This is a genomic window from Paraburkholderia sp. 40 (genome assembly GCF_050434105.1).
Classification (GTDB): domain Bacteria; phylum Pseudomonadota; class Gammaproteobacteria; order Burkholderiales; family Burkholderiaceae; genus Paraburkholderia; species Paraburkholderia tuberum.
The window spans coordinates 1898361-1956031 of sequence record NZ_JBNPVY010000002.1 but is presented as its reverse complement, the minus strand read 5'-3'; the positions used below and the strand labels follow the sequence as shown (position 1 = coordinate 1956031).

Sequence of the window (57671 nt, the reverse complement as noted above, 5' to 3'; positions counted from 1 at the left end):
TGCGGCTGTCCGCGGCGGAAGCGCGCCGCGTCCCTGAACTTGCCCATTTCGGGCGAGGCGCACGCGAGCGCGGTGCCGCAGCCGCCCTGGAAGCCCTGCGCGGGGCCGCGAATGCAGCGGACATCCGGCGGTTCCCCGCCCTCGGACCCGCACGCATCGAGCGCACAACGCGGTTTTTTCTTGATCTGATCGTTGGCCCGCTGCTCATGCGCGCTCTCGTTGGCGAAAACCTGGAGGTCCTGCGGGCGCAGATCGAGCCTCACGTAAAGGAGAGCGTCGCCTTTTTCCTGGCAGGGTGCCGCACCGCCTGACGCGTCAGAATGACGGGCGTGCGGTCTTCACCTGACCCGCAACCGCCTTGATCTGATCGAGCAGCCACCGCCCGGCAGGGCCAGGTGGCGTATCGGTCCGGTAGATGGCCGACAGAGAAATGGCAACGTTCGCCCGCGTCTCTTCAAACTCCAGCGGCACGAGCGCGCCACTGTCCACGTCGGCCTGAACGACGTGCAGCGGCATGCCGCCCCAACCCAGTCCGGCCTTCAGGAAGGCAAGCAAAGCTGCACACCAGCTTGTAGGTACAATTACGGCACCGTCTCATGCCGTCCGTTGGTCGGCTGGTCCCAGTAGATCACCGGAGGTTCACTGCACTTGGGTCAATGGCCGGACAGGGTGTGCGCCGTGAAAAGGTGGCGCTTTCCAGCGGGTGCAAGCCCCACCCGGCAACCGCTCCAGCCGGAAGCAACCTATAAGGACTTTCCCTTTTTGCAAGCTTGGTGTTCATTCGGTCATTGATTGATTCCGACGTTGTGGCGGACGCGATGGCAGACCGGCGGCGGGGCAGACTGCATACCTATAAACGGCCTTGTTGGGGCACTGTCGCTTCTGTGCCCGGGCCCGGATAGTAACCGCGCAGCAGGACTCCATCCGGAGCGCGGCGCCACGCATGAGATGCGTCGCCTGGAGCTTCCTCGAGTTCGCCTGCTGCCGGTCTGACCTGTCGCTATCCATGCCTATTGCGTCCTTGTGTTGGGAGTGGCCCCTTTGGGGTGCTGTACGGTGGTGTCCTGCGTTTCAGGGATCCGTGGTGCGGCTCACGAGTCACGACGGACGGATCGGGGTATAGGAGGGATCGAAGCGCTCGCCTTTGGCGAGGATCGCCCAGAGGATTCGCGCGTGCTTGTTGACGATGGCGACCAGCGTTCGATACCAGCCCGCCCGCGCGCGGAGTTGAACGATCCAGCGCGACAGCCGGTCGGTTCGTCGATGTGCACTCGTTAGGGCCGAGCGAGCACCCTGGAACAGCAGGGTGCGCAGATAGGTGTTGCCCTGCTTGGTGATGTGGCCGAGCCGGGTCTTACCGCCACTGCTGGCCTGTTTGGGCACAGAGCCAAGCCAGGCGGAAAATTGCCGTCCGTTGCTGAACACGCGCGCGTCACCGACGGTCGCGACGGCGGCCGACGCGGTGAGCGGCCCGATACCAACGACGGCCATGAGGCGTTGCGCGCTGGTGTCATGTTTGACCCGCGCGGCAATCTGCGAGTCACACCACGCGATCTGCTCGTCGAGGGCGTGGATGTGATGCCAGCCGGCGAGGAGCGCGGCGCGTGCGATACCGTCCAGCTCTGTGGTCCCGTCCTCCAGTGCCTCGACGAAGTGGGCACGGAACGCGTCGATGCCTTGTGGGAGGAACACGCCGAACTCGAACAGTTCGCCACGCAGGCGGTTGACGAATGCTGTACGCTCCTCGACAAAGCCGCTGCGCATCCGGTGCAGCACCAGCACGTTCTGCTGGTCAGCGGTCTTCAGCGCGACGAAACGCATATGGGGGCGACTCGCCGCTTCACAGATGGCTTCCGCGTCCAGCCGGTCGTTCTTCACGTGCTTTCCGCCTTTGCGGTACGCCGCGGCGAACTGTGGGGCGATCAGGCGGACTTCGTGGCCGAGCGCGCGCAGCTTTCGGCCCCAGCAGTGGGCCGCGCTGCAGGCTTCCATGGCCACCAGGCAGGGCTCGAGACTGGCGAACCATTCGAGAAACTTCTGCCTTGGGATCGCCTTCCTGACCGCCACGCGCTCCATTGAGTCCGACTCCATGTACCACGATCAGGTTCTTGGCGAGGTCGACGCCGATACGAGTAATCTTCTCCATGACTTTCCCCTTCTCAGATGGGTTGCCAGCACCAACCATCGTGGCATATCGCTACGCCACGGGATGGGGGAAGTCCTTTCTAATTCGGAGCAGCTATGGAGGTAACGAAATGGCTGAAGCCTTCGGCGATGCGTGTCACAAATTGGTGACAGCGCGAGTGTGCAGGCCGTAACGCGAGTGAACGCCGAGCAAACCTCGAAAAGGTCGATGCGCAGGCCGACCCGACAACCCTATCGGGGAAGGCTGATACGGCTGGGCGAATGAGCAGGCTGGACGCCCAGTCGCTGCGCCGGGGTAGTGGCGACAGCATGTACACAAGGAAAGCGTACGCAACACGGGAAGTCCCTCGGCGTGGTCAGGGATGACCAACCGGACGCCCGTGAGGGACAGGCCGGGCGCCTTGGGATGACGGAGAGGCCCGTAGTACCGCTGAAGCCGGGTAATGCCGGTGGAGGGAAGGGGCCTCAGTTCAAGACAGACGCAATACGTAGTGAGGACGTGGAGATTGGGCAACCTATCAACTCCGATTCGTGTTCAGAAGCTGCAGATGGCGTTACACGCTAAAGCGAAGGCAGAAGCCGGGTATCGCTTCTACGCGCTGTACGACAAGATCTATCGCGAGGATGTGCTGGCGCATGCGTACGCCCAGTGTCGCTCGAACAGGGGCGCGCCGGGTGTCGATCGGCAGGACTTCGCGGCGGTCGAAGCGTATGGGGTGCAGCGGTGGCTCGGCGAACTGGCGCTTGCGCTCAGGCAGGAGAATTACCGGCCGGACCCTATCAGAAGAGTATTTATCCCGAAGGCCAATGGCAAGCTGAGGCCACTGGGCATCTCGACCCTGCGGGACCGGGTGTGCATGACAGCAGCGATGCTGGTGCTCGAACCGATCTTCGAAGCCGACCTTCCACCCGAGCAGTACGCCTACCGGCCGGGCCGCAATGCCCAGCGAGCGGTAGTCGAGGTGGAGGAACTGCTGTTTCGCGGTCGTACGGACGTTGTTGACGCCGACCTTGCGGACTACTTCGGAAGTATTCCCCACGCCGAATTGATGTTGTCGCTCGCGCGACGCATCGTCGATCGGCGCGTGCTGCATCTGATCAGGATGAGGCTGGAATGCCCGTTGAAGAAACCGATGACCGAGGCCGGAAGAAACGTACGACGGAGGCCAGGGACAGCAGGCGCGGCATTCCCCAGGGTTCACCCATCTCACCACTGCTGGCAAATGTGTACATGCGCCGGTTTGTGCTGGCATGGAAGAAGCTCGGGCTTGAGCGAAGTCCTGGCAGTCGAATCGTGACCTACGCGGACGATCTCGTGATCCTGTGCAAGCGGGGTAAGGCTGAGGAAACCTTGTCGCGACTGCGCGCGATCATGGGCAAGCTGAAGTTGACGGTCAATGAGGAGAAGACACGAATCTGCCAGGTGCCGGAAGGCGAATTCGACTTCCTGGGTTACACCTTGGGCGGCTGTACTCGGCGACGACAGGCCAGGCCCGTATGGGCATGCGCCCGTCGAAGAAGAGTATCCGTCGCATGGTCGAAAAGATCCATGCGATGACTGCTCTCAGGACGGTGTGGCAAGAAACCACGGAACTGGTGGGCAAGTTGAACCGCACGTTACGCGGCTGGGCGAACTACTTCAACGTAGGCACGGACAGACGCGCATATCGGGCGCTCGACAGCTACACCGCGACGCGGTTGCGCCGGTGGTTACGCAACAAGTACAAAGTCAGGCGAAGCAGGCACGGGGGCTATCCACGCCCGCATCTCTACAAGCACTTCGGTCTCGTGCGCCTGACGGGGCCTTGGGTGTAACGTGCCGTGTACGAAGGCGTGATGTCTTGTCCGAGAGCCGGATGCGATATGTGGTGTTGGTTCAAATGTGGTCGTGCGGCGCCCGAGCCGCGATCCTGACAGGATCCGGCCGGCTGAACGCCACATAAAAAGCCTACAAGGACCGGAGAAACGCCATCAGCGCGGGATCTTTGGCCCACCGCCTGTTCGCCTTTCGATTGCTGGGGATAGTAAGCTGCGCCAGAGCATTGGCCTTCGTCTCCAAATCAATTTCGGCGTAAACGTTGGTCGTATCAATGGAGACATGACCAAGCCACGCCCGTACGGTGTTGATATCGACGCCGGATCGGAGCAGGTGGGTCGCAGTTGAATGTCTGATGCTGTGCGGGCTGACGCGCTTGGATGCGAGCGAGGGCATATTGGCTCGCGCCTTGACAGCGTAACGCTCCACGACTGCGTGAATGCCGAAACGCGTCAGGGGTTGCCCACAGCGATTGAGGAATACCCGTTCCTGCGGTGGACGTTGGCCCGCGAGGTTGCACAACTCTTGTGCGGTGTCGGGCCATAGCGGACACTGGCGCTGTTTGCGGCCCTTGCCGAGAACGCTCACGCTGCTGGAGATCGCATCGACGTTGCCGATCGTCAGGTGGGCCGCCTCGTCTGCCCGTGCACCGGCATTGTAGAGAAACAGCAACAGGGCGTAGTCACGGCGACCTTGAGATGTACGTCGATCTGGACAAGCAAGGAGCGCATCCATTTCAGGTTTGTCGAGATAGGGCACCACCGCTCTTGTAGTCTTCTTGTAGGGGATGCAGCGCAGCTGTGTGCACCATTGGATATGTTCCGGGCTGTGCTCGCCAACGAATCGAGCCAGAGCATGGATAGCAGCCAGGCGCTGATTCCGCGTTGCGACGCTGCATCCGCGACAGACTTCGATATCTGAGAGGAAGTCCCGGACGATCTCGGCCGACACATCTATCATTGCCAGCCGATCGACCGGTTTGTGGGCTCGACCTGAAACGAAAGGGATCAGTTGGCACAGCGCGTCGCGGTAGCTCTGCTGAGTGTTGCGAGCGAGGTTCCGCTCGCTGATCAGGTGCTCGAGCAGGAAGCGCCGGACCCAGGGTCCAAGAAGGGTTGTGTCACGCATGATCGTCGCCTCCCCGGGCGTAGCGCTCGAAACGTAAGCTCGCCTGCCGCAGCAACTCTGGCGTCATGGTCAGGTAGGGCTGGGTGGCGCCAATATGCACGTGACCAAGATAGGTTGCCAGCTGGGGCAGCAGGCGTTGCACATCGGCGCCTTCGCGATACCAGGAGACCAACCGGGTAACCGTATAGGTGTGCCGAAGGTCATGAAGTCGCGGCTGATACCGCGCACCATCGTCACGACGTACGTGTGCGCGTTCACGCAATTGTTTGAAGGCATACTCGGCGCCGGCTCTGGATAGACGCTGTCCGCGCTTCGTCAGCAGAAAGGCAGCGTCGGGGTCGAGTGGCGGGCATTTATTGCGTTCGACGGCGTACCCGGCCAGCACCGATGTCAGATCTGTTCCAGTCGGCACAACCCGTGTCTTGTAGAACTTGGTTTCACGAATGCAAAGGATTCCGGAGGCCAGATCGACATCTGCCAGATTCAGACCGACAGCCTCGCCGATGCGAAGCCCGGTACCATAGAGCAGTAGCAGGAGCGTGCGGCAGGTTAGCGATGACAGATTGCAGCGGTCACGATCAGCCGTCGCCGCGAGTAGACGCTTCATCTCTTCTCGCGAGTAGATGTACGGCACGAAGGTTCGGGGTTCCCTTGGTACCGTTAAGGGTAATGGCGAACTGGTGGTGTAGGTGCGAGCAATGGCAAAGCGGTAGAAGCCGCGCAGCGCGCTGAGCTTGCGATGCCAGAAAGCCGTGATGGGACCATTGCCGACAAGGAACGCATAGACACGATCGGCGTCGACCTCGCGCATATCGATGTCGCCGAGCGTTCGATGAAAGGACTTCAAGGTACGCGCCTCAGTGGCAAAGCGCATCCCCAGTGACTGTTTGTAGGCCACGTACGCGGCGACCGCTTCAGGCAGTTTCATAGCAAGTCTCCCAGGGCAAAGTCTGCAACGTGCCTCAGACCAGCCAGATCGACCTTGGCATAGGTGCGCGTTGCATGGGCGCTGCGATGACCCAGGTGGTCACCGATTTCCTTGAGTGAGAGTCCCTCTGCCACGAGGCGGGTCGCGCACGCGTGTCGAAGTGAATGCGGTCCACCACGACGGCAACTGACATCCAGAACTCGCAATCGTCGGTTGACCAGGTAGTGCAGACTCGTAGGCGCGAGCGGACGAAACGGGGCTCGTATGGTGAGAAACAAGGAGCGCGAGACAATATGAGGTCGCACCTGTTCCAGATATCGCAGAATTGCTTCACCTACCTCGACTGTAAGCGGGTAGTCCTGCTTGCTCCGCTGCTTTGGACGGCTGATGTGAAGGATGTCATGTTCCCAGTCCACGTCGTCCAGAGTCAGAGCAACGACTTCACTCCTTCTCAGCCCGTAGACCGCCAGGAGCAACAGAATGGCGCGGTCCCGAATATCTTGGGGACTGTCCGTATCGGTGCTGCGAATGAGTCGCTGCACGTCTTCCCACTTCGGCCCGGCTGGAAGCGTCTCGTGGCTGAACAGACGCGGTCCTTCGATACCGGCGGCGAGTTTCTTCGAGCACCAGGTTTGCTCACCGGCGTAGCGGAGGAAACTTCGCAGCGCGCCGGCAACGCTGACCATCGATACCCGGGACCAGCCTTGCAATCGTCTCAGTGCAAAAAAGGCGTCGACCTGTTCGAGTCGCATCTCGCCGATGCTGCTTCCTTGCTCGCTGAGCCAGGACAAAAACGCCTGAACGTGCCAGCATCGATTGTGGATCGTGTGTGACGACAGGCCGCGCTCCTCGCGCAAGTAGCTGTCAAACCGTTGAACAAGATCGCCGAACGGCGGCGTTTCAGGTTGCTGCTCCTGTAGTCGTCCCAGGAAGCGAAGCCAGGCCGTAGCGGTCCGAATAAACCGTTCCCGCGAGAACCTTCCCGTCAGGATTCGCTGATGCCGTCGCTGGTAACGAACCCAGCGATCGGCCGCCATCTCGACCTCCGCAGGCGGAATCAATCGCCCGTTGTCGAGCGCGATACGCTGGGAGATAGCCACGAGCTCAGGTGCAAGGCCCAACAACGTTGAATGGGCTGCACCACCCTGTGCGCAGTGGGCCAGATAGCGTTCTCGATCATCGGCCGATGGACCATTGCGATGACGAGCCAGTACACGAGGGTAATGAAACAACGTACCGAACATGATCGGATCTCCGAGTTATCCTTCGGATCTCCGACGCTACTCCGACGCCGATTTATGTGGCCTTCAATTGGCACGCGCCGCTGACGAACCTCGTCCCGTCCCCGCAAGACCACATTTGAGCCAACACCACATATCGCATCAAATGAGTTCGATCACATTTGATGCGGGAGATCTGCATGTCCGGTTCGATGAGCGGGGTGTGGAAACGGGGCTAAGGCGAGGTTACTCGGGCACCGCCAGACGAAAGGGGCGGCAACAGACAAACCGAACCTACCGCTACCGCGCCACATCTCGACTCTACCGGAAGTGTGGGTTCGCTGATGCAGGAAGCTGCCGCCCGGCTGCCCGATGTCGCCACCGTCGGCAATGGCCGACGACGCGACTGACATGATCGCGCGCGCGAAGGTCCGTTGTCTGGGCGGAGCCGGCATCCAAACGTCCGCGTGAAACCGTAGGCCATCGTCCGTCGTTGGCCGAACCTTGTCGATCATCCATCAATCGAACGGCACTTCCCATGAGCGGCAACAGGCGGACCCGCTGCCACCGTTCGGACCAACGCCGACGCCCCGTCCGCTTAAAGAAGTAAAGCAGCGCCAATTTGGGCGGCCCCTCCGATGATGCTGGGCGGACGATTACCAGGGTTCGGTCTGATCTGTCAAGATGGGGTCGCCCGATCGAACCGTTTGTGGCGAAAATGCACACTGCATTTTTTGCGCTGAATACTCCCGCAAACGATTGCGTATACTCTGTGCACCTCTTTCTCCGAGGCGCGCCCTATGCGGCAGGAATGGCTTGAATCTCTCCAGCGACTTAGCTGGAACGCTCCGATAACTTTGGCACTAGCGTCGGCAGCAGTCGGCTCTGTCGTGACGCTAGCGTGGATTTCGGCGCGAGATGCCCGGGAGCGCAGGCGTCAGCGACGCGACACTGCATTGGAGCTGGCGTTATCGCTGGAAAGCTACGCTCGAAGCTGTCGGACAATGATGCATAAGGCTGTTTGGGCGGCAGCGGAGCCGGTCGGCCCTATCAGCCGCGAAGCCAGCAAGGGCGTGTCCATCCCTGCTTTTGCCTATCCGGACAGGCTGCAGTGGCACGTCCTGAGCCGCCGAGTTATCTCCGAGTTGCGTGAATACCCGGCTACTGTGCACGCTGCCCGAGAGTACTTGGAGGCATTTCGGGAGTTCGGCGAGCCGATAGACCTTTGCGGTCAGGTCCAATATGAGTGTGCGAAGGCCGCGATGTCAGCACTCGCGCTGGCTAGAACCACGCGTAGGCGGCACAGTGCCGCTACGTGGAAACCGGGTGCCAAAGATTCAGCCATGGAGCGCGAACTGTCCGACTTCATCGCGACCGCTGAAGAAAAGCGCAAGGCGTCGCTCGAGCGTCGAACGGAATCCACACTTGGTCGGCGAGCTGACGCACAGCCGTTCAAACAACAACCGCTAAGCGCCTGAAACTTAGACCGGACAAAGGGATATCAATCTATCAGGCGCCTCGCGACCCTCAACATCCTGTGGTACTCACGAGAGGTTTGCGGCTGCTTCCAAGGTGTCAACGCTTTCGGCATGACGACAAGTCGTCGGCCATTGCAGACGCTCAGCTAACGACCCTCATCGGGCGGCTACACAGCGCTAACCGGCCGTTCGCCCGAGGCGGCTCCGGAGCGGCGACTCTCAAATCCGCGAACGCGTACTTACGACCCGTTTGAGCCGTTCGACACAGCGCTGCGTCACCGACAGCTTCCAAGGGCGGATTCAACCGGTCGATGCAATAGTTCGATGGAGTCGTTCAGCCGGCGTTGCTCACTCCACGGCCTTCGATGATCGACGAATCACTTTGTCCGGTCGCGAATGCGTACTATTGCCCCTGCGCGGGTTACAACTAGAGCGTAATGTGGTGGCTTTTTGCCCTTGGCAGCACTGAACGGCATGGGCGCGTATCTTCCGGCACGCACAAGCCTCTCGACAGATTGTTCGGCGAGCCATTCGCCGCATGAACCGGCGTTTAACTACGCAGTTTGCCGGCGACCAACGACCAAACATTGAGGATTTCATCCGTAAGCGATCCATTTTCGGCGTCTAGCCGCTGGGGACAGGAGCGAGGAGCATAGGTGTCCACCTATCCGGAGGTGGACACCTATGGCTGACAAAGATCCAGAGTTAAGAGTAGTTCGACGCAGCAGCGACGGTCGCCGTCGTTACGACGATAAAGGCAAGCGTGCGCTCGTTGAGGAAGCGCTGCGTTCTGGCGTGTCGGTTGCCCGCCTGGCGCAGGAGCACGGGATCAACGCCAACCTGCTACGCAAGTGGATCACGAAGTACCTTCTGGAGCGCGAGAAAGGCATCTCGCCGGCATCGCAGGATGATGCTACCGGCGAACAGGAACGTCCGCATGCCCCGGAGGAAATCGTACTGGAGGGCGCGCTCGCGGTGATTGATGGCGCGCCCATTGACATCCCGGGTTCGCGCAAACGCTCCCCACCTGTCGCCTCGCCCACGGCATTCGTGCCTGTCGTTGCAGCACCACCAGCACTGCCAACCGCACCGCCGTCACCATCGCCATCGCCATCGCTGACGCTCGCACTGCATGTGCGACTGTCCAACGGCGTCGAGTTTGATCTCGGCGAGGCGAGCATCGACGAACTGACCACCGTGGTCCAGATGCTGGGGAGGATGCCGTGTTCCGGTTCGACGAAGGCCTGAAGGTCTACCTGCATCGGGAACCCGTCGACTTCCGGTATGGCATGAACAGCCTGTCGATTCTCGTGGAGCAGGCCATGCATTTGAACCCGATGGATTCCTCGCTCTATGTGTTTACCAACCGGAGATGCGATCGCATCAAGATCCTGGGCTGGCAGGGCAACGGTTTCTGGCTCATGCTCAAGAGACTCGAGGCAAACGATCGCTTCGTGTGGCCTGACAGCGCGAACCGGGTCGCGACACTGAGCGTCGAGCAGTTGCACTGGCTTATCGAGGGCATCGACATTGCCGCAGTCCAGCGACATCCCAGTCGAAATTATGCACGCGTGAGCTGAACACGTCACCGGCGTGCCGGTCTAAGCGGTATGCCGATCAACGTGATCATCGACGCCGACGAACTCAAGGCACTGCTCGCGATGCGAGAGGCCTATGGTTCGCTTCAGCGCGATCATGAGGAGGTTCGCAGCGCACTGCGCCTCGTGACAGCTGAGCGCGATCTCGCCGAGGAACGACTGCGCGCTTACCGTCGCGAACTGTTTGGCGCGAAAAGCGAAGCGCGCGCCTCGGACCAGTTCGGCCTGTTCAACGAAGCCGAAGCGCTCGGCGCGAACGCCACTCCCGCGCAGGAAGATACCCCCGGAACCGAGGTCGCGGCCCACAAGCGCAAGAAGCGCGGCCACCGCAAGCCTCTCGATCCCAATCTGCCGCGTGATGTCGTGCGACACGAACTCCCTGAGGCAGAGCGCTTCTGCGATCACGACGGACACGCGCTCGTCGAGATCGGCGTCGAGATCAGTGAGCAGCTCAATGTCATTCCCGAGCAGTTGCGAGTCACCCAGCATCAGCGTATCAAGTACGCCTGCCCATGTTGCGATCTCGGCATCAAGGTTACGCCGGCACCGCCCCGTATCATCCCGCGTGGGCTGCTGAGTGAATCGGCGCTCGCGTGGATCGCCACCGGCAAGTACCAGTTCGGCATGCCGCTCTATCGCCAGGCCGGTCTGCTGCGTCGCTTCGGCGGCGACATCTCGTCGAACACGATTGCCGCGAGCATGGTCCGCGTCGGTCTTGCGACGCAACCCGTCATCAACCTGATGCGCGATGCGCTGCTCGATGCCGAACTGATCTACGGCGACGAGACGACGTTCCAGGTCCTGAAGGAGCAAGGGCGAAAGCCGCAAACGAAAAGCTATCTGTGGGCGCAGATGACCGGTTCGGGCATCCCCATCCGTTGCTTCACCTATACGCCAGGTCGTGGCGCCAGGCTGGCTGACAGGCTGTTTGCCGGTGTCCGTAAAGGTGCCGCCCTGATGACCGATGGATACGAACCCTACAACGGCATCGCTGAACAGTACCAGCTCGTGCACCTCGGATGCTGGACGCACGCAAGACGGTACTTTGTGAAGGCGGAAGACAATGTCCCCAAAGCAGCGCGCCCGCCCGATCTGCTCGCGACACGCTTCATCAGCCTGATCGGAAAACTGTTCGCGGCCGAAGCGCGAAGCCAGACGTGGACGGCTGGGCGACGACAGCGATTGCGACGACGATACAGCGCGTGCGTACTCGATGTTATCGAAAAGCTGATGCTTGAGCACTCGCCTGGCGTCGTGCCCAACAGTCTGCTCGGCAAGGCGCTGACCTATCTGCACGGGCAGTGGCCGAAGCTGATCCGTTACGTTGAAGACGGCAACTGGCCCATATCGAACAACCCTTGCGAAAATTCCATTCGCCCGTTCTGCCTGGGACGCCGCGGCTGGTTGTTTGCTGACACCGTCGATGGCGCAAACGCGAGCGCCAATCTCTACTCACTGGTCGAAACCTGCAAGGCGAACAGCATTGATCCGTATCGCTATCTCACCTGGCTATTACAGCGTCTCCCGCTGGCACAGACCGTCGACGACTACGACGCGCTCTTGCCCTGGAAGATGCCCATCGATCTCCGCTGACTGAGCCCTGTAACACATCTCATGAGAACCGCGCCCTTACTCTGAGGGGTGTCGTCAATGGATCGCGTACTTTCATCCGCGTCCCGGCGTGAGACACGTTGACTGTGCCTGCGTCCTGCGCGGACTACGCACCAGTCGCGCGCCTCGCTCAAACGCGCGCGATGCGCACCCTCGCCCGTACCATTGGCGGTAAGCGCGCCCCCTAACAGCCCTGCTCGCGGACTTCAACCAACGTGCGATCCAATCCATATTTCCTGAGCTTTTGATACAGCGTGCTCTTCGCTATACCCAGATGCCTTGCCGCAGACGTCAAGTTCCCGTGCGAGACGAATATTGCGTTGCGAATCGCTCCCTGCTCTGTCGCCTCCAGTGTTACCCGTTCGTCGCAGGAAGGCAGCTCATCGTATGTGGAGCGGATCGACGCATTGTTCGTGCGCAGTTCTGGCGGCAAATCGTCCGACGTCAGAACCGCTGCGCTTGCTGTGAGAAGCATGCTCTCGACCACGTTGTGAAGCTCCCTGACGTTCCCTGGCCACGAATAAGCGCTAAACGCCGCAAGCACATCGTCGTCCATCGCAGGAATCGCCCTACCTTGCTCCGTCGCAAACTCGCGGACAAGGTATTCGGTGAGACGGCGAATGTCGCTTGGCCGGTCGCGCAACGGCGGAATGCGAATGCTGGTCACGGCGACGCGATAGAAAAAATCCATTCGGAAGCGCCCTTCCGCGACCTCCGTTCTCAAGTCGCGATTGGTCGCTGCAATGAGACGAAAAGTCACTGACCTGGGCACGGTTTCACCGAGCCGATAGATCTCTCCCTGTTCGAGTACGCGCAGAAAATGTGGCTGCAGATCCACCGGCATTTCTCCAATCTCGTCGAGAAACAGGGTTCCGCCGTTAGCCGCTTCGATCTTGCCGAGCGCGCCCCCGCGCCGTGCCCCGGTGAACGCTCCATCACCGTAGCCGAATAATTCGCTCGCCAGCAGTTCGCGCGACAAGCCGCCGCAGTTAAGCGCAACGAACGGGCCGTCCTTCGCCGGGCTCGCATGATGGATGCCCTTCGCAAACAGTTCCTTGCCCACCCCTGTCTCGCCGAGCAGCACGACGGGCGCGCGCGAGCGGGCGATCTGCCGTGCCTTGCCGATGGCCTCGAGCAATGCCGGGGCTTCGCCAAGGATACGTTCGAAGCCAGCCGCCGATTCTCTATCAGCCCCGCAGCGGGACGCGCTGCCGACGCCACCCGCGACGCCGCGACGCGGCCCGAAGGGTACGATCAGCAAGCTGCCAATACGTCTACCGTCTTCGACCACCGGTTCGATCCAGTCGGACTGGATCCAGTAAGGTAGATCGACGGGCGCTGCGCCGGCGAACGGGGAGTCGGTGGCGAGCGCCAGGATGCGCCTTGGCCGGGCAAGCGAAAAATCCCCGCCGACTGCCGCGATAGCGGCCTCGGCGTTTTCATTGGCCTTGATGGGGTAGCCACCATGATCGAACACAACGGCGCCGTCGGACGCGAGCCTCGCCAGGCGGCTCATGCATCGATCGAGCAACAGATAGCGAAGCTCCATCGTGCGTGCCGCCAGTCGGCTCTCGATCCGGCTGGCGGCCGTGACGACCAGCGCCAGGCTGTGCCGATTGTAGGATTCGGACAACCCGGACACGTCGATGACGCCGACAATCGTGCCATCACGCGGATCGCGAATCGCGTTGGCCGAGCAGGTCCAGCGCTTGATGCCAGCGCAAAAGTGTTCGGCGGAATGGATCTGCACGGGCTGGCCGACCTCGATGGCGGTACCGATCGCGTTGGTGCCACAGATCATCTCGTTCCAGGACGCGCCGGGCAGCAACTGAATCCCGTGCGCCGAAGCAATGGCGGCCGGGTCGCCTTCAAGGTTCAAGATGGTGCCGGCCGGCTCGGCAAGGGCCATGACCGTTTCGGTCTGCGCGAGAAAATCACGTGCGTGCGCCATCACCGGTGCACTTGCCTCAAGCAGATCGCGGTGATTGCGCTGCAGCGAGTACAGCAAGTGCTCGTCAAGTGGCGGCGGTGCATGGCCCAGCCGGGGATCGACCTGTCGCTCGACGCAGCGATGCCACGACGTGTCGACAAGGTGCCGCACAACGCTGTGCGGTGCTTCCCCGCCACTCAGGAACCGCTCCCAGGCCGCCATGATGACCGCTTCGTCGCCCGGGTTCGAGAACATCTGAGTGGCATCTGGTGTGCTCATAACTTGTCTCCTTCTCCATGCCCTGCCGCAGGTCTCCGCCGACAATGTCGCGCACTCACGTCGGTCCGCAAGGCCGTCTCGAGGGTAAGTTGTTGTCCATCCGAGGTTCACGTGTACCTGAGTCAGGCTCTGCTCAATGTGCCGTGGGGATCGCACTGCATTTCCAGTGCGCCGCAACATGAGAGGCGTGATCGGCTCCGGCAAGGAAATCGGCAAGAACAATGCCAATGCAAGAATGCAGCCGGAGGAAGGCCGGCCCGCCGCCGGGCGGCCGATTTCCGAACGAACCTTGAAAAGGCACCGTTCGATTTTCGAACGGTGGCGCCTCGCCGTTCGCGGGCGTGAATGGCGATTTTTTGCGGCGCATCAAACTGGACGGCGTAGGAGGCGGCGGATGAAGTCAGTGAAATGCGCGCATTGCGCGTCATAGCCGTACTAGCGACGGTTGCGCCGAGCTCTCAGATCTGTTCTCGGAGTACGCGGCCTGACAAGCCCGTCGCGCGGGGGCGCCAACCAGTGGCATGGCACCGCCCTGCGGGATAACCGGGCGCGAGACGGCCGCGCCCTCTGTGTGCCACGCTCAAGCGTCAGGCAGCGCGCTCAGGCACCGGCAACTGCAACCAGTCCTTGTAGAACGCCTCTATATTCGGCTCGAAATCATGAATCACCGGATACCACGGCGTCGGTGCTTCGACGTCGTGCATGGTGCCGCAACTCGGGCAGAAATACTCACGGTAGACCTGCCATTGGGTATCGGGCGCCATGAGCTTCGGATAGACCTCCAGCATTTCCTCTTCGGTATCCCGCACATGGACAAGCGCATGCAGCTTCCAGTTCTCACGGTAGTCGCAGAACTCGTGACCGCAATCGCACTTGACAACCCATTGCTTGCTCTTCGCGGCTTGCACGATATGCAGGTGAGGTCCGAGCGGCAAGACGATCCTGTCGGGAAACGAAACTTTTCCCTGTAGTACCTCGAGGTACTGGCTAAAGCGTTCGTGGTCCTTCGGCATGGACAACATACGCACGGTCGTATCCCAGTCGAGTCGGCCGTCGACCAGATTGCTGACCTGCTCTTTCGTGTAAGTAGACATTTCGGTGCTCCTTGATTCCGGATCTGTTCAATATCGGCACTAGGCCCAATGGCTGGTGCCGTTAGCGGGACGGGTTACTCTTCGACCTGAACCACCGTGGTCACGTCGGGCAGCAATGACAGGTCCATGCGGTACTTCGAGCCGTAGGACGGGACGTCGAGCTCTGCCTCGGTCAGATTCCAGTCTTCGGGCAGGTCCCAGAACTTGCGGAACTGGTTGAGGAATTTTTCCGACAACCCGAAGCTGGTCGCGAACATATGGCGCACCGGCCGCGAAGCGTGTTTGGTGAGGATGCGCTCGCGCTCCTCTTTCATCCATTCACGCGTCGGCAGGGAACGCGCAAGCCGCTCCTTGCGGATTTCGCCACGGCGCTTCACCGTCTTTTGTGCATCGACCGTCCACACCCCGGCCGCATCCTGCAACAGCACCGCTCCATACACCTTCTCTGCATACTCCGGAAGCAGGAAGCTATTTTTGAGGTCCTTCGCAATGGCTTCAGGCTCGCGGTCGAGCGGGTCGCCAAACCCTGGACCGCCACGCAGGTAGTTGAGGTAAAGGTCGTGGTTTTCGTAGCAATCTTCCGTGGTCATGCACTGCTTGTCGCGCTTGACCTTCGAAGTCGCGACGATGTGGTGCTCATAGTCCGGAGCGTCGGGGTTCAGGTCGCCCCCAAGCGGCAGCGAAAGCGATTGCGCGATCCGCTCCTTCAGGCCCGTCTTGTGGGCCTCAAACCGGTAGCCGGTGGCCGCGGGATACCCGCCCATGAACCCCCAGTCGCTGTTCATGTAACCGTTGCCCATAAAGAACATCGTCCAGTCCTGCGCCTTCCAGACCATGCGCAGGGTTTCGAAGCCACACCCGCCGCGGTACTTGCCGTAGCCGCCCGAATTGGCTTTCACGTTGCGCCCGAGATAGAGCAGTGGTTCGGCCATCTCCCAGATCTCGATGTCACCCATGTCGCCTTCCGGATTCCAGATGGCTGCGGCGTGATTGAGACCGTCCTTGATGGCGCCCGCGCCCGTCCCGCAGGAGGAGGCCTCGAAGCTGTTGACCGCATGCACCTCGCCATCCTGGTTGATGCCCCCGCCTTGCAGCCAGTTCGACGTATTGGCGTTGCCGGCGTTGACTTCCTCCAGATAGCCGCGGCTGAAGTACGCCTGTCCGAGGCCGCGCCAAAGTGCGCTCCACCCCGACACGAGGAAGTGCCACGCATACGCATGGCCTGTGCGGCGGTCATCCGGGTTCATCCAGGTGCCCTTCGGTAGGTGAAACTCGGTGCCGAAGTAAGCGCCGTCGTTGATGCGCTGGGTTGGCACCAGCGTCTGGGTCATCATCACCCAGATGCCACTCGTAAAAGCGACGTGATGGGCATTGAAGGTATGCCAGCCCCAGCGGCTCGCGCCCTCGAAGTCGAGCCGCCACGTGGCATCGGGCCGGATCGTCATTTCCACCGGCGAGTGCATGATGGTGTCGATCTTCGCAAACGCGGAGGGCGTCTGGATATCGTCATGCGAATACGGCACGTCCACGAAGGAGACCTTGCGGTACGTGCCAGGCAGCGTCATCGCCTTGATGCGGCTTTGCAACCCGCGCCGCCCCTCTTCGATCACCTCGTAGCTGAACTTCTCATAGGCTTCCAGTCCCTCGGCCGTGACGATTTCCTCGACCATGTTTCGAATCATGTGGCAACCGGCAATCCGCGTACGCTCGTCAAGGATCCAGTATTTAGGCGTGCGGACCGAACGCTGGCTCTCGTGGAGCCAGTCGCGCAACGGCGTATCGTTCACGCCGGTCTTGCGGCAGGTGATCTGATAGCCGTCGCCGAAGCGCTGCACCTGGCCCGTCGACATGGAACCCGGCGTCACCGCACCGGTATCGATCACGTGCGTCACGCCCCCCACCCAGCCGATCAGCTTGCCGGCCGAGAAGATCGGTACGATGGTCGCAATGTCGCAAGGATGAACGTTGCCGATCGAGCAGTCGTTATTGGTGAACATGTCGCCCGGGTTGATGCCCGGGTTGTCCTCCCAATTGTTCTCGATCATGTACTTGATGGCGGCGCCCATCGTGCCGACGTGAATGATGATGCCGGTCGAGGTCAGTACGCAGTCGCCGACCGCGTTGTACAGCGTAAAGCACAGCTCGCCTTCCTGTTCCACGATCGGCGACGCTGCAATCTTCTTCGCGGTTTCGCGAGCGTGCACCAGTCCGCCGCGAATCTTTGAGAAAAGTTTCTCGTAGCCAATCGGGTCCTTCTCGCGCAACTCGAGCCGTTTGAGTCCGTTGTAATGACCGGTCTCGCGGGTGCGGGTCATGATCTCGGCCCGAAAAGCCTTGAGCGTCTTGCCGTCGCCGAGCAACCCTGCGTTGCCCAGCTCCTTCGATGTCATCATGTTCATTTCCGTCTCCTCACTTGACTTCTTTCAGGTGGAACAGGCGATGCTTGTCGAGTGTCGTCTCGAAGCCGTCTGGAACCACGAAGGTGGTGGAAGCGGACTCGATGATCGCCGGTCCCACAATACGGTTGCCGGCCAGCAGCGATTCCATCTGCCAGATGGCGGCGTCGACCCACTTCTTGTGGCGATAGAACGGGCGCTTGCCCAGATACGCGGACTTGGGCGCTGCAACACCTGACTCCGGATCTTCCGGCAGCACCGGCTTCTGGGTCGCGACGAGGCCTCGCATGATCGCGCCGGTCGCGCTGAAGCCAAGCTCTGGCGAGCGTGCGGAGCTCGCATAGACGCGCGAGTAGGTTTCCTCGAACGCCTCGGTGATCTTTCTCCAGTCTTCCGCAGTCGTTGCGCTACTGATCGGTGCCGTTATCTCCAGGTCGTTCAACTGCCCCATGTACTGCATCCGGTAGCCGGGCAGCAAGGTGATGTCCTCCGGCTTGAAGCCGTTGATCACGAACTCTTCGACGACCTTGTCCGCCAGCTCCCGCCACGCTTCCTGGATGACCGTCGAGGCCGCCGCCTTCTGTTCGTCAGGAGCGTCCGGTGCAACCGCGATATCGACGCTCTTGTCGTAGCGATACTCGAAGTCGGCGCATGCGCAGCCGAATGCGGAAAATCCAGCGGCCCACGCAGGCACGATGACGTCCTTGAAGCCGAGACCTTCCGTATAGCCGTACGTGTGGACCGGACCGGCTCCGCCGTAAGAGAAGCACACGAAGTCGGTCGGGTTGTAGCCCTTGGCGCTGATGTTGGAACGCAGATACTCATGCAGGCTGAGGTCGAGCAGTTCGATGACGCCCGCAGCGGCGTCTTCCACCGACAGCCCGAGCGGATCGGCGATCTGTGCCTTGATGTGCTGGCGAGCGCGTTCGACGTCGAGCTTGATGGCGCCACCGAGGAAGTTATGGGGATTGAGATAACCCAGCACAACGTGGCAGTCGGACACCGATACAGTGTCGAGCCCACTCTCGGGCCAGCAGGTGCCAACGCGATAACCTGCGCTGTCCGGACCGAGCTTGATGGAACCGCTATACGGATCGAGGCGCACAAAGCTGCCGGCGCCCGCCCCCACCGAATCCATCGCAACCAGCGGCAACGACAGCACGAGACGGGCCATGTCCGGGTCGGAGGCAATCGCAAAGTTGCCTTTGGTGATCAGCGCCATGTCGAAGCTCGTGCCACCGATATCGCTGCAGGCAATATTCTCGTAACCGAGCTTCTCACCCAGCAGCTTCGAACCGATGACCCCACCAATCGGTCCGGACACGATGGTACGAGCAAGCTCCTTGGCCTTCCAGCTAATGGTGCCGCCATGTGTGGCCATCACGCGCAGGTCGAACTTCGCGCCGTGCTTCCTGAAACGGTCGCTGACCTTCTTGAGTGTTTGCCGCGACGGTTCAGCCGCATAGGCTTCGAGAATCGTGGTGTTCGTGCGATGACTTTCCTTACGCGACGGGTAGTAGTCGACCGAGGCGAAAACGGGCACGTCGACGCCGATCTTCTTCAGTTCATCGCGGCATACATCGCGAGCGCGCTTCTCGCTCGTTTCGTTCTTGTGGGACTGGAGCAGACAGATGACGATTGCCTTCGATCCGGCGTGCACGAGTTCCCGCGTTGCCTTGCGTACTTCATCTTCACGCAGGGGAATCACGATTTCGCCCTGGACATCGGTACGCTCCGTGACACCGCGAGTGCGCGCAAGCGGGACAAGCGGTTCGTCGTAGCGGTGGGTGTTCAGGTGGATGCGTTCTTCCAGAGCGTAGCCGAGATAGCTCTGAATGGCCCGCCCCATCGAGTGAATCTGTTCGAAACCTCGATTGCAGATAAGGCCGACATCCAGGCCTTTACGCTGAACAACGCGATTGAGCATCGCGGTGCCGGAGTAGACGCACGTAACAAGTTCGGGGTACACGTCGTCGACCTCACGGTTCCACTGAGCCAGCGCATCATGCGACGACTCGAGGATCGCCAACGACTCGTCCGCTGGATTGCTTTGGGCTTTGCCGACAACGAACCGGCCATCCGAGCGCACGAAGAAGGTATCGGTCATCGTGCCACCGGCATCGATGCCCAATACCTGGACGTGTGAAAGTTGCTGTTCCATTAGTGTCTCCAGCTCTGCTTGATTGAACATCGCCTCAACGAGGAGGCGCGATGCGAAGCGAAGCGAGCACGGCGACTCGCTTCGGAGGAGATATTTGCAAGGGGTATGCCACTGACCGCCGAACTCGGGTTTTGTCGGCAAGCTATTGACTGGATTGACTTTTCTGGATGTCTGGCGATGTGCCCGCGGCGGACGACGGGTTCACGCAACGACCGGTTCCGCGACGGTCAGGCGTTTGAAGAGCGGAATCCGAACGCTCGTCTGACGGGCCTGTAAAGCACAGAAATTCACACCACGGCGGCGCATTTAACCAGGCTCTACGTCATCGAATGATGTGCCGGGTGACTCCTAGGTCCCGCGCCAGGGCGTACTTTCTGATCTTCAGATACAGCGTGCTTTTAGCTATGCCAAGCTGTGCAGCCGCCTGGGTCAGGTTGCCTTCGCTTTGCTGGATCGCCATCCGGATCGACTCTGCTTCTGCCATTTCCAGCGAGCACACCTTCTGGCGTGTAAGCTCGGCCCCGGTGGAGGATGCCGCCTGTCTGGCACCCGCAGAAGCTGCGCAGGCGCCTACCTCGGGTGGAAGATCGCTCACGGTAATCACGCCACCTTGCGCCATGAGCACCGCGCCCTCGATCGCATTGCGCAGCTCACGCACGTTGCCGGGCCATGCATAGTTCAGCAGGCAGTCATAGGCCGCATCGTCGAACACGGCATCGGCCACGCCGTAACGTTCGCGTAAGACGTGCAACCAGTGTTCAAGCAGGCTTGGCAAGTCAGTCTTGCGTTCGCGCAGCGGCGGGATCGAGATGTTGGTGACGGCCAGCCGGTAGTACAGGTCCATGCGGAATTTGCCGTCAGCGACATCTGCACGCAGATCGCGATGCGTTGCAGCGACGAGGCGGAAATCGACCTTGCGAGCCGTGTTCTCGCCCAGCCGGTATATCTCTCCTTCTTCCAGCACACGCAGCAGATGTGGCTGGATGTCGAGAGGCATTTCGCCGATTTCGTCGAGGAACAGCGTGCCGTGATTCGCAGCTTCGATTTTCCCTGTCATCCCGGATTTACGTGCGCCGGTAAACGCCCCTTCCGCGTAACCGAAGAGTTCGCTCGTTAGCAGATCGCGGGACATGCCGCCGCAATTCAGCGCGATGAAAGGGCCGCCGGCCCTCACGCTCGCCTGGTGGATGCCCTGCGCAAACAATTCCTTGCCCACGCCCGTTTCGCCGACGAGCAGTACAGGGACCGATGCTTTCGCAAGCTGCTGCGCTTTCTGGATCGCCGCACGCAGTGCGGGGCTCGTGCCGACAATGCGGGAGAACGCCGGTGCGGCCATCGACTCGGCGGCAAGTGGCAAGTCAGACAGCAAGGCGGCGCGCCGGGCGGCGGCCGGGGCGATCAGCATGAAGCCGAGCGTGTCGCTGCCTTCCGAGACCCTTTCGATTTGCGCCAGACGCAGCCACGCCGCCGATTGCGGCGACATCGAGCCGACCGCGATCCTCGCGATGTCCGGGATGGGAAAAGCGCCTTCCAGTGCGCCCGATATGCCAAGCCGGGCAAATGCGGCCGGCGCCTGCGGATTCGCTCTGACGAGGCGTCCGCAATCGTCCACGACAATCACGCCGTCCGTGCGCCCGGAGCAATAGGCCATGCAACGTTCCATCAGCCGCAGTCGCCGCTCCATGGCGAACTTGCCGAGGCTGCTCTCGATCCGCCCGGCCATTGAGACGATGAACGCCAGACTATGCTGGCTGTAGGTTTGCGCAAGCCCCGAGACATCCAGAACGCCGAGTACCGTACCGTCGAGCGGATCGCGGATTACCGTGGCCGAGCACGTCCACCGTTTGATCGGCGCACAGAAATGCTCGGAGCCATGAATCTGCACGGGCTGCTGCAACACCAGGGCGGTACCGATCGCATTGGTCCCACAACTGAGTTCGTTCCAGGCGCAACCGGGGATCAAGTGAACCTCGCCGGCCGGTTCCATGATGCGCGTGTCTCCGGCAAGTTCGAGAATCATCCCATCTGGATCCGCTAGCAGCAGGACGGTCCCCGTCTGCGAAAGGAACTCGCGTGTCTGATGGATAAACGGCACGCTGACACGCATCAGGCGGTCGTTCCTGACGCGCAAGTCGAAGAGCGGCCCTTCTTCCAGCGGAGGTGGAGCGCCCGCCGTATCGGGATCCACGCGGCCGTCCATGCATCGGTGCCAGGATTCGTCAACCATCCCACGCAGCGCACCCGTGGGCGAGTAGCCACCTTGAATCAGACGCTCCCAAGCAGCCATGACGCTGGTGTCGCGCTCCGGACTGGCAAACCAGTCCATTGGCGTACCTATCTCTTTCATGCTGTCTCCGTATGAGCACGAGTACATCACCCGATCAGCGGGTTAGCTCTGCGTCCGGCATCTTTTTGCGCCTGAAACACGATTGCCTGAACTGACGCCCGGTCACCGCTTGCATGTGTCGTACATCGCCCGTCGTCGGACCGGGCATGCTCGATGGCGATAACGAAGGAAGCGGTTCCGAACACCTCGCCAGATCGCACAGGCCGAGGCACGCGCGGGGCGCGTCGGTCAGCACTTCCCGGAGTCGTCGCTGCTCATCAGCGTTCCATAGCGGCGCAGGCGTCTGTCCAAATTCTATCCCCGAAATACAGGACCGTCCGAAATTCGAACGCTTCGAACGGCTTACGTACGTCAGGGTGGCGCCGACCTCCAGAAAATACCAACGAAATCAATGCCTTGAAATATTTCGCCGAACCCGGCGCGATCTATGCGTCTGACGTGGCAAAGACCGGTGGCAGCGCTTTTTCAGCGTTCGGTCTGGTAGCGAAAAATACTCGCCGCTGCGCAACGTAAATGAGGTCCGAGGAGAAAGCAATGAACACCGGTGAGAGGTCCCTGCATTTGCTGATCGATAAATGGCTGGCACCCACCCCAGGGATGCCGGTTCACGTCGTACGGTTGAGTCACAAAGGTACGAGTCCTCGACGTTGCGTATGCGTCGAGGCGTTGCGTCCAGGTGGCTTGCTTGCGATTCTTTTTTTCAGACACGATGACGGTTCATGGTGTGTGTTCCCCCCCGCCCCTGCCAGACCAACCATGAGGTTTGATCCGCTTCAGAAGTGCGCGACCGATCATGGCTGCACTGCCTCATGAACGTATGCGGTCCACGAACGACGCCACTCAGAGGTGCTCTGAGGCGTAAATTGTGTGGCCGGGAGAAGGGTCAGCGGAGATTGGCGGGCATCCTCCACGGCAACAGCGCGTCGTAGTCGTCGACGGTCTTCGCCAGTGGCAGACGTTGGAACAGCCAGGTGAGGTAGCAGTACGGGTCGATGCCGTTGGCTTTTGCTGACTCGACCAGCGAATAAAGATTCGCACTCGCATGTGCGCCAGCAACTGTATCGGCAAACAGGAAGCTTTTGCGTGCGACGACAAACGGGCGAATGGAATTTTCGCAGGGATTGTTCGATATGGGCCAGTTGCCGTTCTCGACGTATCGGATCAGCTTGGGCCACTGTCCATACAGATAGGTCAGCGCCTTGCCGAGTAAACTTTGCGGCACGACGCCGGGCAACTGTTCAAGCATCAGCTTTTCGATGACATCCAGCACGCGTGGACTGTATCGTCGTCGCAATCGCTGTCGTCGTTCAGCCGGCCACGTTTCACTGCGCGCCTCCGCTGCGAACAGCTTGCCGATCAGGTTGATGAAGCGTGTGGCGAGCAGATCGGCGGAGCGGGCCGCCCTGGGCACGTTATCTTCGGCCTTGACCAGATACCGTCTCGCATGAGCCCAGCATCCGAGGTGCACGAGCTGATACTGTTGCGCGATGCCGTTGTAGGGCTCGTATCCGTCGGTCATCAGAACCGCACCCTTGCGAATGCCGGCGAACAGTTTGTCGGCCAGCTTCGCGCCGCGACCAGCCGTATAGGCGAAACAGCGGATGGGTGTTCCCGATCCGGTCATTTGCGCCCAGAGATAGCTTTTCGTTTGCGGCTTGCGCCCTTCTTCCTTCAGGACCTGGAACGTCGTCTCGTCGCAGTAGATCACGTCAGCCTCGAGCAACGCGTCGCGTCAGTGTGCCCGATATCTGCTGAGGTGACCATTTCCACTCGAGCAGAGTGAGAACGATGCGCCAGCAGACGCTTTGCAGGCAAAGCTTTGGGGGGCGGCGACCCGCGCTGCGGCGTGCGGCACTGAGCGCTTCAGCCGACACGGACGCGTAGCCAGCAGGCAAGCTGTTTCGCGCCAGTTCACGGCTAACGGTGGCTGGCGAGCGACCGAGTATCCGGGCCATGGCCCGGATACTCGAACCCTGCAGATGCAGACTTGCAATGATCAGGCGCTCTTCAGGCTGAAGTTGTTGATACGTAAGCGCCTCATCTCGGCCGTTCTCTAAGCAGCCATAAATGGAGGTAATTTGGTTCCCACCAAATTTTTTGGCGGGAACCAAAGTGGCCGACATAGTAGATGGCAAGAACGAAGCGCCCGGTAGGCGCCCGAACTTTCCGCGCGAATTCAAGCGACAGCTGGTCGAACAGACCTTCGAACCGGGAGCTTCCGTATCGCTGGTCGCGCGTCGCAACGACATTAACACCAACCTGCTGTTCAGATGGCGTCGCCAATATCTTCAAGGCGTATTCGGAGCACCACATCCGGCGCATGTGCAACAGCAGTCAGAGGTTGACGTTGCACCGTTTCTTCCGGTGAGCGTTGTCGCCGAAACCGAGACATCGATGTCCATGCGCGAGGCTGTGTCGGAGAACGTCTGCGAGATCGAATTTGACCGTGCACGCCTGCGCATCCGCGGCAACGTGTCGCCTGATATGCTGCGGTTACTGGTACGAGAACTGTCCCGATGATCGGGCTGCCGGCGGGCACCCGCATCTGGATTGCGGCTGGCGTCACCGACATGCGTTCCGGATTTCAGGGCCTGGCGGCGAAGGTGCAAACTGCACTGGAGGAGAATCCGTTCGACGGGAACGTCTTCATCTTCCGGGGCAGGCGCGGTGACCTCATCAAAATCCTGTGGGCCACGGAGGACGGGCTATGGCTCCTGGCGAAGCGGCTTGAGCGAGGGCGGTTTGTCTGGCCGCAGGCCGACGGCGGTAAGGTCCATCTGACACAGGCACAACTCTCGATGCTACTCGAGGGCATTGACTGGCGGCAGCCGCGTCGAACCGCGGCGCTATCGGTGTTGTAAACGCTTCGGGGCACGCGTAAACTCCGGCGCATGACCGATGATGCCCGTCTTCCGGATGACGTCGATGCGCTTAAGGCCTTGCTGCTGGAGGCTCGTGCCCAGCTTGCCGAGCGCGATATCGAGATCGAACAGCTCAAGGCCCAGATCGACAAACTCAAACGGGTGCAGTTTGGCCGCAAGTCCGAGCAGCTGGACCGGCAGATCGAGCGGCTCGAAACGGAACTGGATGAGCTGAGCGGTGGGCGCGGTGTCGCGGATGTTCGCCGCGACCGCACATCGGGCACAAGTGTGCCCGCCGGCGCAGCAGCCTCGAAGGAGGCGTTGCCGCCCCATCTGCCGCGTGAAGAGCGCGTGCTCGAACCCGATCCGAGCTGCCCGAACTGCGGCAACACCATGCGGCCACTCGGCGAGGACGTGTCCGAGCAGCTTGCCCGTGTCGCCGCCATGTTCAAGGTGATTCGCACGATCCGCCGCAAGGCGGTCTGCACCTGCTGCAATCACATCTCGCAGCCGCCGATGCCGGGCTTGCCAATTGAGCGCAGCATCGCGCATCCGGGCCTGCTTGCTGACATCCTCGTTTCGAAGTTCGCTGATCATCAACCGCTGTACCGGCAGTCGGCAATTGCCGCGCGTGACGGCGTTAAGCTCGACCCCGCCAGCATGGGGCGCTGGGTCGGCCAGTGCGAGGCTTTGTGCGAGCCGTTGACCGAAGCGCTGCGCGTCTACACGATGGCAACGTTCAAGCTGCACGCGGACGACACGCCGATCCCGGTGCTTGCACCGGGCAACAAAAAGACGCGCACGGGTCGCCTGTGGGTGTACGTTCGCGACGACAGCCGTTCGGGCTCGACGGACCCGGCCGCAGTCTGGTTTGCCTACTCGCCCGACCGAAAGGGGATACATCCGCAGACTCATCTGGCCGGATTCAAGGGCGTCCTGCAGGCCGACGCCTACGGTGGTTTCGACGAGCTGTATGCAGGCGGCAAGATTCGTGAGGCGGCTTGCTGGGATCACGCGAGACGGTACATATACGACGTTCATGTCCGCACGCCGACTGAGTCGACAAGGCACGTACTCGAGCTGATCGGCGAACTCTACGACATTGAGGCTGATATCCGGGGCGAGCCCGCCGCCGAACGATTGCGCGTACGGCAGGAGAGAAGCCTCGCGGTGCTCGCGACCATCAAGGCGTGGATGACGGACAAGATCGCGACCCTGTCGGCAAAATCCGAGTTGGCCAAGGCGATACGCTACTCGCTCAATCAATGGAACGCACTCGTTCTGTACTGCGAAGACGGTCGTATTGAGATCAGCAACGCTCTCGCCGAAAACGCTCTGCGCTGTGTAAGTCTGGGGAGGAAAAACTTCCTGTTTGCAGGCTCCGACAGTGGAGGCGAACGGGCCGCTGCCATGTACGGTCTGATCGGCTCGTGCAAACTGAATGACATCAACCCCCGTGCATATCTGGAATACATCCTGACTCACATCGCGGACCACAAAATCAGTCGCATCGACGAACTGCTGCCCTGGAACATGGTCGGCAAGTTGCCCACGCAATCCACTCCGCCGTCAGCGACAACCTGATCGCCGCAACGTCTCCTGCCGGTATCCGCGAGGTATCGATCAACGCGTTACCGATAGCGTGCCACATGCGCGCGACACATCACGAACGGCCGACGCGAGGCGCTTACGTTGATACTGAGTTCTTTCGTGCATCGCAACACCTTATACGAAACAGGTGTTGCACTTCAGATTTGAGGCCGCCGGGCTTTTAAGCACCGAGCCAACCCGCATTCCGGCAGTTCCCAGAATCGCTTCATTCAGCTCCTCCCACGTCAGCTCGCGCTGCTTGCGGGTGCCCACCTTGCGCTCCTTCGGCCGCGGCGCTTCGCCCTGGTTGGTCCTCGATGGCGAGCCCGACGCCCGCCTGTCATCACGCTGTGCCTGAATGACCTGCGCCATCTGCAGTGTGTGCCCGAGCCGCTTGTTATCGACCACCGCCGCCTGATCGATTTCCGAGAGCCGGTCGTATGGCGCACAGGGCAGGGCAGCACCATTCACCCGGATTTCGATGCGTCCGTCCGGGTATTCGAACACATCCAGATAACGGTGAATCAGACTACGGTTCGCCACCGTATCCTCCAGCAGATAGATCACACGGTCATATTGCACCGTCAACACCTTCGACACGCGCCGCGGCACACGAACGGTCAGGATCAGATCAAGATCGTCGTCGGCACGCAGCGGCCGGTGTGCATCGAATGTGCTCCGCGGCATCTTGCCAAACCGACCGTTAAAGTCAGCGATGAAGTGGGGCGCATAAGCATTGGCGGCCTCCTTCGTGCTGATGCCGCGTAGCCGCAGTTCCTTCACAAGACGATCCTGCAACGTCAGGTTCGCGCGCTCGACGCGCCCCTTCGCCTGGCTGCTGTTGGCGCAGAACGTATCCACATTGAGCTCGTACAGCGCGCGGCCAAACTGCGTCACACCCTTGCCAGGCGTCACCGAATGGCTGTTGCAATGGAAGACGCTGGCCTTGTCGCTGTACAGCGCCACCGGCTTGCCATGCTGTTTAAGGTACGCGCGCATCGCCTCGAAGTAGCTGAAGGTCGATTCGGTCGCCGCAAAGTGCAGTGCCATCAGCCGGCCTGTTGCATCGTCGATGAACACCAGCAGCGTGCACGCCGGCGCGCGGTCCTCGAACCACCGGTGATCACTGCCGTCGATCTGCACCAGTTCGCCCAGGCATGCCCGCCGGTTTCTCGGCTGGTGAAGCTTCGGCGGCCGCTGCTTGCGCGGAATCCACAGGCCCGCATCGCGCATCCAGCGTCGCACGGTTTCCTTCGCCAGCACCACACCATGACATTCGGCCAGCTTCTCGCAGGCCAGCGTTGGCCCAAAATCCGCGTAGCGTTCACGCACCAGCGCCATAGCCCGCGCCCGCAGATCAACCGGCAGTTCGCGATTGCTGGGCTGTCCACGCCGCGCCGACACGAGCCCGGCCGGTCCAGCGGACTCGTAGCGTCGCACCAGCCGGCTGATCTGACGCTCACATAGTTGCAGCCGTTCAGCCGCCAGTACGATCGTCAGGCGATGCTGGACGACCGCCTCGATGATCTTCACGCGCTCGAGTTCGTGCATGCTGATCGTGATGAATCCACGTCCGTTCATGGTCTGGCTCCGGGCTGGCTGTGATGCGCAGCATGCGCCACAGCCAGCCCGGAGCAGGAAACCGGACATTTCTAATGAGCCAGAACCGGACATTTCTAAAAAGCTCTGACAGTCGAAATTATGCTCATTTCCTTTATGTCAACTCGACTTCGAGCGTTTCTCGCGAGAACGCGTACTCCACGTCATGATGGCCGTCCGATAAAAGGAAGACGACCGGGAAGTTCACCGCATGACACGATCAGCCATGTCAGTTTGCGCAATGTGCACAAGCAGCGTGAGTGCGGCGCGACTCTCTTGATTTGCGCACTTCGCAACGACTTCGAGCTCGACGACGATGCTGGTCGTCGACGGGCTCGGCATCGGGTGCGTTAAAAACCTTGAGGTATCGGCATTTAGGCTGTTCGTTGCCCATGGCGCGCCCGGTGCTTCAGGGCCTCTGTGCAACGACACCGGCGAGACTATGCAACGGAGCGTGCTCGCCGCCGACGACCCCTCCGCCGTCTCGATCAACGTGATCGAGACGCGCAAGCCGATCCGGCTGTCTTTTCCTATCGGGCTACGCCGGCCGCACCACGGCCGCGGATCTCTCCTTGCGGCTCACGACGAACCGCTTCAAGGCGGGCGCGGTCAGCTATCTCGACGTGGTGACCGCGCAGACGATTGCGCTGACGAATCGCCGGATCGCGGATCAGAGCGCCGAGCGGCGGTTGGAGTCTAGTGTGTTGTTGCTGAAAGCGCTCGGGGGCACGTGGGGCAGTGAAGCCAGAAGCACGGCGGGGCCGGTTTAGGCCCGCTGGACACACTCACACAAGCCCGCGGGAACATCAGCACGAACCGCGTGCTGCGCGCATCGCTTTGCGCATGCACCGAGCCGCCGTGCAGTTCCATGATCATGCGCACGATGGCGAGCCCGAGCCCGGTCGATCCGATGGACCCGGCGGACCCGGTGGGCCCTTTTGACAGCGCCGATGACGGCAGCGAACTGCGCGACGGATCGATCCGATAGAAGCGATCGAAAATCCGTTCGAGATTCCCGGCGGAAATCGGCTGCCCCTGGTTCTCCACACTGACGCGCACGACCTCTGCGGACGCGCTCGCGTCCAGCACGATCTCGCCGCCCTACACCGGCCGCGCCACGCAGTCACCAATCCACTCGTCGGTCTGAGGCGGAGCCTCGTTAGAGGTATGGCTGTCTCATACCATCGTATGACTGGCTTAGGGTAACGGCTCCGGCTACATCGCCGCCAAGACTCGGAGCCCCCTTGCTGGATGCCCAGAGGCATTCAAACGTATGAGCGCGCTATGCCAACGTTGGACTGCAGCGACCGTTCGTACAATGGTTTTATTTGGGTCGTCCATCTATCCTGATTCCATGGACCTTGTGATTTCAATTAAGTGGTGGCGCCATGTTCAACGTTCTGCATAACTTGATTTATATCGGTAGCAACGCGTACGACGAGTACACGTTCGTCCCTTGGCTGGGTAAGAACGTGTACCGCCGGGCCGTTGACCTTAGCCGCATCTGCATTCCGTGAGGCCACAATGAGCACGAACGCAAGAGATTTGGTCGAGCTGCGTCGAGCTGATCCGACCTCGCCAGAACTGCGACGGATGGCCGCGAACTTCATCGCCGTCAGCGTCGGAGATCAGCGCGAGGGCTGCTGACATGAACGAACTCGAATGGCGCTCCCGACCGATGCAGGTCCGTGTCTTGGATCGCTGCGACGAATGCGGCGAGTTGAAGGAAGGCGTCCAGAAGCGCATGAGCTATTTTTGGCCAGAGACTACAGCCGTTTGCTGTGCGAAGTGCTTCGCCGAAATCACCGGCGGATGCAGCGGATTTGCAGCCTGCCACGGGTCCACAAGCGCTCGCACATTCGCGACGCAGACTGAGCACCAAACTGCACTTGGTGCTGAATTCGGCAGGCCGGCCTTTGCATTTGGACCATTCGTGAAAATGTGAACAGAGCCTGGCATGCGCGACCTTTGCCGTCCCAGCGACCGTGGTGCCGACCTTGGGTGCTGAGTGTCCTGAGGGGAGGCACATCTGAAACTCGCTGCAGCTCGCCCAACATTTCAACGAGCCCGGCAGCTCAAGCGTAAACGACGCCTTGGGACCGGCTGCTTAGTGTGCGCTCCACCGTCTGACCACAGGAGGTCCAACATGAGATTTGACGCCGCCACTTTTCGGCAACTGCGCCCTCTTGCTCCGGTCCACGATGACGTACTCAATGCAGGAGAGGTCGAGCACGCAGATCAAGCCGTGATCCTACTCGCACTTGCTCAACTGTGCTCGCAGTTGTTCGGCGCGTACCACTGCCAATACCCTGCCGAGACAGCGCAAGCGCGCCCTCGACACCGTCGAGTCTCAGTAACACTCTCCCCAGACTGTTCGACGGCTTGTAGGGTTTTGTCGCATTAGCGCGGAAACACTGAAATGTCGGCCTGAGGAAAACGCATTGATCCCACGATGAAAAAGACACTGACGCCGCAAACGACCCTGCCCCAGGGATTGCCAAGCTTTTGCAGCGGCTGCACTATCCGCTTGATGTGATCCTGATGTGCGTGCGTTGGTACGTGGCCTATGTGCTGAGGCTGCGAAATCTGGAAGAAATGATGACTGAGCGTGGCATCTCCGACATCGAGGCAAGCGGCGTGCGGGTCACCTGAATACGACTCCCGACCATGATCCTGACTTCCTATCAGCGCCAGATCCTCGTCTGGAGCGCCATCGCCGCTGCCCGATCATCAATGCCTGGTTTGTGCTGGGTCCGTGGGTCCGTAGGCGGCCAGGAACACGTCGACCGCTCTCTGGACGACCTTCGCGATGTTGCGGGGGCTGGTATCGGCCGGCACGCCAAACAGGCAAAGCTCCATCAACTCCGCTTCATACAGCGTGCGCAGATGCGCTGTCGCGATGGCTGCGTTACAGCTGCGCAGCTGCCCGGTGTCAATCAATTGCTGCAGGAAGACAGCCACCGTTTGCCAGCCGAGCTTCGGCCCGCGCTCATAGAACAGGGCGCCGACTTTCGACCGGCCGCCTTCGCGATGCGCGAGACGGCGTACCGCGAGCAGTTGCGGTTTCAGCACCGCAACCAGATAGTGCGTGCCGAAGCTCGTCAGTGCATCGCGAACCGGCGCCGAGGTCTTGAGCAGTTCGAACCCCGCCCGGACTTCCTCCTGCGCGGCGGCAGTCATGAACTCAGTGAACATCTCTTCCTTCGACTCGAAATAGCTGTACAGCGTGGCTTTGGACCCGCCTGCCCGTGCCGCGATCTCGGACATCGACGCCTGCTCGAACCCCACCTCACTGAACACCTCGAACGCGGCGTCAACAATCGCCTGCCGCTTTGCTTCCGTTTTCCCCCTCATCCCGGGCTCTCCTTTTGTTTATGCGATCGATCGACGACGCCGCCGGCGGCGACGCACCTGACCGAGCTTCCATCTTTACAGGTTTGGACTTTAACATAACTAAACTGTATGGTTTATTTACGTTGACAGCAACAGTGTGTTTTCACTATACTGAACCGTATGGTTTCAATTTAGATATACTTTGGATTGCGAACACTTATGGACCACCTCGAAACGCTGCGGACTTTTTGTACCGTCGTCGAAATGCAGAGCTTTACGCACGCCGCGCATGCGTTGGGCATCTCAAAGGCAGTCGTCTCGCGCGCGATAACGGGGCTCGAAACCAGGCTCGGTGTGCGTCTTTTTCAGCGCACGAGCCGACACCTCGCACTCACTGAATCCGGGGAGGAGTTCTACGCCGGCTGCTCGCGCGTGGTGGCTGAACTGGACCTGCTCGAGGCCGGTACCGGGGAGCGCGCACGGGCGCCTGCGGGGGTACTGCGGCTCGTCGCCCACACCACCGCGGCGCTGATAGAGTTGCCACCGCTGATCGCCGGGTTCCGTGCCCGCTACCCAGCCGTGCAGCTCGAATTGACGCTGGCGGAACGACCAGTCGATCTGATCAGGGAAGCCTTCGATCTCGGCATCGTGCTGCCGTTCATGCTCACGAGCGAGCTCACGATCACCCGTGCGTTGTGTCGCCTGCCCCTCGCCGTGGTGGGCTCGCCCAGCTATCTGCAGGGGCGCCAGCTACCGCAAAGGCCTATCGACCTTGCCGCATTCCGCTTCGTCACAATACTTGCGTCGATCAGCGAACCACAACTGCGGTTCCGGCGCGGTGGCGAACAGATCGCCGTGCCACTGGAATACGACGTGTCGAGCAACAACGCCGCGTTGAACAAGGAACTGGTGATGAGCGGTGCTGGTCTCGGCGCGTTGCCTCTTACGATGATCGGCAATGAGCTGGACGATGGCCGGCTGGTACGACTGCTGCCCGACTTCGAGCTCATGAGCGGGGACGCCGAACTCAGGCTCGCATATCGCGAAAGGGGCCTGATGACGGCGAAGGTCCGGGCGTTCATCGACTATGCGACGTCGTACTTCGACGCGCGCGCGGCTCAGATGGGCCACGTCCAACAGCAGCGGACGGTGGCCGGCGGCAGTGGCAGGCCGTCCTGATTGCTGGATGCTCATGCAAACCTTCCCTACTCTCGTCGTCTGCGAGCATTGTGACAGCGTGTACCGCCGCCGCGCGCTGGCCACGCGCGAGGTGGCGCGCTGCGGGCAATGTTCGGCGGTCCTGTATCGCGCGAGCCAGCTCGATGTCGATCGGTGGCTCGCGCTAACCGTCGCCGCAGCCATCGTCTTCGTGATCGCCAACGTCTGCCCGGTGATCCGGATCTCCCTGCAGGGCCTGCACAGCGAGACGACGCTCTGGCAGTCCGCGGCAGCGCTGGCGCACGGCGCGGTTGCACCGATTGCGCTCGCCACTGCGATGATGATTGTCGTGGTACCGCTTCTGCAGATCGCGCTGCTCGGCTGGGTACTGGCATTTGCCCGCGCCGCACGCCGGGCGCCGGGTTTCGCATGGAGCATGAGGCTGCTTGCGATGCTGCGCCCGTGGAGCATCGTCGAGGTCGGCGTACTTGGCATGCTCGTGGCGATCATCAAACTTTCCAGCTTCGTGCAGGTGGCAGCTGGTCCCGGCATCTGGGCCACGGCAACGCTGATGGTGCTGATCCCAATGATCGCCAGTCGCGATGTCCACTTGCTGTGGGCATGGACCGACGCGGAGACAGCATGAAGCCACCTCCTCGCGCGGGACAACTCGGCCTGATTGCCTGCCATGGATGCGGACTGGTTTGCGCACATATGCCGCGCGTGGACGGACACGCCCAATGCCCGCGCTGCAGACGAGCCCTGCATCGGCGGCGCCCGGACAGCATCGCACGGTCGTGGGCGTTCCTGATCGCTTCCCTGATTTTCTACATCCCCGCCAATGTGCTGCCGGTCATGCACACGAGCCTTCTGGGACACGGCAGCGACAGCACGATTCTCTACGGCGTCGTGGAGTTCTGGAAAGCAGGGTCCTGGGGCATTGCGTCGGTGATCTTTATTGCAAGCGTAGTCGTGCCGTGCGCCAAGTTCCTGATCCTCAGCATGCTGCTCGCGACCACGCAACGTCGCAGTCGCTGGGCAATGAGCGAGCGTGCCCGTTTGTACCGGCTCGTCGAAGCGGTCGGCTACTGGTCGATGCTCGACGTGATGGTGGTGGCAATCGTCTGCGCGCTGGTCAGCTTCCAGGCGCTGTCCGACAGCGAGCCGCGCATCGGCATTCTCTTTTTCGGCCTCGTGGTGATTCTCACCATGCTCTGCGCCATGAACTTCGATCCCCGACTCATCTGGGACGCTGAGGAAACATGAATCCTGTATCAAACAAGCCGCTACCCGAACCCCGAGATCCTCGCGTCACCCGTAGCCGCTGGCGGGTATCGCCCGTCTGGCTCGTGCCGCTCGTCGCCGCGCTGATCGGGCTGTCGATGGTGATCCACGCGTGGCTCTCGGCCGGCCCGGAAATCACCATCTCGTTCAGGACCGCTGCGGGGCTGGAGGCCGGCAAGACCCCTGTCAAATACAAGGACGTGACGGTCGGAACCGTATCTACGGTCGCGCTCAGCGACGATGGCTCGCACGTGGTCGCCTCGGTTTCGCTTGCCAGGAGCGCGCGGAGCCTGGCGCGCGCGGACAGCCGCTTCTGGGTCGTCCGGCCTCGTTTGGGCATGACCGGTGTCTCGGGTATGGACACGCTGCTGTCGGGCGCCTATATCGGCGTGGACACCGGCACCTCGGAGGTCGCGCGCACAGCGTTCACGGGGCTGGAGACGCCTCCCGCCGTCATCAGTGGGACGCCGGGAACGAGTTTCACGATTCATGCGGACGACCTCGGTTCGCTCGACATCGGCTCGCCCGTTTACTACCGGCGCATTCAGGTCGGCCGCGTCGCGTCGTATGGGCTCGACGCCGATGGCCACGGCGTCAGCGTACAGATCTTCGTCGATGCACCGTATGACCGGTTTGTCACGGCGGACACCCGCTTCTGGAATGCGAGCGGGGTCGACCTCTCGCTGGGTGCTGACGGTTTCAAGCTCAAGACGCAATCCGTGGCCACGATCGTTGGCGGCGGAATTGCGTTCGCCACGCCCGTCGGCAGCACGAGCGCCGGCCCAGGCGGCAGCCGGTTCATTCTGGCGAAAGATGAAGAGACCGCGATGGCGCCGCCAGACGGTCCGGCCCAGTACATCGAGTTGCGCTTCGCACAGTCGCTGCGCGGCCTGTCCAGGGGCGCTCCCGTGGTGTTTTCGGGAATCAACTTCGGGCGCGTGGTTTCCATGAAACTCGATTACGACCCGGCCACGCAGCGTTTTCCCATGATCGTCGGCATCGAGGTCTATCCGCAGCGGCTCGGACCGGTGCTCGACAAGCTGCCCAAAATAAATGGCGATATCGAAAAGGTAGCGCAATTCCTGTCCACCATGGTCGCGCACGGTCTGCGCGGACAGGCGCGCTCCGGCAATCTGCTGACCGGACAGCTCTATATTTCGCTCGAGTTCGTACCGAACGCCCCGAAGGTCTCATACGACGTCGACGCGCGACCGCTTACGCTACCGACCGCGAGCGGGGGCTTCGACCAGTTGCAGGAGCAGATAGCAAGCATCGTCGGCAAGATCGACAAGATGCCGCTCGACTCGATCGCACGCCATCTCGACACGGGTCTGGCGGACCTCGACAGCACCCTGAAGCAGATCAACGGCCAGGTGCTGCCGGCGACCACGCGGACCCTTGAGCAGGCTCGCCAGACCTTCGGCGCCGCGCAGGGCATGCTGGCCGAAGACGGGCCGCTCCAGGAAAACCTGGGCCAGACGCTGCAGGAAGTGCAGCGCACTGCCCGCTCGCTGCGCACGCTCACTGATCTGCTCGGCCGCCATCCGGAAGCGCTGCTGCGCGGCCATGCAGCGGACCGTTCAGCCGTGGCCCCGGTCACCGCGGCCAGCCCCTCCGCTTCACAGGAGTCCAAACAATGAGTTTTTCAGCCCGCGCCAGCCTGCGCGCAGTCACGCTCACCGTCGCGCTGGCCCTGAGCGCCTGCTCGTCCGCGCCGGTGCACTACTACACGCTGGTTTCCCCGGCAGCACAGCCCGCTTCCGCCCAGCCAGCCGCGCCGTTCGCGATCGACGTGCTGCCAGTGGGCGTTCCCGCCGAGCTCGACCAGCAGGCGATGGTCGTACGGCAGGGCGACAGCGGCGTTGCGGTGCTCGACGACGAGCGCTGGGTCGCACCGCTGGGCGATCAACTGCGCGCCGCGCTATCCACCGAACTGGTGCGCCGCCTGGGCACCCAGGACGTGGCCGGTCTCACCCGGCCGATCAATCAACCGGTGCTGGGCATCAGGCTGCAGATCCGGCGCCTCGACGCCTGGCCGGGGCACGCGGTGCAGCTCGAGGCTGACTGGAGCCTCGGTTTCGCGCAGGACCCCAACGGTGTCCGCCTGAGCTGCCATACGCAGCTGCAGCAGGCGGCGCCGGGTGGTTACGCGGACCTGGTGCGCGCGCAGCAACTCGCCATTGCGAGCCTGGCCGGCCGCATCACGGAGGATGCGCGAGGCTGGGCGCAGTCGCGACAGCGTGGCTGCACGCCACAGGCCTGAGCCATCACACCCCATACGCAATTACGTGCCCTTGCCGGGTCCACCATCATGCGCAAAGTACCGGACTTCGTCTTTCGTCTCGCCCTGCTGGCGTTATTCAGCCTGATTCTCCCGACAGTCTGGGCAGCCACTCCGTCGGAGTTCATCGCAATTGCGCCTCTGGCATCGCCTGGCGATGGCACTGACACCCTGGCAATTCTGGGGGAGCTGCAGACTCAACAGGACCAGATCAAGCAGCGGGCATCGACGGCGACAAGTGACGCGCAATTCGTCGAGCTGCAGACAGCAATCCAGCAGCTTTCAGCCCGGGTGGACAACCTCCTGGCTACGTCATTGGTGCCCGGGCGCGCGAAATTGCAGGCCCAGCTTGACGTGCTCGGTCCTGCGCCGGCTCCGGGCACCAGTGTCGAGACGCCCGCGGTCGCGGAGCAGCGCCTCGCTATGGCGGAACAGCGGGCGCGGCTCAACGCCGAGATCGGACAGGCGGAAAACATCAGGGAGAACCTGCCGAACCTGACTACCCAGATTGGCCGGCTGCACAATGACCATCTTAAGAACCAGCTCGCTTTTCGCTCCGGCAGCATTCTAGGCCCTGCGTTCTGGGCACCGCTCTTACAGACCGAACCGACCGACCTTGACCGGCTGAAGGCATTCATTTCGCTGCTTACCGGTCAACTGCAGTCGGCGTGGCAACCCGGCGAGCGATTCACGATTGGACTGATGCTGCTGCTCGCGCTCGGAACATGGACAGCAGGCGCCCATCTGCTCGAACGGGCACTGGTATGGTTCTGCCTGCACCGCCTTCCCGAGGGCCGTTTGCGACGCAGCGCAATCGCGCTGTCGACCACGCTCACCAGCGTGGCGGCCGCTGCATGCGCGGTCCGGCTCATCTATCTTGCCCTGACTCATCAGCAGCCACTAAACGCCAACCTGCGGGATTTCGCCAGCGAACTGACTACGCTTGCCCTGACCTGCGCAATGATCGCGGGACTGGGCCGGGCGCTGCTGTGCAGTGACCGACCCTCGTGGCGCCTGACGGTCATGGCCGATCCGGTGGCGCGCGCCATCGAGCCATTCCCCAGGATACTTGCCGCCCTGCTCATGCTCTCAGGCACGGTGGAGCAGTTCAACAGAACAGTCGATACCAGTGTGCAGATGACGCTGCTCGGACGCGGAGTGGTCTCGCTGGTGGTCGCACTGACCATCGGCGCCGCTCTGCTGCGGGCAAACCGCGTGCGTAATGCGCTGGCCGCCGCAGGAGAACCGCCGGAGGTCCGTTCGACCGTCGCCGGGTTGATCCACGCCGGTGTCACCATTGCCGTCGTGGGCGCGCTGTTTTCGCTGCTTACCGGCTACATTTCGGTTGCTCGATTCCTGACCTATGAACTCGTCTGGTTCGACCTCGTCCTGTGCAGCTTCTACCTGCTGAGCAGGCTCACCGAGGACATCTGCGAAAACCTCTTCTCGGCGCACCATGCCAGCGGCAAAACCATCAAGCAGCTATTCGGGCTGGACGACATCCACCTCGAACAGGCTTCGACGGTGATGTCCGCGGTGGGCCGCAGCCTGCTGCTGGCGATCGCGGTCATCGCGCTGCTGACCGGCGGCTTCGGCACCACGCCCGCCGGCCTGGCTAGCACCATCCTCGAGATCGTCGGCGGCAACCGGCTGCGCAGGCTGCACATCGTTCCCGAACACATTGTCAACGCGGTTCTCACGCTGGGTGTTGGCCTGTACCTGCTCCGGTCCGTGCGCAAATGGCTGGATCAGGAGTTACTGCCGAAAACCGGTATGAGCGTCGGCATGCGAGCCACACTGCTCGCGCTATTCGTCAACACGGGCCGGGTGCTTGTCACGCTGCTGACGCTGTCGATACTGGGTGTGCGGTGGACCAGCCTCGCATGGATCGTCAGCGCGCTGTCGGTCGGCATCGGCTTCGGGCTTCAGGAAATCGTCAAGAATTTCATCTCCGGGCTGATCCTGCTGACCGAGCGCCCGGTCAAGGTCGGGGATATCGTCAGTATTGCGGGCGTCGAGGGCGACATCCGCCGCATCAACGTTCGCGCTACCGAAATCCAGCTCGCCGACCGGTCCACGGTCATCGTCCCGAATTCCCACCTGATCTCGCAAAACGTGCGCAACGTGACGATGGGAAACCGGACCCAGGGTGTCACGACCCTCACGCTCACCTTCCCGTTGAACATCGATCCCGAACAGGTGCGCAATCTGCTGCTCGCGGCGTACGAAGCGCACCCGTCGATACTGGACCATCCGGCACCGTCGGTCATGTTCAGTCAGCTCGCCGCCGACGGCATCACATTGAGTGTCACCGGCTATGTTCGCAGCCCAAGAATAGCAGGCGATACGAGGAGCGACCTGCTGTTCGACATTCTCAAGCGGTTGCGTGCAGCGGCCATTACGTTGGCAACCCCGCAGACTGTGATTATTCGAGATCCGCGGGAAGCTGACACTTTTGTCCATGACCTCTCTCCTGACCGGAAAGGCGTTGTCCGCACGGGAGGCGCACATGTGAACGTATAGGTGGCGGCCTCAAATCTGAAGTGCAACACCTGTTTCGTATAAGGTGTTGCGATGCACGAAAGAACTCAGTATCAACAACTTCAGCCTGAAGAGCGCCTGATCATTGCAAGTCTGCATCTGCAGGGTTCGAGTATCCGGGCCATGGCCCGGATACTCGGTCGCTCGCCAGCCACCGTTAGCCGTGAACTGGCGCGAAACAGCTTGCCTGCTGGCTACGCGTCCGTGTCGGCTGAAGCGCTCAGTGCCGCACGCCGCAGCGCGGGTCGCCGCCCCCCAAAGCTTTGCCTGCAAAGCGTCTGCTGGCGCATCGTTCTCACTCTGCTCGAGTGGAAATGGTCACCTCAGCAGATATCGGGCACACTGAAGCGTATGTATCCGACCGACCCGACCCAGCAGGTTTCGCACGAAACCATCTACACGGCTATCTACGCCCAGCCGCGCGGCGAACTGCGCCGTCAGCTCATTGCGTGCTTGCGCCATGGCCACAGCACGCGCATGCCGCGTACACGGGGCACAGACCGGCGCGGACAGATTCCCGACATGGTCAGTATTCATGTGCGGCCGCCCGAAATCGAAGACCGACTGCTGCCTGGGCGCTGGGAAGGCGACTTCATCAAGGGTGCCGGCAACCAGTCCTCGGTAGGCGTGCTGGTCGAACGGACCAGCCGTCTGGTGCTGCTTGCCAGGATGGAAGATGCCACCGCCGCTTCAGCGCTGGCCGGCTTCTCCGCCAAACTCAATTCGATTGTCGCGCCATTACGGCAGAGCTTCACCTACGACCAGGGCAAAGAAATGTCGCGGCATCAAGAACTCACCGCCGCAACCGGCGTGAAGGTGTACTTCTGCGACCCGCACAGTCCCTGGCAACGCGGCACTTGCGAAAACACCAACGGGCTGCTGCGCCAGTATCTGCCCAAAGGCACGGACCTTTCGGTCTACAGTCAGGACGAACTTGACGCTATCGCCGACAGTCTGAACAGCCGACCTCGTGCAACTCATGCCTTCCATTCGCCGTTCGAGGTCTTCGCCGCGACCCTTGCTTCAGCAAGTCAACCTCAAGGCTCTAAACATTAAACCCGCTGTTGCGCTTCACTCTTGAAACCGCCGGTAGAAAGATCCTCGCGGCTACATGTGGACAAGGAGCCAGTCGGCGCGGGGCCAAGATGCTCAGCCGCGAAGTTGCTGACGCCGTGGTTGCCGCCCTCGAACATCCACAGCTCTCCTTTGGGCATCTCGCTGGCGGTCCGCCGACCGTGCCGGCCGGCGTCCAGCAACGCGTCCGCTGTCCCGAAGGGGGGTGCGGCGGAAATCCTGGACTCGTTTATTGGTTATGCTGCAAGCCCAAGGCTCTGACGGTATTCGAGAGGGCTGAGTGAGCCAAGCGAGATTTTAATCCGCTTTTCGTTATACCAGCGGATGTAGGAATCAACTGCCGCAATGAATTGGTCCATGGTTGTAGCCTGCCAGGCCCGAGGATAGAACAGTTCGGTTTTCAACCGGCCGAAAAAGCCTTCGCAGGCCGCATTGTCAGGCGAGCATCCTTTGCGCGACATCGAGCGGATGAGCTTCGCATTGCGGATACGTGAGAGCCGCCCTGGCCAGCGATAGTGGGCACCGCGATCAGAACGAATGACTGGCCGATCGTTGGTGTTGGCCACCTTCTCGATGGCGGCGTCCAGCATGGTGTTCACAAGCTCGGCATCCGGACGCGTGCCGATTGACCAGCTGATGACCAGTCCATCGAAGCAGTCGATGACGGGTGACAGATATACCTTGCCGGCCGGGATCTGAAACTCCGTAATGTCGGTGAGCCACTTCTGATTCGGGGCTGCCGCCTGGAAGTCGCGATTGATGAGGTTCTCCGGCGCAGGGCTGATTTCTCCCAGGTAAGAGCCGTAGCGACGCCGCCTCGTGGTGGCAGCGGCCAGGCGCTCCTGCTTCATCAGACGCCGCACGACTTTCTCCGAGATGAAGACCTGCTGCCGACCGAGAGCCGCCCGAATCCGACGATATCCGTAGCAACGATGATTGAGCTCGAAGATGCTCGTGATGGTACGACGCACGTCAGCAAACTTGTCAGACACCCGCAGTCGTGCGCGGTGGTAAAAGTAGGAACTGCGGGCAAGCCCCAATACGGCGAACAGTTCTGGCAGCGCATAGATTTGTCTCAGGGCATCAACCAGCATCGTCTTCTCCCGGTTGCTCAGGAGTTGCGGGTCGACGCCCAGGCCTTTTTTTAACAGTTCATGTGCCTTCTTCAGGATGTCGTGTTCGAGTTGCAACTGCCGTATTTCGCGTCGAAGCGATTCGACCTGCCGCTCCAGTTCTGCCCGCTCAGGGGTCGATGCTGGATTCTTGGGGCGTTTCATGGATGCCGGAACCTCACGACCGAGTAGCTTGTTTTTCCAGTTGTATAGCGTCGGCCTGCTCACGCCTATCTTTTGGGCAACCACGCTTGCACTTTCGTCTCTGGTGCACAGTTCGATGACTGCCGCCTGCTTCACCTCGCGGGGTTTCGGAACGCACCCAGCTTTGCCGACAATGCGCTTCACGGTTCCCGGGCGCAGTTCTTCAACCCACGCTACAAGCGTTCCTCGCCCCGGGTATCCCAAAGCCCTCAAGGTTTCAGCAGCACAACAATCATGGTTTAGATAGTGATCGACAGCCGCCTCCTTCTGTTCGAGTGAATACTTAGGGCAACACTGATTAAGTCCACCAATCTGGCACGTCAAGCGTTATAGAGATCGGATTAAACGAGGAAGGCAGAACAGGATGAAACAGCAGACGCTGGCGATGGCAGCCGATCAAGGTGCGGGTTTCGAGACCCACCGCAAACGCACGCGGCGCGACGAGTTTCTCGACACGATGAATGCGATCGTGCCATGGTCGCAGTTGTGCGCGGTGATCGAGCCGCATTATCCGAAGCGCGGCAATGGCCGCCCGCCAATTGGTCTGGAGCGCATGCTGTGGATCCACTTCGTGCAGCACTGGTTCAATCTGGCCGACTTCGCTTGCGAAGAGGCCCTCTACGACAGCGCCAGCCTGCGTCGCTTTGCCGGAATTGACCTGGGTTGCGAAGGTGTGCCCGATGCGACGACGCTGCTCAAATTCCGGCGCCTGCTGGAGACGCACAAACTGGGCGAGCAATTGTTTGCCGAAGTCGGCCGGGTCCTTCAGGCCAGCGGCATGAAGCTCAAAAGCGGCACCATCGTGGACGCGACGATCATCGGCGCGCCGAGCTCGACGAAGAATGAGCAGAAGGCGCGCGACCCCGAGATGCATCAGACCCGCAAGGGTCGCCAATGGTATTTCGGCGCCAAGCTGCACATCGGTGTGGACAGCCAGAGCGGCCTGGCGCACAGCGCGGTGCTCACGCCCGCCAATGTGCATGACAAGCATCCACTGCCGCAATTGCTGCACGGGCAGGAGCGGCGCGTCTACGGCGACAGCGCCTATGCGAGCCAGAAGGCACTGATCCACAGCAAGGCGCCCAGGGCGCGCGACTATACCAATCAGCGCACGCGCCGTGCGGGCGGCGAAGTCGACGAGGTGCAGCGCGGCAAGAACCGCAACAAGTCGAAGATCCGGGCGCGAGTCGAACACGTCTTCGCGGTTGTGAAGCGCCTGTGGGGATTTACCAAGGTGCGCTATCGAGGGCTGGCAAAGAACGCCAACCGGGCGTTCGTCGCGCTCGCACTGGCGAACGTCTACCTGTCGCGCAAGAAACTGATGGCACCGGTACGCCCATAGTGGGCGAAAGGCGGGCAAAGTGCCCGCCCAACAGGCCTGCGAGGGCCGAAAAGCAAGGGCTTAAGCTCGGCCTCATCACTTGGCGAAGTTCAAATCGCTGACACGTCGCCGATTTACCCGCTTGTTCAGCTTTGCCTTAGGCCTCGAACGTACATAGCCGCTCCGCACATCATGACATTGTTCGTATTCGCGATGCCAGGACTTAAGGAAAGTCTGCAAAAGCCCTGGCTTTGCGTTGCTGCTGAGCTATCCTGGAAACAGAGCGAATTAGATGAGGAGCAACGTGATGACGCAGCTTGGTCTTGGTCTGGATCTGTCAACGAAGCGCACGCGCAAGCGGGAATTTCTCGATGAGATGCGACGCGTCGTGCCCTGGCTGAAGCTGATTGCGCTGATCGAGCCGCACTATCCCACGGGCAAGACCGGTCGGCCACCGTTCCCGATTGCAACGATGCTACAGATTCATTTCATGCAGCAATGGTTCGGTCTGTCAGACCCTGCTATGGAAGAGGCACTCTATGACGTGCCGCTTTATCGCCAGTTCGCGGGTCTCGACGGCGAGATGGTCCGCTTGCCGGATGAAAGCACAATTCTCCGGTTCCGCCATCTGCTGGAAACGCACGGGCTGGCGATGCAAATGCTGGCGCTGGTCAATGAAATCCTGACGGCGCAAGGCCTGATGCTTAAGGCCGGGTCGGCAGTCGACGCCACCCTGATTGCCGCACCCAGTTCGACAAAGAACGACTCCAAAACGCGCGATCCGGAAATGCAATCCACGCAGAAAGGTGGCAACTGGTACTTCGGGATGAAAATGCATATCGGCGTGGACGCCGACTCGGGCCTGGTCCATACGGTCGTTGGGACCGCGGCCAACGTTCACGACATCACCGTAGCCCAGGCGCTGCTGCATGGTGAAGAAACGGATGTGTACGCGGACGCCGGATATCAGGGGATCGAACAGCGTTGTGAGACTGACGCGGTTCGGTGGCATGTTGCAATGCGACCGGCAAAGCGCAGGAAACTGGATCTGAGTGATTCATTGGACGCGATCTACGATCAGATCGAACGCCTGAAAGCGGGTATTCGGGCCAAGGTCGAACACCCGTTTCGTATCCTCAAGCGGCAGTTCGGTTACATGAAGACCCGCTATCGCGGTTTGATGAAGAACACTGCCCAGATCACTACGCTGTTTGCTTTGGGCAATTTATGGATGGCGCGTAGAGCTTTGCGCAAAGCTTGAAACAGCGGGCCAATAACGGCCATATGTCTGGCTGGAACGCTCCGGCGCACGGAAAAATCCTGCAATCCACGCATCAACACAGATCTGAACGCCGAGGCTGCGCTCAATGTGAAAGGCAACGCTTCAAATGCGGGTTTTGCAGACCTTCCTTAAGCGAGTTCTTTGTCGGGTATCCCAGCCGTCGAATGGTCGCCGCTAAGCGTTTTCCCAGTTTGATGTAAAGCCGAACCGCTCGAATGCGGTCTTCGCACGAGTACATGAACTACCTCCAGGTAGTCCAAGTTTTCCGCCGCACCTCCTTCTGGGGAAATTACGGGCGGCATTGACACTACATGACTTCCGGCATCGCTTCGCAGTTGAAGTGCTGACACATTGGTATCAGTCGGGACAGGACGCATGGCGCATGTTGCCGGTGCTGTCGACCTATCTTGGGCACATCTACGTGGCCGGCACATACTGGTATCTGAGCGGCTCGCCCGAATTGATGGCACAAGCGATGGCTCGCCTGGAACGCCGTTGGGGAGAGTCATCATGACGATGGAACCCAGCTTCGCCAGCTTACTGGAGAAGTTCTTCATCCAGCGCCTGTAGATTGTCAATTACGATGGCCGCCCGTGTTGCCTCACGAAGGAATGTTACTCGGCGGATTGTTGTCGTTTTCGCTTTCTTTTTTTTCTTCTTTCGTGGTTTGCCGGGCGCGGAGCGCGCGGCCCCCGGCGACTTTCAACTTTTGCGCAACTTACACTTCGGCTGGCGCATCAGCGGACTTTCGCAGGCCGCCCAGAATAAGTTCTTTTACGCGCTCTGCGCGCCACGCCTTGACCCGACGCTGTAGCGTTCTTAGTTGTGCCTGACTTGCGTACGCTTCTGGAAACATCGCGGCCAACCGATCCATCAATACGTTGGCCGGCACCGAGGGCTCTGCAATCAGCCATCCTTCGATTAGCGGCCACGCGTCGGCGAACGGATCCACCCGACTTCTCCACCAGTGCTTTGCCTTGGGTTGTTTTCGGTGCGTTGGACGTGTCTCACCTTCCTTCCATGCGGAAGAAAGGCCTGCGAGGAAGACGGCGACGTCTGAGTCGCCCGCCGGCGCGGCTTCAGCACGCACGCCGTGGGCCGCGAACTCGCTCAATGTTTGCTGTGCCGTTCGCATCTCCTGCAGCAGCCGCACAGGATCAAGGCCTTTGAACTGTGCCTTCAGCTTTTCCTTGATAGCGGGTTCAACGCTGTCGTGTGCCAGAAGCCGATCGCACGGCGTCGCCGGCGCTAGATAGACCTTGTGTACGCGCGCACCGTCACGCGTCTTGGACTTCAGCTTGAACGAAGGCTGGAAGAAGTTAATGTATAGCCGTGATGACGCGTACAGCTGCGCCAGCGCGTTCCTGGCATCGACACTGCTCAGCCGGCCATAACCGACCAGCCGCCGCACGACGGCGCCGTTCTTCTGCTCCACCCAGGCCTGATCGTTCTTCTTGTAGGCCCTCGAGCGCGTCTGCACAAGACCGCGGCCCTTGCAGTAGTCGAGGACGCTTTGGTTCATGAACGCACTGTCATTATCCGAGTCCACTCCAAGCATCGCGAATGGCAGATCGGCAGCCGCTTTCTCAAATCCTTCAATCACCAACATCTGGTTGCGTACCCGCATGGCCACACATTCTGTCCAGCCGCTGGCGATATCAGTCAGCGTGAGGGTGTGGACGAACTCACCGTCTATCTTCGAACCGCCGCAGTGTTCGACCATGTCGATCTCGAAGAAGCCCGGTGGTGGATCGCGCCAGTCGGCGAAGGTACGCACTGGAATGCTGCGCCGGATGGCCGAGCCCACCCCCGTGCGCCGTTTGCGCTGCCCATCAATGTGCGCACGCGCATTGGCCAGCATGCGATCGATGGTCGCCGCGCTGACCTGAAGGAGTTTGGCCTTGACGACCGGATCCAGGTCGAGATGACCATGCCGCTCCATGGCATCAACCAGCTTCGGGATCAACGCCTTCAGTCGCTTGCCGCAAACCCTGTCGGCTGCTTCCCAGAGCACCGTCAGCGCCTGGCGTACCGCTTCGTCGTATAGCCGGTTGCGCTCGCGTGTCCCCTTTGCCGCGCCGGGTTCTTCCCGTAGCAGCCGAATGGCGTGCTTGCGGTGATACCCGGTCAGAGCCACGAACTCATCGAGAATCCTGATCCGGTCACCGAACGTCGCGCTGCCATACCGCAATTGCAATGCTGCCACCAACTCCTTGCGTGTCGTCATGCTGATTTGCCTCGTCACCTCGTGCCGCTCCCGCCGGACAATCCGACGGGTAGCAAACTACGTGAGGCAACAGGTCAGCGCGAGTTGCAATTCCGATGAGTCAATGCGCCGGCCAAGGTAATTGTCGTTCTCTAAGCGCCTGATGCACCAGCGTCAAGCCAGCGTTCACGCAATTGCTTCGTACCGCGACACATTCCGGTTGCTGCTGGAGTTTGTACAGCGAAGCCTGCATAAAGCGCCATCAACTCTGGCCCTGGAAGACATTGACGCGCCGCTGGTCATGGACTTCCTCGATGAACAGGAGCAGGTGCGCGGCGTCACAGCTCGAACGCGAAACCTGCGTCTGACTGCAGTGCATTCGTTCTTCCGGTATGCGGCCTTCGAGATGCCGTCACACGCTGCGCACATCCAGCGAGTGCTGGCCATCCCGGCTAAACGGTTTAGCCGCGCATTGGTCCCCTTCCTGCGCCGACAGGAGGTCGATGCATTGCTGGCCGCGCCTGACCAACACACCTGGTCAGGTCGTCGCGATCACGCCCTGTTGCTGCTCGCGGTTCAGACGGGGTTGCGCCTGTCTGAGCTGACCGGCCTTCGGCGCGAGGACCTGCACATTGGCGCTGGTGCACATGTCCGCGTGTTCGGCAAGGGGCGCAAGGAGCGTTGCACGCCGTTGAGCAAGAACACTCGTGCCGTCTTGGCCGCGTGGGTTCAGGAGCCGCCGCGGGCCGCGAATCAGCCACTGTTCCCAAATGCACGTGGGGGCCGGCTGAGCGCACACGGCATGCACTACCTGCTTCGCAAGTATGTCGGGGCGGCAGCAGACAGATGCCCTTCGCTAAAGAACAAGCGCGTCAGCCCGCATGTGTTGCGACATACGACAGCGATGGATCTGCTGCAAGAAGGCGTCGAACCCTCGGTGATCGCACTGTGGCTCGGTCACGAATCGGTGGAAACAACACAGGTCTACCTCGACGCTAACCTCACGTTGAAACAGGAGGTCCTAGATCGGACGACGCCCCCCAACGGCAAGCCGGGACGGTATCGGCCGGATGACCGATTGCTGGCGTTTCTGAAGGGCCTGTAGGTCCGGACTATATCCCGCGCTGCGCGGCCAACTGATGACGTCATGTCAGTCTCGTGCGCCACGGGACATAGTTCAGCGCCGGACATAGTCAAGCTTGGTATGGCCGAGGAGCAACTGAACGGCGCGGAGGTTCTTCGTGCGGCGATAAATCAATGACGCTTTCGTTCGGCGCATCGTGTGGGTGCCGTACGCGGTGTCATCCAGCCCGATTGATGCGATCCACCGATGCGCCACGCGCGAATACTGACGCGTCGAGATGTGCGGTGATTCGCGGAGCCGGCTCGGGAACAGGAAGTCAGTCGACGCCAGCGCTGCCGACTTGATCCACGCCTCGACGCTGTTCCGGGTCTGCTCGGTAACCTCGATTTGAACCGGCCGTTGAGTTTTTTGCTGCATGATCGTTGCCCGGCTCGCGACGTGCTGCCCATGGCAAACGTCACAAACCCGCAGCCTCGTCAGATCGCATGCGCGCAGTTTGCTGTCGATTGCAAGATTGAACATCGCGAGGTCGCGAACGCTTGCCGAAAGCTGAAGGCGGATACGGATCGCCCAGATTTCCTTGAGCTTCAGCGGAGGCTTCTGGCCTGTGAGCTTGCCTTTGTTCCAAGGTATCCTGGCGGCCGCCGCATCGTCTGTGGCTTTCATGACTATCTCCTTTCAAGTGAATGGAGAGCTAGTCTGCACCGGCCGACATCGGGCGCTGTCCGACCCATTTCTGTCCATCGCACAAAGTGCGCGTCCGTCTGGAACTGTCGCGACACCGGACAGTGATGGCGAGGATCATTGTCAGCTTGATTCGATTGCGCCGGCGGAGGCGCTGCGGGTGAGGGCAAGGGCGGGCACGGTAAACTGGAATCTCGCGCCACGGGGCACGTTCGCGGCGACCCACAGCCGGCCCCCATGCGCTTCCATAATGGACCGGCAGATCGACAGCCCCATGCCCATTCCGCTAGCCTTCGTCGTATAGAACGGCTCGAAGACGCGCTCGGCGTCCTCGGCCGCCACGCCCGGCCCCGAATCGCACACGGAAATGAGGACGTCACCCGAATCGTCCCTGCCGCTGCTGATGGTCAATTCGCGTGCCCTGTCGTCAACCGCGCTCATCGCTTCGATGGCGTTGAGCACCAGATTCAGCGTCACCTGCTGGAGCTGGATGCGGTCCCCTTCCACCAGCGGCAAGTTGTCGGCCAGTTGCGTTCGCAGCGACACGCTGTTCTTTTCGGCCTCGGCTCGAGTCAAGGCAATGACCTCGGCAATCGCCTCGCCAATCTGCAACTGCTGCTTACTCGGCGGAGCGTTCTTGACGAGGCCGCGAATCCAGTTGGCGACCTCGCTTGCGCGCTTCGCGTCTTTGACGATCCGATCAAACGCCCGCCGGGCTTGCTCCCAATCCGGCGGCTGAGCGCTTAGCCAGAGCAGCCCCGCCTGCGCGCTCATGGCATTCGCGGCAACCGGCTGCTTGATTTCGTGAGCGATGGATGCGACCAGTTGCCCCATGGTTGCTACCCGGTTCGCATGCTCGAGCGCCGTCTGCGCCTCACGGTAGCGGCGCTCGACCTCGCGCATCTCGGCCTCCACCCGCTTGCGCTCGGTCAGATCGAGGACGAACCCAACGCCTTGCCTCCCGCCCTCGAAGGCGGCCGCGCCCACCATCACGGGTACGCGGGTGCCGTCCTTGCGCAGGTACTCCTTCTCGTAAGCTTTGAACGTTCCAGTCCTCAGCAGCTCGTCGTGCGCCTGTGCCGTGCGCGCGCGCCATTCCGGCGGCGTGAGGGTCGAACGCCGTACGCGGCCGGACAGGAAGTCGTCGCGGTCGTATCCCACCATCCTCAGAAACGCGTCGTTCACTTCATAGAGGACTGCGTCGGCGTCTTCAGGCGTTTCGCCTTCAAGCCGCCACATGAAGATCCCGATGATGTTGGCGTCGACGAGTCGCCGGATCTTTGCCTCCCGCTCCGCCAGATCCCGGTATAAGCGGGCGTTCTCGAGCGTCATCGCGGCCTGCGACGCCAGCAGCTTCAACACCGCGATGCGGGCCGGCGCGAACGCACCCGGCGTCAGATTGTTCTCGAGATAGAGCGCGCCGATGACTTCACCGTGGTTGATGAGCGGCAGGCAGAGGACGGAGCGGACCTGTTGTTGGCAAATGTACGGATCGGCGCGAAACGGATCCTGGTTCACGGCGTCGTCGAGCGTCAGGCTTTCGCGGGTGCGCATGACGTAGTGCAGCACGGATTCGGGAAGCATCGCCCTTGTCACACGCTCGTCGCACACCTGCACGAAGAGCGAGCCGCCCTCGACTGCCGTTGCAGCCTTGATGCGCGGTTCGCCCCCGCTCGCGAGGACCAGCAGCCCCCGCTCGCCGCCCGCCTGCTCGATCGCAGTACGCATGAGCGTGTCGAGCAGCTTGTCCAGCACGATCTCACCCGAGACTGACTGCGAGACCTTGAGCACGGTGGCGAGATCCAGTTGCTCGACCGGCGCCCCAATCGTCCCGACCGCGCCGGTTGTGGGCTGTTCCCGGTTGATGACCGGGTACCTCTGGTCGAGTTGCCGCACCTTGCCGTCCGCTCCCCAGCAGAGATAGCCGTAGCGGGCGTTCCGTAGATAAAGGTCAGCGATCTGATCGAAGCCGCGCGCCCGGTAGAACCCGGAAGCGAGTTCATTGGCGAGCGCCTCATGGTGGACGAAACCATTGTCGTGCGCCGAGCGGATGGCCTGCTCGTAAAGGCGCATCGCCTCCGCATCGTGGCCTTCAATGCGGGCAATCTCGGCACCGACCAGCGCCGCACGATTCTCAAAGTTTTCGGGACAAGTCTCTGCTCGTAATTCAAGCTGTCTTTTGTGAGCGGCGATTACTTCGAGGTACGCCTGCCGCTCGTCGCCGGAAACGGTGTCCCAGCGGGCGGCCAACGACAGCGCGCTGAAGAAATGATATTCAGCTTCTTCGAGATAAGACGCTAATGTCCATAAAAGACGTTGGGCCCTCGACGAGGCATCGACGGCCGCCGCATAGTCGCCTGCAAAGAAGCGCGCCTGCAATTTCCGGATCCAGTACAAGCACTGGGCAACCGCCACGTCGGGATTCTCCATGAAGTGACGCTCGATTTGCGTCTCATCAAGCTGTTCATCATCAAAATGACCGAAGGAAGCCGTCTGGTCTCGCAGCGTTCGTACCAACCCGAGCTGAGCGGTACTGACGTCGACGGAGAATCCGAAATGTACTTTTTGCGCGAACGTCCGGCTGGCTTCGGCTTGCTGCTGCACGTCGGCGAGCGGATCCCCCGCGGCGAGCATGTTGGAAGTCATATGGCCGTGGCAGTACGTCTCGCAAATGAGGTCGCCGACCGTCTTTGCAGCCTCGAAGCCGCGGCGCAACAGTTCCCGGCCCGCCCGGACATGTCTGGCCATGGGCAAAATGACATTTCCGAAATGCATGTAGGTCCTTGCCCGGAAACGCTCGAACCCGCATTGTTCGACAAGGTCGTAACCCAGCTGGCCGAATTGATATCCGACCTTGTAGTGGCCAAAACGCGCTCCGGCCAGCATGCCGAGCCGGACGTAGGCGGAGGCCGATCCGTCGCAATTGCCGCGCTCGAGGCTCAGGTTGACTGCCCAGGAGTTGACCAGACACCACAGGTTGGCGTCCGTGAACAATGCCGCGGCCCCGATTTTTGTTAAGACGTCCATTGTCGCCAGCGATTCCGGGTCGGTCATCACCGGCAGCTCAATGAGGTCGTCAATCTTGCGGTCCCCAAGCTGGGACCAGATCCGTTGATATTCGTCTAGCGCAATTTCTTCCGGGGGATGCAGCGACCAGTCGATCCCCAGATGCCCAAGGTAGTCGAGCGCTACTGCAATGGCGCGGCTGGCCTGATCAAGCCTCATGTATAGGTCGACGCGCAAGCACGTCACATTCGCGCGTTCGAGCACATTTGCAGCGCGGCGTGAAAGCTCGTTCAGCCGCTCCTCCGCAGCCGTCAAGGCGCCCGTCAGAAACTCGCATTCGGCGAGGAGCAGCTGAATACCGAAGGTCAGCTCATGACGGCGCTCCCAGTCAGCCTCCACGAGCAGCGCTGCACCGGCATTGAGATAGCTGAGTGCCGAGGCGTAGGCTGTGGAAGCCTTCGCGCGCTTACCTGCCAGCAGATTCATTTCGGCGAGCGCTTCGCGCTCCTCGGGTGAACTGATCAATGTCGCGCCGCAGTTGAGTTGATTGACGATGTCGAAGACGGCCTCCTCGCGCTTGTCGGGCGGCGTGTGGGCCGCCAGCAGCCTGCCGATGCGCAGGTGCGCCGCGCCGCGCCGTTCACGCGGAATCAACGAATAGGCGGCCTCCTGAACGCGATCGTGGACGAACCGGTAGGCGCCCGGGAGGCGCTCGAGGAATTCCTGACGGACGGCCGGCCACAATGCCGTGCAAACCTGCTCCTCGGAGGCTTCCAGGACGACCGTTAGTGTCGCGAGTTCGGCGGCGTTGCCGAGACATGCCAGCTGCTGCACGGCGACCTTCGTTGCTGCCGGCAGGCGATCGAGCTTTGCCACCATAAGGTCTGCGACGTTATCGGTGTAACCCTTGGCGCGAATACGATCGAGATCCCAGCACCACCGCGCGGCCTCATGCTCAAAGCTGAGCATGCCCTCATCGGCAAGCGAAGTCATGAACTGAATCGCGAAAAACGGATTGCCGGCAGTCTTCTCGTGCAGCAGTTGAGCGAGCGGCGCCGCGCGCGCGGGATCGCAGCGCAGCGCGTCCGCCAGCAACTGCAAAAGATGCTCGCGGGCGAGCGGCGCCAGTGTGATCTCCGCGACCCGTCCGCCGGCGGTCTGGATGGCAGCGAGCTTGCGCTTAAGCGGATTGGCGACCGTGACTTCGTTGTCGCGGTAGGCGCCGATCAGCATCAGGTACTGCACATCCGACCGGGTCAATAGATCCTCGATGAGATCGAGCGTCGCCGCGTCGACCCATTGCAGATCGTCGAGGAAGAGCGCCAGGGGATGTTCGGGCCGGGCGAAAACACCGAGAAAGCGGCGGAAAACCAGCTGGAAACGGCCTTGTGCCTGCTTCTGTTCGAGCGGCGGCACAGGCGGCTGCTCGCCGACGATCAGTTCGAGCTCGGGGACCAGATCGACCATCAGTTGGCCGTTGGGGCCTAGCGCTTCAAGCAAGGCGTCGCGCCAACCGTTTAGTTCGGCCTCGCTCTTGCTCAGCAGGGCTCGAACCAGGCCGCGAAAAGCCTGCGCGAGGCTCGAATATGGAATGTCACGCTTGGATTGGTCGAACTTGCCTGCGGCGAAAAGCCCGCGCGGCGGTACGAGCACCTTGTGCAGTTCATGGACGACCGCGGACTTGCCGATGCCGGAGTAGCCGGATACCAGCACCAGTTCGGGCGCTCCGCCATGGACGATGCGTTCGAAGGCCGCGAGCAACGTCTCGACCTCGCGCTCTCGCCCGTACAGCTTCTCGGGGATCAGCAGCCGGTCCGGGATGTCGCGTTCGCCGAGCGGAAATGGGTCGATCCGGCGCACCGTTTGCCATTGACGCAGGCAGCGCCGCAGATCGTGTTCGACGCCGCCCGCGGTTTGGTAACGCTCCTCGGCCGTCTTGGCGAGCAGCTTCATGACGATTTGGGACAGTGGCGCTGGCACCGTCTCCAACCGCTCGCAGGGCGGCACCGGCTTTCGCGCGATATGGCAGTGCACCCACTCCAGCGCGCCGTCCGCCGTGAAGGGCAGAACGCCCGTGAGCAACTGGTAAAACGTAGCGCCGAGCGCGTACAGATCGCTGCGGGCGTCGACGGAACGGTTCATGCGCCCGGTCTGCTCCGGGGCCATATAAGCGAGGGTGCCGGCGATGGTCTCGGGCGGCTCAGGCGCCTGCCGCTCGCGAGGCAGGCGTGAGGCGATGCCGAAGCCGGTGAGCCTAACCTCCGTGTTTGCGCGGTTCACCAGAATATTGGCCGGCTTGATGTCCTTGTGAATGAGGCCGCGCTGATGGACACTGCCCAAGGCCGAGGCGATGCCGACAGCGAGGCGCAGGAAACCTTCGGTCTCTATCGGTAGGCCGAGCAGTTGCTCGAGCGGCTCGCCGCCTGGATCCTCCAGCAGTAGCAGGGGCCGAACGCCTGTGCGCACGAGCTGTAGCGGCCGCACTGCCCACGCGCTGTCCAGCTCGTCCTTTAGGCCATATTCGTGGGCGAGGCGATCGAAAATGGCGGGCTTGGGGTGCTCGTCGGCGGGCAGCACTCCCAGCACTGCGCTCTCATTGCCGTCGGCGTCCTGACGCCGTATGCGGTACAAGGCAAGTTCGCCGTCCTCCAGCAAGACCTCGACCCTCTCGTCCCCAAGCGGTCCGAACCGAAAAACCGGGTTCAACTGGTGCCTCCCCATTAAGCGGGTCGCAGCTGGCGCGGGAAGCGCGGGACGCATTACCTGCCAGGCAGACCGTAAATGCAAGTCTGCCACACGCAACAGGCCAATGGCGCTTTCGCTGGAGCAGCCGTTCCGGCCGCGAACAAAGATCAGGCCTGGCGAACTTCATGAAGGCCCGAGCGAAAAAGGTTTACCTGTCCCGACACTGCAAATAAACAACACTCCGTAACTAATATCTGTGCCTCAATGAAATGACACGCTACGCTCGCTTCACGGTCTTATTGTTCGAACGTTGAAAAACTTTCCCAGTCAGCTTACCAATTACTGTGGATTGCTAATGAAAAAATACTCATTTCCAGCGCCACTGGCGCGCTTTTCGCTGCCGCGGCGGCGTTGGCATTCGCACAAAGCTCGGTCACGCTGTACGGCATCGTCGATGAAGCAATCCGGTATCAGACGAATGCTGGCCCGGGTGGCAACGACCAGGTCGCCATGACGTCCGGCCCGGAAACCCACAGCCGCTGGGGCTTGAGGGGCAGTGAGGATCTGGGGGACGGCTGGTCCGCAGTCTTCCGTCTGGAAAACGGCTTCGAAGCCTTTAATGGGCAACTACACGTCCCTGGCACACTGTTCAGTCGGCAAGCTTTCGTGGGTCTGTCGAACAAAACGTGGGGCTCGCTGACCTTTGGCAGGCAATATGCGCCGGCCTACGACACCCTGGGCGATATCTTCGACCCGCTGACCGTTGGGAACTATTGGCAAAACAGCTGGATGTATAACGGCATCGGCCCTTACCTCGAAGTCAACAACTCGGTCAAGTACAAGGGCAGCTTCGATGGCCTGGATGTCAATGCCCTCTAAGGCTTTGGCAACCAGCCGGGCGCGGTCGGTCTCGGCGCCACCTATGCCGTGGAACTGACGTACACGTACGGCCCTGCCATGCTCAACGCAGGCTTCCACCAGGTCTCCGTTCCGACATCTGCGACTGGCTCTTCGGTTGGCACCAGTGTCGGCAGCTCAATCAATGGCGCCAAGACCAACTTCCTGCACATCAGCGGCGCGTTTCAGGTCACCCACGACATCCGCCTCCTGGCCGGCTGGCTGCGGGGGCAGGATCAGACTGGTTTGACTGACAGCAACATGCAGCAATCTGGCGCGCCGACACTGAAGGGTGGCAGCCCCAACCGTATCGACGACACCTATTACGTCGGTGCGAACTGGCACGCCATGCCTGCGCTGCTGTTCACGTTCGCCTACTACTACGGGCAGACGCGCAATGCTGAACTGCTCGACGGCACGCTCGGCAGGGGGGTGAACCAATCGGCTACCGTTCTCGCCGAATACTCGTTCACGAAGCGCACGGAAGTCTACGGGATCACGGACTTCGCGCGCGGCACAGGCGCCTTCTCCGCCGACTACCCGGGCGGGGTCAACGGCCAGGGCGTTCCGACCAACACCATTGGCCGGACCAATCAGGTGGGCGTGGCAATCGGACTTCGCACGATGTTCTAAAGACGCGTTCATACCCTCCGACGCGGACCCCGCGTCGGGTGCACGGGCCAGCGCAACAGCGTCGGCCCGCGCGCCCTTTCTCGATGAGGCGAGTTTCCCGCTTCGATGCTTTCAGCGGTTATCTCTTGCGAACCTGGCTACCCGACGATGCCACTGGCGTGACAGCCCGTATGCTAGAGGTTTGTCCACTCCGTTCGTCTTGTACTAGCCGTGTGGCGCTCCGACGGTCCGATGTCGAGTGAACCAGCCGTTGGAATGACGGCCTCGTGTGTCGCGCGAACGACAACTATTGGGCCGGCCTCTGCCTGACGGCGATCGGCACAGCCCAACCGGGCTCCGTGCCGTCGACGGCTAGATGGCCGAATCCTGGTCGCGACCGTCCCTTGCGGAGCCTTACAGCTTGCCCATACGCGAATTTCCGGCACACTACGCGCATCCTCGCTCAGCCTCACATGCCATGCCCCATTCGTTTAAGCCTACCGCCGAACAGCACGCCGTCGTAGATGGGGTTCTTGGCGGCGGCGACCTGAAGGTCAAGGCGTATGCCGGCGCGGGCAAGACTTCGACGCTACGGCTGGTTGCCGATCATCTCGCCGGTAACCGCGGCAGCTATCTCGCCTTCAACAAGGAAATCGCCGGGCACGCTCGCCGCGGCTTTCCGCCGAATGTCAGCGCGCGCACGGTGCATTCGCTCGCGTATGCATCCGTTGCTCCCGCCTTGACCGCGCGCTTGAATCTCCCGGCCGAGCCACCGCACGAATTGGCTGCCCGCTATGGCCTCGGACTCAACTGGTTGCGCGTTTCCGTCCATTGCGAACGGAAGAGCTACGATGACCGTTGGTAATCGTGCGAAGCCAGGAACATCGTTGTGAAAAACGACTGGCATCTCGATATCGGAGATTGCATTATGATCAGGAATGCGAATGCAACAGGCGTGAGCAATCACGGCGCGTGCCGCAGTCAGTGAAGTGCGAGCCCCGCGCTGGTTCAGCAGTAGTGGCGCAGGTTAATCATCGTATAGGCAAGCGTCTTGAACGCGTAGTGAACGTCACTGATGCGTTCAAAGCGCAGCAGCAGACGGCGGAACTTGTCCTCCCAGGCGAAGACCCGTTCAATGGTCCTGAAGCGCTCCTCGAAGATGGCCGGATCGTAGCGCTGCTTGCGGCCCCGCTTCGGTATTTTGCTTCCGCGCGGATTCTCGGGGATGTTAGGGGTCGTGCCGCGATTGAAGATCGCCTTGCGGTTGGCCCTGCAGTCGTAAATGCCATCCAGGCTGACGATTGAACCGTGCAGGTCCGCGCCAATGGCGCGGGCCATGGCGGTGAGGCTTGGCAGCGCGTCGCGCAACAGCGGTGATTCGTTGCGGTTACCGGGAGCGCTGATGAATGGAGCAATGACGTTGCAGTTGCGATCGCACAAGGCCACCACCTTGTCGCCCTTCAGATGCTTGTGCCCGCTATACCCTAGATTGTCGCCGCCTTTCTTCGCCGCCGTCGTGGTGCCGTCGTCGTGGATGACCGAAAGGTCAAGCAGCTGGTCCTGATGAAGTTGCTGCACCGAGCCCGAAAAGATGGCATCGATGCAACCATCGGCCTGCCAGCGACGAAACGTGCGGTAGATGCGCGTACAGTGGATTTCAGGGTGACCTTCTGCATTCCTGTCGATCGGCAGCATCTTCCATTGGTAACCCATGTACAGCGCCTGCAGGATGTAGTTGAAGACCTTGTGCAAGGCCAGCGTGGGGGGAGGTCCGCGACGGCCCAGGCTCAGATGCGGCCAGACAAATTGCTCGAACTGCTCCAGGCGCAATCTTGTTGGAATCTCTTGCCAGTATGGGCTTCGGGTCATTCGCTGCGTCCAGAAATCTGGACTTTAGCCGATCTGGCTACTCTGACCTGAAATCCAGTCCTGACGCGGCTTGCAGACAAATTCCACGGTCGTCGAAAACCCGCAACCAGTTGTAAGGCACGAGACGGTCTCGATGAGCGAATCACCGCTTGCTGAGTAAATATGTCATGTGAATGTGCGAGAAACGCGAGCGACTGCTCGCCCATCGCTGACATATAATTCGAAAGTTGGTTAATTAGGATTTATATGATGGCGGATGAGCGACCCCTTGGGACCGAGCAGCCGGAGCTGCCAGCCGAGCGCGGCGTTGCGCAATATCACCGGCTGGCGTCCCTGCTGCGGCACCGAATTGCGAAGGGCGATTACCCGCTCGGCACGCAGCTGCCGCCGATCACGCAACTCGCGGACGACCTGGGCGTCGCCGTCATCACCGTTCGGCAAGCATACGAGCTGCTTTCCAAGGAAGGGCTGATCCGCAGCCAGCGGGGCGTCGGGACCCACGTTGCAGCGCTGCCCGCCGTCACGGGCGACCTCGAACAGGTGATCAACAACCCCTTCGCCGCACCGCAGGCGCTTGCCTTCGAGATACTCGAAGTCCGGCGCCGCACTCTTGTGCCACAAGAACTGCTCGGACCGGATGGCCGGTCGGCCGACGAATACGTCTGTGTCCGCAAGCTGCACTCCTATTCCGGCGAGCCGTTCTGCTACGCCGAAATCTATGTGCCGACGTCGGTTTTCGAATCGCTGCCCAGGGACATCGCCAGGAAGCGGAAGCTGCTCGCCGCGGTGCTCGACGAACTGGGCGCGCGCTGCAAACGCTTGCGGCAACGCGTGACCGTGATACCCGCGGATTTCCC

At 61.3% G+C, this 57671-nt stretch carries 40 protein-coding genes, 9 pseudogenes and 1 other annotated feature (2 of these 50 cut by a window edge); of the genes and pseudogenes, 29 read left to right on the top strand and 20 right to left on the bottom strand.

The genetic code is table 11. The features are described from left to right. Nucleotides 1-311: the 3' end of a TetR/AcrR family transcriptional regulator gene (locus tag OKW28_RS10290; RefSeq protein WP_429445234.1), read on the top strand. Its footprint begins 391 nt before the window's first position; only the last 311 of its 702 coding nucleotides appear in the window; the start codon falls outside the window, past its left edge; the stop codon is at nucleotides 309-311. Nucleotides 312-315: 4 nt separating this feature from the next. Here OKW28_RS10290 and OKW28_RS10285 read toward each other — a convergent pair whose 3' ends face one another. Together OKW28_RS10285 and OKW28_RS10280 are read right to left on the bottom strand one after the other, a co-directional pair. Then, on the bottom strand, nucleotides 316-555 hold the full coding sequence (locus OKW28_RS10285) for a LysR substrate-binding domain-containing protein (RefSeq protein ID WP_429445232.1): 240 nt from the start codon (nucleotides 553-555) through the stop codon (nucleotides 316-318). Between the two features lie 543 nt (nucleotides 556-1098). Beyond that, nucleotides 1099-2146: pseudogene (locus tag OKW28_RS10280) on the bottom strand (IS110 family transposase). A gap of 505 nt (nucleotides 2147-2651) precedes the next feature. Between OKW28_RS10280 and OKW28_RS10275 the strand changes: the two are divergent. From OKW28_RS10275 to OKW28_RS10265, 3 genes are read left to right on the top strand one after another with little or no spacing between them, the layout of a single operon-like run. Further along, the gene (locus OKW28_RS10275) at nucleotides 2652-3443 is read left to right on the top strand and encodes a reverse transcriptase domain-containing protein (protein ID WP_429445230.1); all 792 of its coding nucleotides are present in this window, start codon (nucleotides 2652-2654) and stop codon (nucleotides 3441-3443) included. Continuing rightward, on the top strand, nucleotides 3332-3703 hold the full coding sequence (locus OKW28_RS10270) for a reverse transcriptase/maturase family protein (RefSeq protein ID WP_429446910.1): 372 nt from the start codon (nucleotides 3332-3334) through the stop codon (nucleotides 3701-3703). The genes OKW28_RS10275 and OKW28_RS10270 overlap by 112 nt, the downstream gene beginning before the upstream one ends. Next, nucleotides 3679-3960 carry a group II intron maturase-specific domain-containing protein gene (locus OKW28_RS10265; RefSeq protein ID WP_429445228.1) on the top strand — a complete coding sequence of 94 codons (282 nt, stop codon included), beginning with the start codon at nucleotides 3679-3681 and terminating at the stop codon, nucleotides 3958-3960. Before OKW28_RS10270 ends, OKW28_RS10265 begins: the two co-directional genes overlap by 25 nt. Nucleotides 3961-4093: 133 nt before the next feature. Here the strand turns inward: OKW28_RS10265 and OKW28_RS10260 are convergent, their stop codons facing one another. Genes OKW28_RS10260 through OKW28_RS10250 form a run of 3 tightly spaced genes read right to left on the bottom strand, consistent with a single transcriptional unit; the run spans nucleotide 4094 to nucleotide 7261 of the window. Continuing rightward, nucleotides 4094-5089 (bottom strand): tyrosine-type recombinase/integrase, encoded by a 996-nt coding sequence (locus OKW28_RS10260; RefSeq protein ID WP_429445226.1) that lies wholly within the window; start codon nucleotides 5087-5089, stop codon nucleotides 4094-4096. After that, nucleotides 5082-6017, bottom strand: a complete 936-nt coding sequence (locus OKW28_RS10255; protein ID WP_429445224.1) for a tyrosine-type recombinase/integrase — start codon at nucleotides 6015-6017, stop codon at nucleotides 5082-5084. Before OKW28_RS10255 ends, OKW28_RS10260 begins: the two co-directional genes overlap by 8 nt. After that, nucleotides 6014-7261: a tyrosine-type recombinase/integrase gene (locus tag OKW28_RS10250; protein ID WP_429445222.1), complete on the bottom strand. Its 1248-nt coding sequence runs from the start codon at nucleotides 7259-7261 to the stop codon at nucleotides 6014-6016. Before OKW28_RS10250 ends, OKW28_RS10255 begins: the two co-directional genes overlap by 4 nt. A gap of 1319 nt (nucleotides 7262-8580) precedes the next feature. On the opposite strand from OKW28_RS10250, the gene OKW28_RS10245 reads away from it, so the two are divergent. The 4 genes from OKW28_RS10245 to tnpC (OKW28_RS10230) all read left to right on the top strand — a co-directional run bounded on the left by OKW28_RS10245 (nucleotide 8581) and on the right by tnpC (OKW28_RS10230) (nucleotide 11906). Then, entirely contained in the window at nucleotides 8581-8715 is a 135-nt protein-coding gene (locus tag OKW28_RS10245; protein WP_429445220.1) for a hypothetical protein, read from the top strand. Between the two features lie 684 nt (nucleotides 8716-9399). Then, nucleotides 9400-9963: a transposase gene (locus OKW28_RS10240; RefSeq protein ID WP_429442848.1), complete on the top strand. Its 564-nt coding sequence runs from the start codon at nucleotides 9400-9402 to the stop codon at nucleotides 9961-9963. Continuing rightward, nucleotides 9939-10295: an IS66 family insertion sequence element accessory protein TnpB gene (gene tnpB, locus OKW28_RS10235; protein ID WP_090812713.1), complete on the top strand. Its 357-nt coding sequence runs from the start codon at nucleotides 9939-9941 to the stop codon at nucleotides 10293-10295. Before OKW28_RS10240 ends, tnpB (OKW28_RS10235) begins: the two co-directional genes overlap by 25 nt. Before the next feature lie 30 nt (nucleotides 10296-10325). After that, nucleotides 10326-11906 carry an IS66 family transposase gene (gene tnpC / locus OKW28_RS10230; RefSeq protein WP_116117423.1) on the top strand — a complete coding sequence of 527 codons (1581 nt, stop codon included), beginning with the start codon at nucleotides 10326-10328 and terminating at the stop codon, nucleotides 11904-11906. A 202-nt stretch (nucleotides 11907-12108) separates the two neighbouring features. Here the strand turns inward: tnpC (OKW28_RS10230) and OKW28_RS10225 are convergent, their stop codons facing one another. The 5 genes from OKW28_RS10225 to OKW28_RS10205 form a co-directional block, all read right to left on the bottom strand. Next, on the bottom strand, nucleotides 12109-14133 hold the full coding sequence (locus OKW28_RS10225; protein ID WP_429445218.1) for a sigma-54-dependent Fis family transcriptional regulator: 2025 nt from the start codon (nucleotides 14131-14133) through the stop codon (nucleotides 12109-12111). Nucleotides 14134-14720: 587 nt separating this feature from the next. Next, complete coding sequence (locus tag OKW28_RS10220; RefSeq protein ID WP_429445216.1) at nucleotides 14721-15227, bottom strand: acetone carboxylase subunit gamma; 507 nt, start codon at nucleotides 15225-15227, stop codon at nucleotides 14721-14723. Nucleotides 15228-15301: 74 nt separating this feature from the next. Further along, a complete protein-coding gene (locus OKW28_RS10215) occupies nucleotides 15302-17626 on the bottom strand; it encodes a hydantoinase B/oxoprolinase family protein (protein WP_429445214.1) in 2325 nt (774 codons plus the stop codon). Nucleotides 17627-17636: 10 nt separating this feature from the next. Next, nucleotides 17637-19784 carry a hydantoinase/oxoprolinase family protein gene (locus OKW28_RS10210; RefSeq protein WP_429445212.1) on the bottom strand — a complete coding sequence of 716 codons (2148 nt, stop codon included), beginning with the start codon at nucleotides 19782-19784 and terminating at the stop codon, nucleotides 17637-17639. A gap of 322 nt (nucleotides 19785-20106) precedes the next feature. Then, nucleotides 20107-22131, bottom strand: a complete 2025-nt coding sequence (locus tag OKW28_RS10205) for a sigma-54-dependent Fis family transcriptional regulator (protein WP_429445210.1) — start codon at nucleotides 22129-22131, stop codon at nucleotides 20107-20109. Nucleotides 22132-22665: 534 nt separating this feature from the next. Here OKW28_RS10205 and OKW28_RS10200 point away from each other — a divergent pair. Then, on the top strand, nucleotides 22666-22944 hold the full coding sequence (locus OKW28_RS10200; RefSeq protein ID WP_429445208.1) for a hypothetical protein: 279 nt from the start codon (nucleotides 22666-22668) through the stop codon (nucleotides 22942-22944). Between the two features lie 70 nt (nucleotides 22945-23014). Here OKW28_RS10200 and tnpC (OKW28_RS10195) read toward each other — a convergent pair. Together tnpC (OKW28_RS10195) and OKW28_RS10190 are read right to left on the bottom strand one after the other, a co-directional pair. Then, nucleotides 23015-23863 (bottom strand): annotated as a pseudogene (gene tnpC / locus OKW28_RS10195) (IS66 family transposase); the annotation flags it as partial. Between the two features lies 1 nt (nucleotide 23864). Next, nucleotides 23865-24200, bottom strand: a pseudogene (locus tag OKW28_RS10190) (transposase); the annotation flags it as partial. A gap of 43 nt (nucleotides 24201-24243) precedes the next feature. Here OKW28_RS10190 and tnpA point away from each other — a divergent pair. The 3 genes from tnpA to tnpC (OKW28_RS10175) are packed head-to-tail and all read left to right on the top strand — an operon-like array spanning nucleotide 24244 to nucleotide 26576. Continuing rightward, nucleotides 24244-24651, top strand: a complete 408-nt coding sequence (gene tnpA / locus OKW28_RS10185) for an IS66-like element accessory protein TnpA (protein WP_429444462.1) — start codon at nucleotides 24244-24246, stop codon at nucleotides 24649-24651. After that, on the top strand, nucleotides 24648-24992 hold the full coding sequence (gene tnpB, locus OKW28_RS10180; protein WP_429444458.1) for an IS66 family insertion sequence element accessory protein TnpB: 345 nt from the start codon (nucleotides 24648-24650) through the stop codon (nucleotides 24990-24992). The genes tnpA and tnpB (OKW28_RS10180) overlap by 4 nt, the downstream gene beginning before the upstream one ends. Nucleotides 24993-25022: 30 nt before the next feature. Then, nucleotides 25023-26576 (top strand): IS66 family transposase, encoded by a 1554-nt coding sequence (gene tnpC, locus OKW28_RS10175; protein WP_429444456.1) that lies wholly within the window; start codon nucleotides 25023-25025, stop codon nucleotides 26574-26576. Between the two features lie 141 nt (nucleotides 26577-26717). On the opposite strand, the gene OKW28_RS10170 is transcribed toward tnpC (OKW28_RS10175), so the two are convergent. After that, a complete protein-coding gene (locus OKW28_RS10170) occupies nucleotides 26718-28163 on the bottom strand; it encodes an ISNCY family transposase (protein ID WP_429446908.1) in 1446 nt (481 codons plus the stop codon). Between the two features lie 569 nt (nucleotides 28164-28732). Between OKW28_RS10170 and OKW28_RS10165 the strand changes: the two are divergent. After that, nucleotides 28733-28951, top strand: a pseudogene (locus OKW28_RS10165) (RND transporter); the annotation flags it as partial. A gap of 25 nt (nucleotides 28952-28976) precedes the next feature. On the opposite strand, the pseudogene OKW28_RS10160 reads toward OKW28_RS10165, so the two are convergent. Further along, nucleotides 28977-29282 (bottom strand): annotated as a pseudogene (locus OKW28_RS10160) (ATP-binding protein); the annotation flags it as partial. Between the two features lie 547 nt (nucleotides 29283-29829). Between OKW28_RS10160 and OKW28_RS10155 the strand changes: the two are divergent. Both OKW28_RS10155 and OKW28_RS10150 read left to right on the top strand, forming a co-directional pair. Continuing rightward, entirely contained in the window at nucleotides 29830-30126 is a 297-nt protein-coding gene (locus OKW28_RS10155) for a hypothetical protein (RefSeq protein WP_429445206.1), read from the top strand. Between the two features lie 507 nt (nucleotides 30127-30633). Next, nucleotides 30634-30797 (top strand): annotated as a pseudogene (locus tag OKW28_RS10150) (IS6 family transposase); the annotation flags it as partial. 114 nt (nucleotides 30798-30911) lie between these two features. On the opposite strand, the gene OKW28_RS10145 reads toward OKW28_RS10150, so the two are convergent. After that, nucleotides 30912-31535 (bottom strand): TetR/AcrR family transcriptional regulator, encoded by a 624-nt coding sequence (locus OKW28_RS10145; RefSeq protein ID WP_429445204.1) that lies wholly within the window; start codon nucleotides 31533-31535, stop codon nucleotides 30912-30914. Nucleotides 31536-31733: 198 nt separating this feature from the next. On the opposite strand from OKW28_RS10145, the gene OKW28_RS10140 reads away from it, so the two are divergent. The 7 genes from OKW28_RS10140 to OKW28_RS10110 are packed head-to-tail and all read left to right on the top strand — an operon-like array spanning nucleotide 31734 to nucleotide 39834. Continuing rightward, entirely contained in the window at nucleotides 31734-32693 is a 960-nt protein-coding gene (locus OKW28_RS10140; RefSeq protein ID WP_429445203.1) for a LysR family transcriptional regulator, read from the top strand. Nucleotides 32694-32751: 58 nt separating this feature from the next. Further along, nucleotides 32752-33318, top strand: a complete 567-nt coding sequence (locus OKW28_RS10135; protein WP_429445201.1) for a paraquat-inducible protein A — start codon at nucleotides 32752-32754, stop codon at nucleotides 33316-33318. Continuing rightward, nucleotides 33315-33938, top strand: a complete 624-nt coding sequence (locus tag OKW28_RS10130; RefSeq protein WP_429445198.1) for a paraquat-inducible protein A — start codon at nucleotides 33315-33317, stop codon at nucleotides 33936-33938. Before OKW28_RS10135 ends, OKW28_RS10130 begins: the two co-directional genes overlap by 4 nt. Further along, the gene (locus tag OKW28_RS10125) at nucleotides 33935-35596 is read left to right on the top strand and encodes an intermembrane transport protein PqiB (RefSeq protein ID WP_429445196.1); all 1662 of its coding nucleotides are present in this window, start codon (nucleotides 33935-33937) and stop codon (nucleotides 35594-35596) included. The genes OKW28_RS10130 and OKW28_RS10125 overlap by 4 nt, the downstream gene beginning before the upstream one ends. Then, on the top strand, nucleotides 35593-36219 hold the full coding sequence (locus OKW28_RS10120; RefSeq protein WP_429445194.1) for a PqiC family protein: 627 nt from the start codon (nucleotides 35593-35595) through the stop codon (nucleotides 36217-36219). The genes OKW28_RS10125 and OKW28_RS10120 overlap by 4 nt, the downstream gene beginning before the upstream one ends. Before the next feature lie 48 nt (nucleotides 36220-36267). After that, entirely contained in the window at nucleotides 36268-38760 is a 2493-nt protein-coding gene (locus OKW28_RS10115; RefSeq protein WP_429445192.1) for a DUF3772 domain-containing protein, read from the top strand. A gap of 51 nt (nucleotides 38761-38811) precedes the next feature. Further along, a complete protein-coding gene (locus OKW28_RS10110; protein ID WP_429445190.1) occupies nucleotides 38812-39834 on the top strand; it encodes an IS30 family transposase in 1023 nt (340 codons plus the stop codon). Between the two features lie 254 nt (nucleotides 39835-40088). On the opposite strand, the pseudogene OKW28_RS10105 reads toward OKW28_RS10110, so the two are convergent. Next, nucleotides 40089-41456: pseudogene (locus tag OKW28_RS10105) on the bottom strand (IS3 family transposase); the annotation flags it as partial. A gap of 76 nt (nucleotides 41457-41532) precedes the next feature. Between OKW28_RS10105 and OKW28_RS10100 the strand changes: the two are divergent. From OKW28_RS10100 to OKW28_RS10090, 3 genes are all read left to right on the top strand, one after another. Then, complete coding sequence (locus tag OKW28_RS10100) at nucleotides 41533-42510, top strand: IS5 family transposase (RefSeq protein ID WP_429445188.1); 978 nt, start codon at nucleotides 41533-41535, stop codon at nucleotides 42508-42510. Nucleotides 42511-42796: 286 nt separating this feature from the next. Continuing rightward, a complete protein-coding gene (locus tag OKW28_RS10095; protein WP_429445187.1) occupies nucleotides 42797-43750 on the top strand; it encodes an IS5 family transposase in 954 nt (317 codons plus the stop codon). A gap of 322 nt (nucleotides 43751-44072) precedes the next feature. After that, on the top strand, nucleotides 44073-44285 hold the full coding sequence (locus OKW28_RS10090; RefSeq protein ID WP_429445186.1) for a hypothetical protein: 213 nt from the start codon (nucleotides 44073-44075) through the stop codon (nucleotides 44283-44285). 204 nt (nucleotides 44286-44489) lie between these two features. On the opposite strand, the gene OKW28_RS10085 is transcribed toward OKW28_RS10090, so the two are convergent. After that, on the bottom strand, nucleotides 44490-45998 hold the full coding sequence (locus OKW28_RS10085; protein WP_429445184.1) for an integrase catalytic domain-containing protein: 1509 nt from the start codon (nucleotides 45996-45998) through the stop codon (nucleotides 44490-44492). 121 nt (nucleotides 45999-46119) lie between these two features. Between OKW28_RS10085 and OKW28_RS10080 the strand changes: the two genes are divergently transcribed. Next, entirely contained in the window at nucleotides 46120-47082 is a 963-nt protein-coding gene (locus OKW28_RS10080) for a site-specific integrase (RefSeq protein ID WP_429445182.1), read from the top strand. A gap of 72 nt (nucleotides 47083-47154) precedes the next feature. On the opposite strand, the gene OKW28_RS10075 is transcribed toward OKW28_RS10080, so the two are convergent. Together OKW28_RS10075 and OKW28_RS10070 are read right to left on the bottom strand one after the other, a co-directional pair. Continuing rightward, the gene (locus OKW28_RS10075) at nucleotides 47155-47727 is read right to left on the bottom strand and encodes a tyrosine-type recombinase/integrase (protein WP_429445180.1); all 573 of its coding nucleotides are present in this window, start codon (nucleotides 47725-47727) and stop codon (nucleotides 47155-47157) included. Nucleotides 47728-47868: 141 nt separating this feature from the next. Continuing rightward, entirely contained in the window at nucleotides 47869-53457 is a 5589-nt protein-coding gene (locus tag OKW28_RS10070) for a trifunctional serine/threonine-protein kinase/ATP-binding protein/sensor histidine kinase (protein WP_429445177.1), read from the bottom strand. 327 nt (nucleotides 53458-53784) lie between these two features. On the opposite strand from OKW28_RS10070, the pseudogene OKW28_RS10065 reads away from it, so the two are divergent. Continuing rightward, a pseudogene (locus OKW28_RS10065) lies at nucleotides 53785-54966 on the top strand (porin). A gap of 84 nt (nucleotides 54967-55050) precedes the next feature. After that, nucleotides 55051-55188 (bottom strand) — a sequence feature (23S ribosomal RNA rRNA prediction is too short). A 235-nt stretch (nucleotides 55189-55423) separates the two neighbouring features. Beyond that, nucleotides 55424-55750: pseudogene (locus tag OKW28_RS10060) on the top strand (ATP-dependent helicase); the annotation flags it as partial. Between the two features lie 203 nt (nucleotides 55751-55953). Here the strand turns inward: OKW28_RS10060 and OKW28_RS10055 are convergent. Further along, nucleotides 55954-56814: a transposase gene (locus OKW28_RS10055; RefSeq protein ID WP_429445175.1), complete on the bottom strand. Its 861-nt coding sequence runs from the start codon at nucleotides 56812-56814 to the stop codon at nucleotides 55954-55956. A gap of 246 nt (nucleotides 56815-57060) precedes the next feature. Here OKW28_RS10055 and OKW28_RS10050 point away from each other — a divergent pair, with 246 nt between their 5' ends. Then, a protein-coding gene (locus tag OKW28_RS10050; protein ID WP_429445173.1) for a GntR family transcriptional regulator crosses the window boundary here: on the top strand, nucleotides 57061-57671 show its 5' portion. It continues 202 nt past the right edge of the window; only the first 611 of its 813 coding nucleotides appear in the window; the start codon lies at nucleotides 57061-57063; its stop codon lies beyond the right edge, outside the window.

Excerpts from the sequence above, each read along its gene's own strand:
- OKW28_RS10265 (WP_429445228.1), top strand. The coding sequence starts at position 3,679 with ATGGTCGAAAAGATCCATGCGATGACTGCTCTCAGGACGGTGTGGCAA.
- OKW28_RS10260 (WP_429445226.1), bottom strand. The coding sequence starts at position 5,089 with ATGCGTGACACAACCCTTCTTGGACCCTGGGTCCGGCGCTTCCTGCTC.
- OKW28_RS10255 (WP_429445224.1), bottom strand. The coding sequence starts at position 6,017 with ATGAAACTGCCTGAAGCGGTCGCCGCGTACGTGGCCTACAAACAGTCA.
- OKW28_RS10250 (WP_429445222.1), bottom strand. The coding sequence starts at position 7,261 with ATGTTCGGTACGTTGTTTCATTACCCTCGTGTACTGGCTCGTCATCGC.
- OKW28_RS10245 (WP_429445220.1), top strand. The coding sequence starts at position 8,581 with ATGGAGCGCGAACTGTCCGACTTCATCGCGACCGCTGAAGAAAAGCGC.
- OKW28_RS10240 (WP_429442848.1), top strand. The coding sequence starts at position 9,400 with ATGGCTGACAAAGATCCAGAGTTAAGAGTAGTTCGACGCAGCAGCGAC.
- tnpC (WP_116117423.1), top strand. The coding sequence starts at position 10,326 with ATGCCGATCAACGTGATCATCGACGCCGACGAACTCAAGGCACTGCTC.
- OKW28_RS10225 (WP_429445218.1), bottom strand. The coding sequence starts at position 14,133 with ATGAGCACACCAGATGCCACTCAGATGTTCTCGAACCCGGGCGACGAA.
- OKW28_RS10220 (WP_429445216.1), bottom strand. The coding sequence starts at position 15,227 with ATGTCTACTTACACGAAAGAGCAGGTCAGCAATCTGGTCGACGGCCGA.
- OKW28_RS10215 (WP_429445214.1), bottom strand. The coding sequence starts at position 17,626 with ATGAACATGATGACATCGAAGGAGCTGGGCAACGCAGGGTTGCTCGGC.
- OKW28_RS10210 (WP_429445212.1), bottom strand. The coding sequence starts at position 19,784 with ATGGAACAGCAACTTTCACACGTCCAGGTATTGGGCATCGATGCCGGT.
- OKW28_RS10205 (WP_429445210.1), bottom strand. The coding sequence starts at position 22,131 with ATGAAAGAGATAGGTACGCCAATGGACTGGTTTGCCAGTCCGGAGCGC.
- OKW28_RS10200 (WP_429445208.1), top strand. The coding sequence starts at position 22,666 with ATGAACACCGGTGAGAGGTCCCTGCATTTGCTGATCGATAAATGGCTG.
- tnpB (WP_429444458.1), top strand. The coding sequence starts at position 24,648 with ATGATCGGGCTGCCGGCGGGCACCCGCATCTGGATTGCGGCTGGCGTC.
- tnpC (WP_429444456.1), top strand. The coding sequence starts at position 25,023 with ATGACCGATGATGCCCGTCTTCCGGATGACGTCGATGCGCTTAAGGCC.
- OKW28_RS10170 (WP_429446908.1), bottom strand. The coding sequence starts at position 28,163 with ATGAACGGACGTGGATTCATCACGATCAGCATGCACGAACTCGAGCGC.
- OKW28_RS10155 (WP_429445206.1), top strand. The coding sequence starts at position 29,830 with ATGAACGAACTCGAATGGCGCTCCCGACCGATGCAGGTCCGTGTCTTG.
- OKW28_RS10145 (WP_429445204.1), bottom strand. The coding sequence starts at position 31,535 with ATGAGGGGGAAAACGGAAGCAAAGCGGCAGGCGATTGTTGACGCCGCG.
- OKW28_RS10140 (WP_429445203.1), top strand. The coding sequence starts at position 31,734 with ATGGACCACCTCGAAACGCTGCGGACTTTTTGTACCGTCGTCGAAATG.
- OKW28_RS10130 (WP_429445198.1), top strand. The coding sequence starts at position 33,315 with ATGAAGCCACCTCCTCGCGCGGGACAACTCGGCCTGATTGCCTGCCAT.
- OKW28_RS10125 (WP_429445196.1), top strand. The coding sequence starts at position 33,935 with ATGAATCCTGTATCAAACAAGCCGCTACCCGAACCCCGAGATCCTCGC.
- OKW28_RS10120 (WP_429445194.1), top strand. The coding sequence starts at position 35,593 with ATGAGTTTTTCAGCCCGCGCCAGCCTGCGCGCAGTCACGCTCACCGTC.
- OKW28_RS10115 (WP_429445192.1), top strand. The coding sequence starts at position 36,268 with ATGCGCAAAGTACCGGACTTCGTCTTTCGTCTCGCCCTGCTGGCGTTA.
- OKW28_RS10110 (WP_429445190.1), top strand. The coding sequence starts at position 38,812 with ATGCACGAAAGAACTCAGTATCAACAACTTCAGCCTGAAGAGCGCCTG.
- OKW28_RS10100 (WP_429445188.1), top strand. The coding sequence starts at position 41,533 with ATGAAACAGCAGACGCTGGCGATGGCAGCCGATCAAGGTGCGGGTTTC.
- OKW28_RS10095 (WP_429445187.1), top strand. The coding sequence starts at position 42,797 with ATGACGCAGCTTGGTCTTGGTCTGGATCTGTCAACGAAGCGCACGCGC.
- OKW28_RS10085 (WP_429445184.1), bottom strand. The coding sequence starts at position 45,998 with ATGACGACACGCAAGGAGTTGGTGGCAGCATTGCAATTGCGGTATGGC.
- OKW28_RS10075 (WP_429445180.1), bottom strand. The coding sequence starts at position 47,727 with ATGAAAGCCACAGACGATGCGGCGGCCGCCAGGATACCTTGGAACAAA.
- OKW28_RS10055 (WP_429445175.1), bottom strand. The coding sequence starts at position 56,814 with ATGACCCGAAGCCCATACTGGCAAGAGATTCCAACAAGATTGCGCCTG.